We start from the raw sequence: 57,671 nt of genomic DNA on the forward strand, positions 1-57,671 counted from the left end.
GCCGTGCTTTCGGGTGGCGTGTTGCTTTGCTCGGACTCGTCTGCTACCGACATAAACCTGAACTTTACGTGGCCATCAGGTGTGGTCGTTGCTGGTATACGACTCCGGTCGCAGATGGGTGATTCCGGCGGGCGGCAAACCGGCCGCATAGGCCAGCACTTCGCAGAAGCCCTCCACATGCGGGCGCATATCGGTGGTCATCGCGGTCCAGGAGGCGCGTAGCTCCAATTGGTGCGCGCGCGGTGGTCCGGCGATATCGCCGTAGCGCACCGAACTGGTGGAGGTTACGGTGCCGCCGAGCGCCGTGAACGGTTCGCCGCGGGATTCGAGTGCGTCGACGAGCCAGCTCCACGCGACCTCCGGCAGCAGCGGGTCGGTGGCCAGTGCCGCATCGATATCGGCCTGGATGTAGGCGACCAGGCGGAACACGCCGTGCCAGGCCTCGCCGCCATCGGGATCGTGCAGCAGGATCAGCCTGCCGAAGGCGTCGCCCTCGGAATCGACCGGAACCACATTGGTTTCGAGGTGTTTGACTTCCGCGCCGAGTGCGTACGAAAAGGGGGCCAGGCGTTGTGGGGGTCGGATCGGTGCCAGCTCGATTCGAGGATGCACGGTTGCGGTACCCATCGCATCGACCGCGGCGCGAAATTGAGCTGGCTCGCCGTTGGGTCCTTCGGTCGGTGCGGCTCCGTCGCGGAAGTCGAGCGGTGTCACGGTAGCGACGGTAGACCTTGCGTGCCCGGCGCAGTCGGAGGCGCGCCGCTAGCGGGCCTTGTGGGCCGCATACGATAGGCGGTGATGAGCACTCACACCCGTCGCCGGTTGACCGATTCCCCGTTCCTGGCTGCCGCCACCGGCGCCGCACCGAGCCGTCGTCCGGTGTGGTTCATGCGGCAGGCCGGTCGGTCTTTGCCCGAGTATCGCGAACTGCGCAAGGGCGTCGGCATGTTGGAGTCGTGCTTCGATCCGGAGCTGGTGTGTGAGATCACCATGCAACCGATCCGGCGCCACGGTGTCGATGCGGCGATCTTGTTCTCCGACATTGTTGTTCCGCTCAAGGCCGCCGGTATCGATCTCGATATCGTGGCGGGCGTCGGTCCGGTGATCGCCGCGCCGGTGCGCACCATCGCGGATGTGCGCGCGCTGCCGCGGTTGCGGCCCGAAGAAGTGGGCGCGGTGACCGACGGGGTGACGTTGCTCACCGACGCGCTCGGCGACACACCGCTGATCGGATTCGCCGGTGCGCCCTTCACGCTCGCGTCGTATCTGGTCGAGGGCGGGCCGAGTAAGAACCACGAGCGCACCAAGGCGATGATGCACGCCGATCCGACGACCTGGCACGAGCTGCTCGGCGTCCTGACCGATATCACCATCGCTTTCCTGCAGGCGCAGTTGGCCGCCGGTGTGGACGCGGTGCAGTTATTCGATTCCTGGGCCGGTGCGCTCTCGCTGGCCGACTATCGCGAATTCGTGCTGCCGCATTCGGAGCGGGTATTCGTGGAGATCGCCGAGGCCGGGGTGCCACGGATCCACTTCGGAGTCGGGACCGGCGAATTGCTCGGTGCGATGGGGGAGGCGGGCGCCGATGTCGTCGGCGTCGATTGGCGGGTGCCGCTGACCGAGGCAGTGCGGCGGGTCGGACCCGGAAAAGCGTTGCAGGGCAATCTGGATCCCGCCGTGCTGTTCGCTGGACCCGCCGCCGTCGAGGCCGAGGCGCGGCGTATCGCGCACGAGGCCGATGCGGCGATCACCATGGGCGCGGCCGGTCATATCTTCAATCTCGGACACGGTGTGCTGCCCGATACCGATCCGGGGGTGCTGACCGCCCTGGTGCAACTCGTCCACGAACTGTGATCGAGTAGTCGTGGGTGCTGGCTCGGGACCCGACGGCCGACCCATGTCATTCGGCAGCAGTCCGGCGATCGAGGAGATCGCGGGTCGGGTCACTACCAGCGCACCGCGACTCGGTTCGACTCGCCTGGTTGCGGTGGATGGACCCGCAGGGGCCGGAAAGTCCACCTTCGCAGCTTCCTTGGCGGCGCGGTGCAATGCGCGGGTGGTACACACCGACGACTTCGCGGCCGGAAACAACGAACTCCCGTGGTGGGCGCGCCTGGAACAGCAGGTGCTCGCGCCGATCGCGCGGGGTCATCCGGGCCGTTATCAGCGATTCGATTGGGACAAACGGGATTTGGCCGAATGGCACGATGTCGCGCCTGGGGGAGTGCTCGTATTGGAAGGTGTTTCCTCCGCACGGGCCGCCGTCCGCGATCGGCTGTCGCTGGCGATATGGATCGAAACCCCACGTGCGGTGTGCTTGGTGCGAGGTCTCGAACGCGACGGCAGGCACACACTGCCGCTGTGGCAGGAGTGGATGGCAGCCGAGGAAGCCCACTTCGCGGCCGACCGCACCCGCGATCATATGGACCTGATCGTCTTTGGCGATGCGTGACGATCCCGCGGATGAGAGCTGATGCGCCGGAGCGTGATCGGCTAGGGCCTGCCCTGTCCGGTCACCACGTCCAACAGACCGGCGGCCTCGGTGTGGAGATTGTCGGCGGCATCGCGGTGCCCGGCGAGTTTGTGTAGCAGTGCCTGCTGGAACAGACCGTCGAATATGGCGTATGCCGCTGTCGAGGAGACCAAGAGGGGGTGACCGGACAGGTCGGCAAAGCGGTCCACGACATTGCGGATCATCTCCTCGCGGTGACTGTCGATCTCGAGCACGTCATCGCGGAAGGACTCCTCGAACAGACTCTGGTTGCGCAGGTCGTACCACAGCCGGTGCAGTGGTGCGTCGGCGTCCAGGGTGGTCGCCATCGCCGCGCCGAAGTCGTTTCGTAGCTGTTCGGCCGTTGTCGCGGTGGCGACGATGTCGTCGTAACGGGTGACGCACACCTGCTCGTACTGTCGCACCGCCTGCGTGATCAGCTCGACCTTGTCGTTGAAGTAGTAGTGCAGGACCCCGTGGGTGAACTCGGATTTCTGCGCGATCTCCCGCAGGCTGGTACGGGCGTAGCCGAGTTCGGCAAGGGTGTGCAGGGCCGCGTCGGCCAGCTGGGCGCGCCGCTCGCCGAACTTGTCGACCTGTCGTCGGGCAATGCGATCCCGCCTGGTCTCGACGATTTCGGTCATTGTGGCTTCTCTCCGTCACCGCATCCGCATCGTATGAATTGGCTCAGTGTATCGCGGTACCGGCATCAGGTGACCGGCAGATTTGACGAGTGTGTAAGAAAAACTTGACGACTGTCAGAGAAAATCTTGACGGTTGTAAAAGATGCGAGCACACTGTGATCCACGTCGCATCTGGTCCGACTGCCGGATGAGACCGAAAGTCGAATGGACCATCTCGAGGAGGAGATGCCCGATGAGTGGGTACAACCTGACCGGGCGTACCGCCCTGGTGACTGGCGGAGCGCGAGGACTCGGCGCCGGAATGGCCGAGGCGCTGGCCCGTGCCGGGGCTGCGGTGGCGATCGGTGACGTGCGGGAGGATCTCGGCAAGGACACCGTCGAGGCGTTGCGGGCGACCGGTGCGACTGCCGAATTCGTGCCGCTCGATGTCACCGATGACGCGCGCTGGGCGCAGGCGGTCACCGATACCGTCGCCGCCCTAGGCGGCCTGGACATCGTAGTGAACAACGCCGGAGTCGAAATCACCAGCCTCGTCGTCGATCTCGATCCGGAACAGGTGCGCCGGATGCTCGAGGTGAATGTGCTCGGCACGGCGCTGGGTATCAAACACGCGTTGCGCGCGATGCGACCGGGTGGTGCGGCGGGCCGGGGCGGTGCGATCGTGAACATCGCTTCGGTCGCCGCGACGATCGCCTTTCCAGGTATTTCGGTCTACTCGGCGACCAAGTCCGCGGTGGATCGGCTGACCCGGGTCGCCGCGATGGAGTCCGGAAAGCTCGGCTACGGCGTGCGGGTGAACTGTGTCTACCCCGGCCTCGTCCCGACCGAGATGGGTGCCCAACTCGCCGACGATGTCGCTCGGATCGGATTGTTCCCCAGTGCGGAGGCTGCCGTCGGCGCGGTGGTCGAGCAGACCCCGCAGGGGCGCCTCGGTGAGGTTGCCGATATGGCCGACGCGGTGGTGTTCCTCGCCTCCGACGCTGCTCGGTTCATTACCGGTGCGGGTCTGCCGGTCGACGGCGGCATGGGCATGTGACTTCTCTGGACAACGAAAGGTTCGATATCTGATGAGTACCGATAAGCCCGTCGTCGTCTACGGCGCATCCGGATACACCGGCCGACTGGTATGTGAATACCTGCGCGAGTTCAACATTCCGTTCGTCGCGGCGGGCCGGGACAAGTCCCGGCTGCAGGAGGCGGTCGACAAGATTCCCGGCATCGACACCGTCGAGCACGAGGTCGTCGAAGTCGCACACGAGGTCGGACCGTTGACCGAGCTGTTTCGCGGCGCCGCCGTTGTCTGCAATACCGTCGGTCCGTTCGCGCAGTACGGGCATGAGGTGGTGCGGGCCTGTGTGGCCGCGGGGACCCACTACCTCGACACCACCGGCGAACAGGATTGGCTGATCGACTGCGATGAACAGTACGGCGCCGAGATGGCCGCACGGGGTCTGCTGCTCGCGCCCGGCGTCGCGCAGATGTACACCACGGGGGAGATCGCCGCGAATATCTGCCTGGAAACCCCGGGCCTGGACACACTCGATATCCAGGTCTTCTGGAAAGGCTTCCCGACGGTCGCGTCCACGAAGACGATTCTGGTCAATGCCGCGCTGTCCAAGGCCTACTACCTCGAGCAGAACCAGTATGTGGAGTGGCCCGCGGACGCGGGACTCTACGACGTGGTGGTGCCCGGACAGCACGAGATCGGGCTCGCACTGCCCTGGGGCGGCACCTCGCATCCGGTGTGGTTCAAGCGCGATCCGCGGGTGGCGAATGTGAAGGTGCTCGGTGGTGTATTCAACCGGCCGTTGATGCAGGGTGTGCCGCAGATCGTGCAGGCGGTCGTGGAACAGGTGAAAGACCTTCCGGTGCAGGAGAAATACCGCGTCCTCGCCGAACAGGCCGCCCTGGTGCGGGACGAAATGCCGCCGCGGGAGAATCCGCGTGTCAATACCTCGCTCGATTCCGTGCACGCGTCCGGACCGCTGGCGCGTGCCCACTGCGTGATCTACGGGAACTGCAACTACAAGCAGACCGGTCTGATGCAGGCGTTTGCCGCGAACGCGCTGCTGCAGGCACCGCCGAAGCGAGCGGGGTTCGCCTCGGCGTGCCAGGCATTCGGGCATCGCGAACTGCTCGGGGTGCTACGCGGTTTCGGACTGGTCGGCGAACCGGTACTGACCGTGCACCGTTGATCCCGCCGCGGACCACGGGCGGGCAGGAGCCGCCCGCCCGTGGTCCGAATCGACCACTCCCGCAACAGCTTCCGTAGAGGATTACCGTGCGTTTGACCGAATATCTCGACAAGGGCGCCTCGCTCGGTGCCACCGCGCCGTGCCTGACCATGAACGGGCACACGCTGACCTATGCGCACGTACAGCAGTTGTCCTGGCGGATCGCTCATGCGCTGGCGCGATCCGAGGTCAGGCCCGGCGAACGGGTCGCGATCCTATCGGCGAACGACACCCTGGCCTTCGCCTGTGTTTTCGGCATCGCCCGCGCCGGTGCGGTGTGGTGCCCGATCAATCCCCGCAACGAAGCCGCGGAGAATCGGGAGCTACTCGACCTTTTCGACTGCACCTGCCTGATATTCCAAGCCGCCTTCGCGCCATTGGTTTCCGCCATTGCACCGCAGCTGCCCATGCTTCGGGCACTGGTTTGCTTGGATGGAAATGCCGCCGGTGCGCCATGTTTCGACGACTGGGTGCGGGACTGTCCGGCCGATCCGTGGGAGGTCGAGCCGATCGACGACCTCGCCATGCTGGTCGGCACCGGCGGAACGACCGGGAGGCCGAAGGGCGTTCGGCTCACCGGCCACAATATCGAGTCGATGACCGCATTGACCCTGATGAGTTATCCGTTCGAAGATCGGCCCCGATATCTGGCGCTGGCGCCCCTCACCCACGCCGCGGGGGTACTGTGCTTTCCGATCCTGACCCTCGGCGGTGAGATCGTCGTGATGCCCGCCCCGGAACTCGGTGAATTCCTGACCCTGATCGAGCGGCACCAGATCACCCACACCTTCCTGCCGCCGACGCTCATCTATATGTTGCTGGATCATCCTGCGCTGCCGGCGGCGAATCTCAGCTCACTGCAGTGTCTTTGGTACGGAGCCGCCCCGATGTCGACGGCCCGGCTGGCGGCGGCGCTGGAACGGATCGGGCCGGTCATGGGCCAGCTGTTCGGACAGTCGGAGGCGCCCATGATGATCGCGACGTTGGCGCCGAAGGATCACTTCCGCCCGGACGGCTCGATCGCCACCGAACGACTGTCGTCGGCCGGACGACCCACCCCGCTCACCCGTGTGGCCATCATGGATGCCGAGGGTCGCTTGCTCCCCGCTGGTGCGCGCGGCGAAATCGTTGTCCAGGGTCCGCTGGTCATGGCCGGATATCACAAGAATCCGGAGGCGACCGCCGAAGCGTCGCGCTACGGCTGGCATCACACCGGAGATATCGGCTACCTGGATGCCGACAATTACCTCTATGTGGTCGACCGGGCCAAGGACATGATCATCACCGGCGGATTCAATGTGTATTCCGCCGAGGTCGAACAGGCGCTACTGACTCACCCGGCCGTCCAGGACTGCGCGGTCATCGGGCTTTCCGACGATAAATGGGGTGAGCGGGTCACCGCCGTCGTCCAACTGCACGTCGGGCATGCCGCCACCGCCGACGAACTGCGCGAGCACACCAAGGCACGTCTCGGAGGGGTGAAAACTCCCAAGCAGGTGGAGATCTGGCCGGACCTGCCGCGCTCGAAGATCGGCAAGGTGCTCAAACCGGAGATCCGGGCGCAGTTGGGTGGCGAGGGCTGACCACACCGACTGTTGTCGCCCCGGCGTCGATCGTGTGCTCGGTCTCGAAGACGAGGGGGCGTGGTCGGTGCGGATTCGAGGGAGAGTTACGGTCGCGACATGAGAATCGCGGTGGTCGGTGGCGGGATCAGCGGGCTGGTCGCGGCGTACCGGTTACGGGGGCTGCTGGGGACGCAGGCGGAGATCGTGGTCATCGATCGGGGGGCGCGGCTGGGCGGAATTCTGTATACCGGCGAATTGGCCGGGGAGCCTTTGGATCTCGGGGCGGAGGCGTTCGTCGGGCGGCGGCCGGAGGTGCCCGCGCTGCTGCGCGAACTGGGGCTGGAGTCGCAGTTGGTGGTGCCCGCGGGGTTGCGACCGCTGGTGTGGGCGCAGGGCAGCGCGCATCCGCTGCCGGAACGTACCTTGATGGGCATTCCGTCGGATGCCGAAACGATGCGCGGGTTGGTCGATGCCGAGACGCTCGAGCGGATCGATGCGGAGCCGCGGCGACCGCTGGCCTGGTATCCGGACGCCGATATCGATGTCTACAGCCTGATCGCCGACCGGTTCGGCGCGCAGGTCGCCGAACGCAGCGTCGATCCGCTGCTCGGTGGCGTCTACGCGGGCAGTTCGCGCTCCATCGGGGTGCGCGCCGCACTGCCGACGCTGGCCACGGCACTCGACAACGGCGCGTCGAGCCTCACCAGGGCGGTGGCCGCCGCCCTGCCGCCGCCCTCGAACGCTCCGGTTTTCGGCGGCCTTCGCGACGGCTACCGGGTTCTCTTGGACGCGTTGGCCGCACGATCCGAGGCAGAATTCATCACCGCGACCTCGGCCACCCACCTCACCCGCGCGACCCACGGCTGGGTACTCGAACCGGTCGGTGCGGTGGACGCGGTGGTGCTCGCGACCCCCGCCCCGGTGACCGCGAACCTGCTGCGCACCTTCGCCCCCGCCGCCGCATCGGCGGCCGCGGGCATCGAACTGTCCTCGTCTGTCGTTGTGGCCCTCGCCCTCCCGCGTGACACCGCACTGCCACAGAACTCCGGCATCCTGGTCGCCACGGGAGAACCCTTGCGTGCCAAGGCCTTCACCCTGTCGAGCCGCAAGTGGACCCACCTCGCCGAGCGCGAAACAGCAGCCGTCCGAGCCTCATTCGGCAAATTCGGCGACGATTCCACACAAAAGTGGTCCGACGCCGACCTGATCGCGGCCGCCATCGAAGACCTCGCCACCGTCACCGGTGCCACCATCGAACCGATCTCCGCCGCGGTGCAACGCTGGCCGGGCGGTCTCGCCCAGTACGCCCCCGGTCACCTCGACCGTGTCGCCGAAATCGAATCCATCACAGTCGATTTCGACGGCCTCGCTATCGCGGGCGCCTACCTCCATGGTGTTGGCGTCCCCGCCTGCGTAGCCTCCGGCACCGCCGCCGCCCACCGCATAGCCACCACCCTGACCCACACCACCACACCCTGATCCGCGCTGCGACTACCGGGGCTCTCGGTGCGATGCAGTGCTGCACACGCCCGCTGTGCACAACGAGTTCGGGTATCGACCCGAACGGCTGGCCGCTGTGCCCATCGGGGCGGCTCGACCGTCGCCGGTGCCCGCCGCGCTTGATCCTGCGGTCGGCACGCGCACGCAGCGGTTCCGAGGAACACATCCACATCTGGCAGTCGCACAGGTGACCGGACCCCCTGCCCGATGCATCGCGCAGATCCGGTGCCCGCTTCCGGTTCCGGAACGGCCCGCGCGGAGGTACCGATCGGCCGCAGTGGCACGATAGGAATCATGGCGCGACTCGACTATCAAGCACTCAATTCCACCATCCGCTACCTGATGTTCTCGGTATTCCAGGTGCAGCCGGGGGTGCTGGGGGACGACCGTGAGGCCGCCATCAAGGAGGCGCGGGCGTTCTTCGATGGGCTCGCCGAGCGCGATGTCGTGGTGCGCGGCATCTACGATGTCGCGGGGATGCGCGCCGATGCCGACTTCATGATCTGGTCGCATGCCGAGCGGGTCGAGGATCTGCAGTCGGCGTACGCGGACTTCCGGCGCAGCACCGAACTGGGCCGGGCCAGCGCACCGGTCTGGAGCAATGTGGCGCTGCATCGGCCGGCCGAATTCAATAAGAGCCACATTCCGGCGTTCCTGGCCGGTGAGGATCCGGGCAACTACATCTGCGTCTACCCCTTCGTGCGCTCCTACGAGTGGTATCTGCTCCCCGACGACGAGCGCCGCAAGATGCTCGCCGACCACGGCAAGGCCGCGCGCGGCTACCCGGATGTGCGCGCCAATACCGTGAGTTCCTTCGCCCTCGGCGACTATGAATGGATCCTCGCCTTCGAGGCCCCGGAATTGCATCGCATCGTCGATCTCATGCGCGACTTGCGCGCCACCGAGGCCCGCCTGCACGTCCGCGAAGAGGTTCCCTTCTTCACCGGCCCCCGCGTCGAGATCGAAAAACTCATCGCCGCGCTGCCCTGATCATCGGCTGCTCGCGCATGCCCCAGTTTTTCGGGGCATGCGCAACAAGCCGGTCGGTCCGTATCTTTCCTTCGGCGCCGTAGTCGCTCTACTCCGCTGTACTGCCCGAGGGGTGCAGTTGCAGGGCGATAGAGTTGATGCAATAGCGCTTATCGGTGGGCGTGCTGTATCCCTCGCCCTCGAAGACGTGGCCGAGGTGGCTGTGGCAGTTCGCGCACAGCACTTCGACCCGGTGCATGCCGAGTGTGTCGTCGGAGCGCAGCATGACCGCCTCCGACTTCGCCGGGTCGAAGAACGACGGCCAACCGCAATGCGAATCGAATTTCTCGGTGCTGCGGAACAATTCGGCCCCGCACGCCCGGCATGCGTAGACACCCTCGGTCTTGGTATCGGTGTATTCACCTGTGAACGGACGTTCGGTCGCGGCCTGCCGCAGCACCGCGTATTCCTCCGGATTCAACTTGGCCTTCCACTCCTGTGGGGTCAGCTGGATCCGCGGCGCGGGTAGAGACGTGTCGGCGTCAGAACTCATTGCTCCACGCTAATAGGTTTCTGCCGCCGCCGCTGAATGCCCCATCCCTAACTGAGCGCACCGGCCCGCGGTTCGTCCTGCAGTTCGCTGCCATTCGTCGCCTCGTCGTGGGCGCTTTGGTAGGCCGTCTCCGGCTCGACCAGCAGCGGCGCATCCTCGGCGACATTCCGCGGATCCGGCGCCGAGCGCATCCACTCCGGATCGATGCCGAGCTGCAGCCGACCTTCTCGTCGCGCCGCCAGATACCGATCGACGAGCACGCAGGCGATGACGATCAGCAGCAGACCCCAACCGAAGGTGATGCGCAGATACTCCAGATTGCGCCCGAGGCCCTGCCAGCGGTCCGAGAGCCATTTGTCATAGGACATGAATCCGAAGACCGCCAGCCACGCGGGCCAGTTCCGCAATACCGAATTGCGTAGCACCACCGTCATCAGCAGGGGGAACAGCATCATCGAGTAGTACATCTGCCCCAGTGAGGACAGCAGGAACGACGCGGTCATCAGCACACCGGAGGAGGTGGTCACGAAGAATAGTTCGTCCTCGCGGTAGTACCGGTACAGCAGCCACAGCGTGATGGCGACGACGATGCCCATGATGATCCGGATACCCCAGGTCAGCCACAACGGCAGACCGTAATACGCCGCATTGCCGACGATCGCGCTGTTGAAGTAGTCCCGGGATTCGAATATGTAGCGCGCTGTCCTGGTGAAGAACTTGTCGGCGTCTTTCGACAGCGGCCAGGCGATTGCGGTGAGCACCACCGGGACACCGATCGCGGTATAGAACACCTTCCACTGTCCGCGCGCCGCCGCGATCAGCACCAGCGGTGCGAGCGTCGGTTTGACGGCGATACTCAAACCCAATATCGCACCGGCCCACAGATCCCGGCGCGCGAGCAGCAGCATGATGAAGGCCACCTCGGCCAGCAGCACGCATCCGTTCACATTGGTGAAAACCAGTGTGTTTATGACGGTTTCGGAGCTGAACATGGCCAGCAGCAGGGCCGGTGCCGCCACCGACGACAGCGTGAACTTGAACAGCTTGAGCAGCAGATACCAGGCCAGGATGATGGCGGCGGCATTCAGCAGGATGAAGCACCAGCGCGACTTCTCCGGATCGATCAGCGCCAGGGGCGCGATCATCAGGGTGCCGCTCGGGGGATACAGATAGTGCGGATCCACCAGGTTGTAATTCGCCGTGTACACGGGTCGGTGGTTGAGGAATGCCAGCGACGCGTTGTAGACCGGTTTGAAGTCGTCGGTGATGAACCCGTTGACTGCCTTGATGAAGACCCGGTTGAGCACAGTCATGACCGCGAGGGGCCAGAGTGCGAACTTGATCACCTCGGCGGTGGTGCGAGCGGTGCGAGGCTCGAGCTGTCGAAGTAACACTGGGGCACGGTACACCGGATCCGCACGCGACGTTTGCCGGGACCTGCCCCGGCGCGCCGAATTAGGGGGAATGTCTGCGCCTCGCTAGCGCTCGGCTCCGTCATTCCCCCTACCGGCTGTGCCCTCGCTGCGCTCGGTTATGCGGGGCACACGGTGCCGTCAGCAGGCAGCTTGGCGTCCTTCAGATAGTCGGTGAGAGCCCGTTGCGCACAACCGGAATGGGCGAAAACCGGATGTCCCCAACCCTGCCAGGCGATGGCGGCCTTACGCGCGCCCGCGGCGCCGAGCGCACCGGTCACCGAGGCTTGACCGCCATCGCCGACCAACGGATCCGCGACCCCGCCGAGCACGAGAACCGGCAGGTCCAGCTTCTCCGGCAGCGGTGGTGCCGCACTGACCGGCCAGGCGACACATGCCATCATCCCGATCGCGGCCGACCTGCCGAAGACCGGATATTTGGTACCCCAGGTGTCCGCCAGTTCCTTGGCCTTGCTGGGGCTCGGCGGCAGTTGGTTATCGGTGCAGCGGTTGACGAACTGACCGTCGCCCGCGGTGGCGGCGGTTTCTCGCTGGATCAGCGCCCCGAGCGGGCCGCGATCGCCGCGCCCGGCGGCCGAGAGCGCGTCGGCGAGTTCGGCGATATGCGCGGATTGATCGCGCGGACCGGCGAGGAAGCCCGATACTCCGGTCAACAGCGCATTCGCGGAGATGTCACCGAGGCCGCCGCTGCTCGCCTTGCGTACCAGATCGATGATCGCCGCACGTGGGTCCGCGCCGAGGGAGCAGCTGATCCCGGTGCAGCGCTGGGCGAACGCGGTAACCGCGGCCTCCGCGCCCTGGACGCGCTGTTCGGTGCGAGTGACGGCATCGGCGCCGACGGCCTCCGGCGAATCGAGCACCAGTCGCGCCAGGTGGTCGCCGAACTTTCGCGCGTAGCTGAGCGCGACCTTGGCGCCATTGCCCGAACCGAGCAGATCGATCCGGTCGACCTGCCACTGCCTGCGCAGCTGCTCGATGTCATCGGCGGCGTGCGGTGCGTCGAAGGTGCCCTCATACGGCTGCAGAAAGTCACGACAGGCGATGGTGGCGTCCTGGCTGTATCCGGTCACTGCTTCGACAGGATCGCTTGCGCCCGGCCCGAATTGCCCGTTGTCGGCCAGGCCGCGGCGGGCCTCGACGGTCATGCAGTCGATCGGCTGCGAGGTCCCGAGGCCGCGCCGGTCGACGGCGACGATCGGGCGGCCGGCCAGCAGCCCGTTGCCGGCGCCCACGGCGAGCCCGGCCAGTGTCGCGGTGGAGGAGCGGTCCGAGCCGGAGGTGATGACCAGCGGTGCGACGTCGGTCGGGGTCTGCGCCAGCCGCGCCCGCATGGCGCCGGTACGGAAGTTGCCGAGCACACCGCCGGTCGAGTCGATCGGCGTGGTGTATTCGGCGCAGTCCAGGATCAGGCCGGCCGGCGCGGGGCCGAGGCCGAGCAGATCTAGCGTGGGTGCGGTGCAATCGCGCCAGGTCAGATCGGTTTTGGGGACACCGGCATCCGGCGGCGGCGCGATGACCGTGGTCGGGTGCGGAACCGCTCCGCCCTGCGGCGCGCGCTCGACGGCGACGCCGGGGCGATCGGAAGGTCCCGCACCGCATCCGGCGATCATGATCGAGAGTGTCGATGCCAGCACGACGGCCCGAGTCCAGCGCATGCGCTACAGCCTGCCAGGTTCGTGCGGTTCGTTCATGAACGGGTCCAACGGGTCAGCATGGTGCCGTCGTCGTCGAGCAGGATATGCCTGCGCACCATCGGTACCCGGAACTCATGTGCCGACAGCGAGATTCGGCGGGCGGCACCACCGACCAGGATCGGCGCGGTGGTGACGCACAGTTCGTCGACCGCATCCGCCTCCAGCAGCTCACCGAACAGATGCGGACCGCCCTCGCACAGCACGCGCTGCAGTCCGAGGTCGGCAAGCGCGTGGAGCAGGCCTTGCGGGGTGATGGCGACACCGCCCGCCTCGATCACGTGTGCACCCGCATCGGCGAGTTGCTGTTTGCGATTCTCCGGTGCGGTGCTGGTCGTAATGATCAGCGTCGGCACCTCGGTTTCGGTGAACAGCCGAGCACCCGGGTCCAGCGAAGCGCTCGCGGTGACCACGGCGATCGGTGGCGGCGCGCCGTCGCGATGTCCACCCATTGCGCGGTCGTGCAGTGCGCGTCGGAAGATCGGATCGGTCCCGGCGCCACCATAGTTCTCCGCCCGCGCGGTACCCGCGCCGACCACGATCACATCGGCCAATTGGCGCAACAGCATGAAAACAGTCTTATCGGCCGGGGTGCCGAGGCCTTCGGAGACACTGCCGCTGGTGGCGGCGCCGTCGATACTGGAGATGAAATTGGCGCGGATCCAAGGATGCTGGAGTCCGGCGGGGTAGGCATACAGGGCGGCGAGCTCGTCCCGGTTCAGTCCTGTGAGCTGGATCGCATTGTGGATACGCTGCATGAAGAAAGATCACACCACGTCATTAGGCTTCCAGCATGCAAGAGCGCCTTGTCGATCGCCATCCGGAGGTTCCGGCGGACCAGTTGGTCGCCCAGATGGTGCCACCGCCCATGTTCGACGAGGTCAGCTTCGCCTCCTACATTCCCGATCCCGAGGAGCCGACCCAGGCTGCCGCGGTCCGCAAGGCCGAGGATTTCGCCGGTCAGGTCGCCAAGATCCAGCAGGCGGTGAACAAGAAGAGCCTGTTCGGGAAGAAGAAACCGGTCAGTGGCGCCGGGCTCTACCTCGACGGCGGCTTCGGTGTCGGCAAGACCCACCTGCTGGCCTCCATCTTCCACAGCGCGCCCGCGCCGAAATCCTTCGGTACCTTCGGCGAACTCACCAATCTCGTTGGCGCACTTGGCTTCAACAATGCCCTCGAGCGGCTCGCGGCGAACAGCGTGCTGTGCATCGACGAATTCGAACTCGACGATCCCGGCGACACCATGCTGGTATCGCGGCTGCTGACCGAACTGTCGGCGCGCGGCGTCTCCATTACCGCCACCTCCAACACCCTGCCCGGCCAGCTGGGGGAGGGCCGCTTCGCCGCCCAGGACTTCCTGCGCGAGATCAAGAAGCTCGGGTCGATCTTCGAGGCGGTGCGCGTCGACGGTCCGGACTACCGGCACCGCGATCTGCCGCCCGCGCCGGAACCCACCTCGCCGGAGCTGCTCACCGAACGTGCCGCTGCCACAACGGGTTCCACGCTCGACGAATTCGACGCGCTGCTCGAGCATCTGAGCACGCTGCACCCGTCGAAGTACGGCGCGCTGATCTCCGGGGTGTCGTCGGTATTCATTTCGAATGTGCGTCCGGTGACCGATCAGGCGGTCGCGCTACGGATCGTGGTGCTGGCCGACCGGCTCTACGACGCGAGCGTTCCGGTGACGGTTTCGGGTGCGAAGCTGGACGAGATCTTCTCCAAGGAGATGCTCGACGGTGGGTACCGCAAGAAGTACCTGCGCGCGATCTCGCGTCTGCTGGCGCTTTCGCGCTTCGAGGTAGCGGCTTAGCCGTCACCGAGCCCGGCCGCAATCAGTTACGCGGATGATTGGAGTAGTCGTGGTCCGTCGTTACGTTCGAGTGCCGGTGGCGCTGGCCGCCGGACTGACCGTCGCCCTCGGGCCGGCGGCAGGCGTCGCACTGGCCGACCCGGTCAGTATCGCCGATCCGGTCACCTTCGACCGCGCACTGAACCTGCAGGGTGTGCAGAACGGCCGCGACGCCGGCGGCTACCGCACCAGCGACGGCCACTGGGTGCGCACGGGGCTGGTCTACCGCACCGGTCAGCTCAACAATGCGACTCCGGCCGATCTGGCCGTGCTGACCGACCGCCAGGTCCGCGTCGTCGCCGATCTGCGCACCGTATACGAGCGGACCATCGCGGCCGACCGCGTGCCAACGGGTGCGGTCGCGAACTGGCACGACGTCATCGGCCAAGCTCCACCGCAGACCTTGATCACTACCCTCACGGGTGGTGATGACCTGTACCGCGCATTCATCACCGCGCCCGGCGCGAACGAGGCCTTCGCGTCGGTGCTGCGTGAGATCATCGATACCGATGGCGCCGTGCTCTTCCACTGCACCGCGGGCAAGGACCGCACCGGCTGGACCTCCGCAGTGCTGCTGAGCATTCTCGGCGTGGACCGCGATGCCGTCACGCAGGACTATCTGCTGTCCAACCAGTACCGCAATGCCAGCCCGAATGATCCGCTCAACGGCGTCTCGGCCGCGTGGCTGGATGCCGCCTTCGACCAGGCGAGCCAGAGCTACGGCAGTTTCGACAACTATGTCCGTACCGGCTTACAGCTGTCGGCCAGCGATATCGCCGCACTGAAGGCGAAGCTGCTCGCCTGATTCAGCACGGATGCTCCGCATACCACCGATCGATCAACGCCGGCAGCTCCTTACCCATCCACACGAAGAACTCGTGCATATCCCGGACCCGTTCGGCGTGGACACCATTCGGGTCGTCGAACAGTGCGAGGCCGCGCGCGGTCATATTGGTGAGGTCGGTATACATGCCGCTCTGCTGACGGGTCAGCTCTGGCAGGATTCCGGGCCGAATCGCGTAGTAGTCCCTGCGATCGCCCGGCTTGGAGACCTTTTCCACCCAGCGCATGGTGACCAGCGTCTTCAATGCCGACGAAATGGAACCCTTGGACGCCTGCAGCGCATCGGCGATCTGGCCGAAGGTCTGCTCCGGCGGATCGCTGACCAGCAACCATCCCACAGCCCGACCCGTCATCCGGACCAGGCCCATCCGCTCGAGGACAAGCGCGAAATCCTCGACGAATGCCAACTGTTCCGGAGTCGGTGCGGTTGTCTGCTCGTTGTCGGTCGTGCCCACCGGAGAAGTATCCCTTCCAGAATGCGGATAGCGGTAAACGGGGCGGACCGTGTCGGCCCGCCCCGAATCGGTCGATCAGACCGCGAGATCGCGGCGATCGAAGGCGCCGAGCGCCAGCATCACAGCGGCGGCGGCCACAATGACCAGCATCAGCAGGTGGATGCCGTTCCAGCCGTGCACCAGCGCCGCGCCGTCATTGGCCCAGTAGAAGGGTGACAGCTTGCGCACGAAGTCACCGCCGAGGTTATTGGCCAGATAGCCCGCCACCGCGAGCAGCGATGCCGAACCCAGTGTCACCGAACGCTTTCCGGTGGCCGCGCCGACCAGCAGCGTGATCGCGCCGACGACCAGTGCCAGCAATCCGAGCCCGGCGCTGGCGGCCACGATATTGCCGGTGGGTACGTCCAGCCCGCCCGCGTCTGTCCCGGCGACAACGCTCAGGGTGAGCACGGTGGTGGCGATGGTGATCTGCACGGCCGATGCGGCGAATCGCTGCAGCAGCAGGTTGGTCCGGTTGATCGGTTGTGCGAGAAGCAGATCCAGCACCCCGCTCTCCTCCTGCACCACCGAACGGCTAGCGAAGGTGACCGCGAAGATCAACATCAGCAGCAGACCCATCAGCGAGTACACGGTCGCATTCAAATATCCACTGGCGCTGGCGAAATCGCTGACGCCCATGGCGTCGTACATCTTGTTCTGCTTGATATCCAGCGAGCCCTGCTCCTTCAATGACCGATAGGAAGGCAGATACATCATCGGGATGATGGCGAAGCCGATCGACCAGCCGATCAGGCCGCGTCGCTGTTCCTTCAGTGTCTGGGTGAAGACCGATCGAGCCATGGCGAATTCTCCTGTGTGATAAGTGATTCGGGCGATGACGGTCAACGGCCGTACAGGCTGAAGAAGATCTGTTCGAGATCCGGCTCAGTGGACAGCACGCTCACCAGTTGATATTTCGCGGCCACCTTGAACAGACCGTCGACCTCGCCTTCGGTGGTGCAGCGCAAGGTTCTTCCATCGACGGTCAGGTCACGCACGCCGGGCAGTGCGGCGAAGTCGTCACCGAAAAAATCTTCGCCGAAGACCAATTCGACCGAGCGCGGCGAACGCCGGCGCAGATCCTCGACATTCTCGGTGCCGAGTAGCTGGCCGGCGCGCATGATCACCGCTCGATCGGCGGTCTGCTGTACTTCGCTGAGAATGTGGGAGGACATGAACACCGTCTGCCCATTGCGCTTCGCCGTGCCGACCAGATCCAGAAAGCGTTGCTGCAGTAGTGGATCCAGCCCGGAGGTGGGTTCGTCGAGGATCAGCAGATCCGGGTTGTGCATGAATGCGGCGACAATGCCGACCTTCTGCTTATTGCCCTTGGACATGGCGCCGACTTTCTTCGACAGATCCAGATCGAGTAGATCGGCCAGCTCGGTGATCCGTTTCGGTGCGACGTCACCGCGCAGGTCGGCAAGGAAGGTGAGCAGGTCACGGGCGGTATTACGACCCTCGATCGCGAGTTCACCCGGCAGGTAACCGATGCGCCTGCGCAATTGCGCGCCACCGCCGCGTGGTTCGGCGCCGAGCACCTCGACCCGGCCCGCGGTCGGTCGGATCAGGTCCAACAGGATGCGGATGGTGGTCGACTTGCCCGCACCGTTGGGTCCGAGAAACCCGAACACCTCGCCCTGGCCGACCTCGAGGTTCAGCCCGGTGAGTGCGACATGCTTGCCGTAGTGCTTGGTCAGGCCCTCGGTGCGGATGGCGACGGTGGTCATGATGCTCCTTCGGTAAGTTCTCTAGTTCCTGCGTTTTCCGTAAGGACTGATATGTTCAGTAAAGACTGAACATTTAGAACTTGTCAATGCATGAGGCGAGCTACGATCCGGTGATGACGAAGTTCAAGACCTGGGACGGGCTGGAGCTCGACTACCGCGTGTGGGAGGGCGAAGGCATCCCGGTCGTCCTGCAACACGGGGTGGTGGCCGATACGAATGCCAATTGGATGGCCACCGGGGTGGTCGCCGCCCTGCAGGCCGCCGGGCGCACCGTGGTGTCACTGGATGCGCGCGGGCACGGTCGTTCCGAGAAACCCCGTGATCCGGCGCGGTATTCGTGGGCGGGCATGGCGCGCGACGTCAATGCGCTCTACGACGAACTGGGCTTCGATCGCGTTGTGCAGGTGGGCTATTCGATGGGCGCGATCATTTCGCTGCTGGTGGCGGGTGCGGACGAACGGGTGCGCAAACTGGCCGTCGGCGGCATCGGATCCGGTGTGCTGGATTGTGGCGGCGTCGACCGGCGCGTCGTCGATATCGACGAGTTGCGCTCCGCCATGCGCGGTGACGGCGCGGGCGCACCGCCGATCGCGATGATGTTCCGGATTCTCGCCGACGCGGTGCGCGCCGACCGCGATGCCATCGAGGCGGTCGCGACCGGCCTGGATGACGAGCCGATAAAAACCCTGGCCGGTATCACGATGCCGAGCTTGGTACTGGCGGGCGATAAGGACCCGTTCGCCGCCCAGCCCGATCGACTGGCGGCCGCACTACCGAACGCGACGTTGCGGATCGTGCCTGGCGACCATCTGATGGCCGTGGTGGATCCGAGCTTTCATGCGGCGTTGGTCGAGTTCGTGGCCTGATCCGGTTACAGGATCCGGCGCATTACGAAATCGTGATGCAACTGGCTGCCAACGGCGAAGGTCTTGGTACCGACCCGCTCGAACCCGTGCTTGAGGTAGAACCGCTGGGCGCGCACATTGTCCTGGTTGACCCCGAGCCACACCCCGGCAACCGCGTCCTCGCGGGCCCGCTCCAGCGATGCGTTCATCAGCGCCTTCGACACACCGGCGCCATGGTGGCCGGGCAGCACGTACATCTTGCTGATCTCGACGGTCGGCCGCAGGTCGATGGCCTTGGCGACCTCGGGATCGGCGGGATCCCCGTAGTGCAACATCGCGTAGCCGACGATATCGCCGTTCGCCACCGCCTTGAGCACGATGCGGGTGGGGTCGGTCAGATATTCGCCGAAACGTTCACCGGAGAGCACCTCGGCAATGAAGATCTCGATATCGTCCGCAGTGGCGTGCGGCGGACAGGCGAGCGGAAAGGTCGCGGCCGCAACGTCACTGAGGGCCTCGGCGTCCCACAATCCGGCCCGGTCGACGGTGACTGGGATGTTGCTCATGCCTACGCCTCGCTGGCGCTCGGCTCCGGCATGCGCAAGGTGCGCTGGCACATGGTTCGTTCGCTCCGCTCACTCACGTGTCCAGTACAGCATGACCTTGGTTCGAAGCGGAAAGTTCATCCGGTTCGGAACGGGAATGGAATACACGTGCGAGTCCGATAACGATTGCCATGAACAGCACAGGAATGACGAAACCGATTCGATGTCCGAATCCGGCGGCAATCGCGCCGACGAGCCCGCCGCCGACGAGTGTGCCCACGTAGTTGAACAGATTGAGGCGTGCGATGAGTGCGTCGAGTTGCCGTCCGCTGGTCAGCTGTCCGGCCTCGCTGAAGCACAGCGGTGCGACAACGCCGGTGCCGAAACCGCCGATCAGAAAGCCGACGATCGCGACCGCAGACCCGGGCGCGACCACGGCGACGGCCAGCCCGAGCACGCCGACCGCGCCCGCGATGCGCACCACCCGGCGCCCGCCGAGCCGCCGGACCCACAGATCTCCGCTCAGCCGGGCAGCCAGCGACGCGCACTGATAGACCGCCAACGCCAACGCCGCGGTGGACGAACTGGCGAGCAGATCCTCCTTCAGATATAGCGCCGACCAATTGCTGACGGCGAGATCGATGGCGAAAACGAGCGAGGCGGCGATGCCGAAGGCGAGGTACATGCGCAGCGGAACCATCCCGGATGCTCCGGATTCGCTGTCGGCCATCTCCGCCGGCCCGGACTCGGCGGCCGCGGCGTCGAGCAGGCGTGGGCCGAGCACCAACCCGACCACGAGAACAATGCCCGCCGCCGTCAACAGCGATTCGCGCAGCGTGACATCCAATGCCTCGCAGGCGGATACGAACAGCGCGCCGAGGATCGATCCGGCACTCCACACCGCGTAGAACGAGGACAGGATGAATGTCCCGTACCCGTGCTGAATGAAAACGCCCTGCATATTCGTGCTCGCGTCGACGATGCCGACCGCGATTCCGTAGCACCCGAGGGTGATCAGCAGCACGGGCGTATTCGGAGCCAGCGCGATGGCGCATCCGGTGACCGTGATGCCGAGCAGCCCGATCCGTACCGTGACCCGACTCGACCAGCGCGTGGCCAGCTGCTCGGCCGCCACACTGCCGACTCCCGCGAGGATCGAAACCAGCACAACCGAACCCGCGATGAGGCCGTCGGACAGGCCGAAGCGATCCTTCTGCTGCGGCAGTTCGGTGAGCACCACCGCGAAGAAAAAGCCCTGCAACCCGAAGGCGAACGAATTCGCGATCCGGGCTCCGCGCAGGGCCGGAGAAATCGGTCCCATCTGCGGAGAGTATCGGCCCGGCCGTCGCAGTGCCGGGCGAAACGGCCGTGGTCATCCTTTCGTCGGATGCGGCGCGCGAAGGTCGTTCCTCGCTCGAATGTGATCGCTACGGTCGGCGCGCGGTGGTCGAGTTCGATGTCGCGTGCCACTATCGAAGGGGCGCAAGACAACTCCCGAACGGGAAGGGCCGTCGAATGAGAAAGCTGCCGCAGGACTTCTTTCATACACCGTATGCCTTCTACGAAGAGCTGCGCGCCGAGGGGCCCGTACACCCCATCGAGTTGAATACCGGTGTCCGTGCCTGGCTGGTCGTGGACCTGGATGTCGCGCGCGAGGTGTTGCGCCATCCGGTCATCCGCAAGGACCCACGCACCGAGGCCAGCCGCAAGGCCCGTGGCCTGCCGACCGATGGCACCGGTGTCGGCGCGGTGAATACCCGGATCAGCTACCACCTGTTGAATTCCGATCCGCCGACACACGCCCGGCTGCGTCGACTGGTCGCCCCCGCCTTCGCGCCGGCCCGGATCGATGCGCTGGCCCCACGTGTGCTGGCGATCGCCGACGAACTCCTCGGACGCATCGCGGTGGCCGGTGTGGGCCGGGTGGATCTGTTGTCGGAGTACGCATTTCCGCTGCCGATCACCGTCATCTGTGAACTGCTCGGGGTGCCGGTGGCCGATCGCGCGAATTTCCGGGAATGGTCGCGCATCATCGTCGAGCTGTCGACCGCGACGCCCGAGGAGGTCCGGCACGCGACCGATGCCATCGCCGACTATTTCGAGAAGTTGATCACGCGACGGCGGGCCGAGGGGCTGGGTGCGGATCTCGTCTCGGATCTGATCGCCGCCAATGCCGACGGCGATCGCCTCACCGACGACGAGCTGATCTCCATGGTGTTTCTCATCCTGGTCGCCGGACACGAGACTACGGTCAATCTGATCGGCAATACCGTGCTCACCCTGCTCTCGGATCCGGCGCGCTATCGTGCGCTACACGGCAATCCGGAGGCCGTGCCCGCCCTGATCGAGGAGATGCTGCGCTACGACGGCCCGGTGAATGTCGCGACGTTGCGCTACACCGCCGAACCGATCACCCTCGGCGGCATCGAGATTCCCGCGGGCGAACTGGTGCTTGTCGCACTGGGTTCGGCCAATCACGACGAACGGCACTTCGGTGCCGCCGCGGAATTCGACCCGCAGCGCTCCACCGCCGGCCACGTTGCCTTCGGTCACGGCATCCACTATTGCCTCGGCGCGGGACTGGCCCGGCTGGAGGCGCGCATCGCGATCACGAGATTGGTCGAGCAGTATCCGGATCTGCGGTTGGCCGCCGACGGTGGGGAACTGCGTTGGCGGGAGAGCATGCTCATCCGAGGGTTGCACGACCTGCCGGTCGAATTGGCAGGGGCGCCCGCGCTGCGTTGAGTTCGGTGTGCGCAGCGTTGGGCTATGCCCCTGATCAGGGCTTGTGCCCCAGGGGCTTCCGTCATGCCGGGAAACTATGGAACAGTGCATAGAACCCGGCGTAACGATGCGTCCGGCGCCGGATGCGGAGGGAACGATGACTGCGGTGTATCCACCCGGCCCGCCGATCCCCGCATTTCTGCAGGGCGTGCTGTACATGCGCAACCGCGCCCAGCTGCTGCCGCCACTGCGGCACCGATACGGCGATGTCTTCTCGCTGCATGTCCCGCCGTTCGCGCAGCACCTTGTCGTGTTCACCCGCCCGGAACACATCAAGGAGATCTTCGCGGGGGACGCACGCGACCTGCACGCGGGCGAAGGCAACCAGATCCTCGGGCCGGTCATGGGCCCGCATTCGGTGCTCCTGACCGATGAGGCCGAACACGCCAGAGCCCGCCGATTGCTCATGCCCGCATTCAATGGCGCCGCCCTGCGCGGCTACCGTGATCTGGTCGCCGAGATCGCGGCCGCGGAGGTCGACCGCTGGCGGCCCGGTTCGACGGTGATCGCCCTCGACCGGATGAACGCACTCACCCTCGAGGTGATCATGCGGGTGGTCTTCGGCGTCACCGACGAGCGCATCCGGGCCTCGCTGGCACCGCGCCTCGGTCACATCGTGGATATCGGCCCGCTGCAGTACCTCGGCCTGATGAAACCAGCGCTGCAGAGGTATCCACCGTGGCGGTCCTTCCACGCGAATATGGCCGCCATCGATGATCTGCTGTATGCCGAGATCGCGGCCCGGCGCACCGCACCCGATCTCGCCGAACGCACCGACGTGCTGTCTCGGCTGCTGCAGGCGGGCGGCGATTCCGACTCCGATCCGCCGCTCACCGATCCGGAGCTGCGCGATCAACTCATCACGCTGCTGCTGGCCGGTCACGAAACCACCGCGGCCGCGCTGTCCTGGGCGCTGCACGAACTGTCGATCGGTCCGCAGGTACAGCGCGACGCCCACGAAGCGGTCCGCACCGACGACGACAAGGTGCTCGAGGCCGTCATGAAGGAGGCGATGCGGATGCGCACGGTCATTCCCGGCGCGGTCCGCAAACTCACCAGGGATATGACCATCGGCGGCTGGGATCTGCCCGTGGGCACCGTGGTGAGCTGTTCGATTCTGCTGGCGCACCGGAGCCCGGCCAACTATCCCGACACCTGGACCTTTCGTCCGTCACGCTTCCTCGACGGCGAGGTGGAACCGAATACCTGGCTGCCCTTCGGTGGCGGGGTGCGCCGCTGCATCGGTGCCGGATTCGCGCTGATGGAGGGCACCACGGTGCTGCGCGAGATCCTGTCCCGCTACACCCTCGCCCCGCCCGAGGGCGCGAAGCGCGAGCGCGGACGGGTGCGCAATATCACCACCGTGCCGCGCGACAAGGCCAGGATTGTAGTCACCCCCCGTTCAACTCCGTGAAATCGCACCGAGGCTTTGCCGCATTCGCGCGAGCGACGTAATCTCCGTGCCATGACGAGCGGGAACCGCGTCGCGATCGTAGGTGCGGGCATCGCAGGCCTCGCCTGCGCGAAGGTGTTGCGCCATGAGGGATTTCCGGTCGAGGTATTCGATCGGAGTCCAGACGTCGGCGGAGTATGGAGTGCGACGCGCCGGTATCCCGGCCTGCGCGCACAAAACAGTAAGCACACATATCACTTCTCCGACTTCCCGATGCCCGACGACTATCCGCGCGTGCCTGACGGACAGCAGATGCAGGAGTACCTCGACGGGTACGTGCGGCGCTTCGGCTTCGGCGAGAGCCTGCGCCTCGGCACCGAGGTGGTCGCGGCCGATCCGGTGGACAGCGGCTGGTTGCTGGAGATCCGCGACCACGGCGGCGTCCACCGCACCTCCTGTGACCATCTGGTCATCGCCAACGGAATATTCAGCGAGCCCGCGGTGCCCGACTATCGCGGCGTCGAGCAGTTCCGGCAGGCGGGTGGACAGATCGGGCACGCCTCGGAGTTCCTGGATGTCGAGTGGGCGCGCGGCAAATCGGTCGTGGTAGTCGGCTATGGCAAGTCGGCCTGCGATATCGCCGAGGCGGTCAGTCATGTCGCGGCCTCGACGAATGTGGTCGCCCGCCGACTGCTGTGGAAGATGCCCCGCAAGTTGGCGCGTGGGCTGGTCGACTACGAGCGGCTGATGTTGACCAGGCTGGGTGAGGCGCATTTCCGCTATCAGGAGCTCGGGCGGATCGAGCGGTTCCTGCATGGTTCCGGGCACAGCTTCCGCGACAGCAACCTCGATGTGATCCAGGAACTTGCCATCAAGAAGTCGCATCTGCGTGAGCTCGGTCTGGTGCCGGAGGGGCGCTTCGAGGATATCGCGGAGAGTACGGTCAGCCTGGTCACGGAGGATTTCTTCGAGCGGGTGGGGATGGGAATGATCGCGGTGCACCGCGACAGCACCATCACCGAGCTGTCCGCGAACCAGGTGCGACTGTCGAACGGTACGACCCTGCAGGCCGATATCGTCATCTGTGCCACCGGCTTCCATCAGCGGGTGCCGTTCCTGACCCCGTATGTACAGCGTCAGCTCACCGACGACGACGGCAATTTCCGCCTGTACCGGCAGATCCTGCCGATCGGCGTGCCGAATCTGAGCTTCGTCGGGTACAACTCCTCGGTTATCAGCACGCTCGGCGCCGAGGTCGGCGCGCATTGGACCGCCGCGCTGCTGCGCGGCCGCCTCGCCCTGCCGACGCAGGAGGAGATGACCGCGCACGTCGATGAGCGGCTGCGCTGGATGGCCGGACGCACGGGCGGCCATCACGCCCATGGCGGCGCCATCACCCCGTTCTCGATCCACAATATCGATGAGATGCTCGCCGACCTCAAATTCCGGCTGCCGCGCAGAACCCGTGCTGCGCAATGGTTCCGCATGATCAAGCCGTCTTCGTATCGTGGGCTCGCGGAACGCTCGAAGGGGCCGGTGCTCAGGGCGGCGCACCAGGTGGCGCCCCCGGTCTCGGCCGAACAGCGCACGCCGTAGGTCGATTGCCCGTAGTGCGCCCCGGGATGGCTGGGCGCTCCTCGACGCTGGCGTGCTGTATTCGGCTGCGGCGTCGAGGGGTGCGTACGGCGCATGTGCGGTGCGATCGACATCGCAGAGGAGGGTTCTTTCGGCTCCCGCCAGCCAATGGCCCCGGTGATGGCTGTCGCCGGGTGGATGCGGGATCGAAGCAGAGTCTGTGCCGGCTGGCAACATGCCGAATTTCATAGTGAGACCGCGGTTTTCGAGTCGAACGAGGTCAGCGCGCCATCAGCAACGCATGATGGTGAGCGTTCATCCGAAGTGGGACCGGACAGCACCGTCGAGGTCGCCGCGAAAGCCGCTGCGGATTATCGCCGATGCAATGTTGGCGACCAGTCATTCCATTCTGGATAATCCGTGCGTGGATGCACTGGATATGAATCTGCTGGTTGCTCTGGATGCGCTGCTGGAGACCAACAGCGTCACCCAGGCCGCCGACCGGCTGCACACCTCGGTACCCGCGATGAGCCGAACGCTGTCCAGGCTGCGTCGCGTGCTCGGCGATCCGCTGCTGGTGCGTGCGGGCCGCAATCTGGTGCCGACGCCGCGCGCGCTCGAATTGCGTTACGAGGTAAGCGTTCTGGTGGAGCGGGGTCGCACACTGCTCACCCCGCGGGGCGCACTCGACCCGGCCACACTGAGGCGCGACTTCGCGGTGCAGATGGGCGATATGGTTCTCGGCGAGCTGGCGACGCCGCTGCTGGTCGCCGTCCGCGCACAGGCGCCCGGCGTGACACTGCACCTGCTTCCGGACCGCGACGAAGGCACCGCCGCGCTACGCGACGGCCGCGTCGATATCGAGGTCGGTGTCATCGAGCACACCGATCCCGAGACCACCGTGCAACGTGTACTGCGCGACCGCGTGATCGGTGTCGCCGCACCGGATCATCCATTGATCACCGACCGCGTGACTGTGGCGCGGTTCGCCGCGGCCGCCCACCTCGGCATCTCCCGCCGCGGCCGTGCCCGGGGGCCCATCGACGAACGCCTGGCCCTGCACGGGCGCACCCGGCGGGTCGTAGCCACGGTCCCGGACCTCACCAGCGCCCTGCTGACGGTGCGCTCCGGCGATCTGATCTGCCCCGTCCCCGCCGTCCTCACCACGACAACTCGCACCGCACTCGGCTTGTGTGCCTTCGAAATCCCCCTACCCCTCCCGGAAATCGCCATCGCCATGGCCTGGCACCCCCGAAACACCGCCGACAACGGCCACCGATGGTTCCGCGAATTGATCCGCGACACCCTCGCCGGGCTGGAATCGCCGGACCGGTGAGTTGTTCAGCCCTCGGTGCGGATTGCGAAGTTCGGGTCTACGCCGGGTAGTTCGTTGGCCGAGGAGGTCGGTTCCGGGCGGCCGAAGGGGCCGTTGGGGTTGCGCTTGAGTTCGTCGAGCATCGCCTGCAGCTTGTCGACGTGGGAGGTGTCCTCGCCGGTGCCCGCGCGGTGTGCGCCGGGAGTCGGCGCACCATTGTCCTCGGCGCGCGGCGCGGTCATGCCGGTGTCGGGACGCGTTGCGGATTCGTAGCCGTTGCGGGGCGGGGAGGTGAGCGGCTCCAGGCGGCCGTTGCTCGTACCGATCGAGCCGTATTCGAGCCGGTCGCCCGTTGTCGTGGGTTGCGAGTTGGTGTATGTCGGCGTGGCAGGTTCGGTGCCCGCCGGTGTGGCCGAATCGAGCCAATCAGGGCGGGTAGTGGGTGCGGAAAGCGGTTCGCCGCGGTAGGCCGGGGGGACCGCGGGCGGCACCTGCTGCGACGTCCGCGAGGGGAGGGACAGGGAATCGTTGGGAGTTGCGGGGCCGAAGGGTTCCAGGTGTTCGGTACGGGTGATCGGCGCGGTGAATTCGGTCCGTGCCGGGCGAGGCGCGGTGTCTTCGGGCGCTTCGAGGCGGTCGTTGCGCCCGGAAGGGGTGTCCAGCCGTCCCGTCGTGCCCGATAGGCGCCCGTTGGGTCCGGTCGACGGCGTGACGCGCTCGTTGCGACCGGTCGGGGGTTCGAGGCGCTCGTTGGTTCCGGTGGTGTCGAGGCGGTTGTTGCGCCCGATCGGCGTTTCGCTGAGTACGGTCGTGATGTCCGGGAGATCGTTGGGTCCGGTCTCGGTGCGCGAATTCATGGAGTCGGCCCGCCCGTTGACGGCATCGAGGCGGTCCCGACGCGATGGAATCGGTTCGCGCCGTTCCCTGGTCACGGGAATGGGTTCCGAATGGATCCGCGGTGCGGGCTCGGCTGGTTCGTCGCTCGGCTCGACCGTGACGACCTGTTCCAGCCGTGATCCGATCTTGGAAACATCCTCCCCGGTACGGAAAGCCCACGCCTCCAACTTGGCCAAGCGGCCGGCCAGATTACGATCGTCGTCCACGTGGGCGGCGACCGCGTCGAGCTTATCGCTCACCTCGCGCAGGGTCGTCGCCAGACTCGACAAGAGTGCGCCGATCGATTCGCCACTCCGCTCGTCGTGGTCCATCCCATACCTTCTTCCCCGTATTGCCCGAAACTCCGCTCGTGGCCGGCCGATTCTATCTGTCGGTCGGTACCGACGCGGTTTCGAGTACCTGCCGTATCCGCGCTGTGCACCTTTCGTCCGGTTACCCGACGGCTTTCCTCCGCCGGGTCGCCGGCATCGGTCCGGGTCCGGTCGTGTCCCAGGAATGGCGGCAACTATCAATCATCGGAATAACTGTGGCAATGCTCTCGCGTGTCGCAATGAAATCGCTTGTGAGACAGCACACATCGGCTGGTTGACGCGTGTTCGCGGGTTGTGGCGCACCCGAGCGCGGGGTAAAGGGGGCTGGCGGGCGCGCCAAAGCTGACGCACTCTTGATCTATGGCGTAGGTCGTGCCTGACCTGCGGTGGTTTTGGGTAGGGGTGAGGTCGCGTGAGAACGAAGCAGCGCGTCGAGCGGGCGTGCGGGCGTCGGGCGATGCTCGCCGAATTGGGGTTGTCGGACGGTCGCGGCGCGGACACCCGGGTGCCGGATGGCCGCGCACCCGCCGGCGGAGCGGTGCGGGCCGGGGGATACGGCTGCACATGTCCGGAATGTGCCGCCGCGCAATGGGATATCCAGCGGCTGAAGTATTGGCTGTGCGGTCGGCTCACGTCCTATGGTGCGGACGTGGCGGAGGTGGACCGACGGGTGGGGGAGGTCCCGGTGGACGTCCTCTGGCGCAGCGGCGAGCGGCAGTACGCCATCGAGGTCCGGACCGGCCCGCTGGATCGCGAATCGGCGCAGCACTATACGACGCGGCTGCGTACCTCCGGATGTGACGGCGTGCTCTGGCTGTGCCCGCCGGGCTATTGGGTCGGGCAGCTGCCCGCGCTCGGCATCGCCGACTTCGCACCGTCCGCCTGTGATTACCGGGCCGAAGTCGGCATGTTGGACGCGTCGAACAGCGTCCTCGCCGTGCCGCGCCGGGAACCCTACGAACTGCGGGAGTTCCTGTGCGGCTGGGTGCATGGCGAAATCGCGTGGGGTTACCGCGATGTGACGACAGGAGGATGGGCCACCGTGACCGACTGGGAACACCACACGAGGACGCAGGCCAGCGTCATCGCTCGGCAGCGCCAGGAGTTGGTCAACCAACGCACCACTCTGGCGCTGTCCCGAAAAACCTTGCGGGACAAGCAGAAACAGATCATGAAGCTCGGTACCCGGCTGGAACGCGCCGAGGAGTCCGCGCAGGAGCGCGCGGAGTCGCTGGCCGAGGTCAGACGCAAGCTCGACGATCACCACCGCATCGACACCAGCCTGCGCGCCACCATTGTGAGCCTGCAGAAGACAATCGGTCACTGGCAGCTGATCACCTACTGCGCGATGATGCTGATCGTGACATTCATCGCAGGGGCGATGTTCGTGCGCTGAGGCGGGTTCAGGTGGGGTGAGGGCCGGTCAAGCGGAACGGCGCACGGTCCCAACGCCATTCGTTGCGCAGCACCAGCGCGATCAGGTCGAGCAGATCCAGCTCGACCTCCGCGCGCAACTGCCGAAGCGCGGACCAATGCACCGGGCCGCGCTCGAGTAGCTCGCCGAGTCGACTGTCGGTCTGCGTGGCTACGTTGCGTCGCAACAGATCTGGGATCCCGATCGTGCTGCCGGTCCACACCAGCCAGCCCCAGCCGTTGGCATGCGCATGGGCGCGACCTGCCGCCGATTTCATCCGATTGATGTGGAAACCGATATGTCCGAGCGGTTCGACATCGATCAGGACCACACGGCCATCGGCCAACTGTGTGGCGATGGTCGGGTAGTAGATTCGCTCCGCACTGTCTATTTCGAAGCCGACCGCACTCGGTTGCTCCTGGAACGTCTCGACCAGATCGCTTGCGTTCACCGTCTGGAGCAGTCGAGCCTCCAGGCCGGAATCGAATCCGACATCGCGTCCGACCTTGTCGAGGTAGAACCGGCCGCGGCCTTCGTCATCGCCGTCGACCGTGCGCACCGAGGTGAGCGGCAGGGGAGCGGGGCCGGGTGCCGAAGCGGGCCAATCGACCTGTCCCAGCCATGAATCCAGCTCACTCGTCGCCAGCGGCTCGTGCAGCTTCGCCAACCGCCGGTTCGTCTTCTTCTGCCACGCCATGATCCGCTGCATGACATATCCGGCGACCCGCTTCGCATCCGCACCCGCATGCCCCGCCATCCGCAGTTTCAGATACGCCAACTCATTCGCGGCCAGATCGGTATCCGTCGCATAGGTCTCCACCAGCAGCGCCCGCACCAACTGCTGGTCTCGTGCCCCTACCGGATATCGCGCAGCGAACACCGCGGCGGCTCGATGGTCACTCGATTGTGCTTCCCGCAGAATCTGGGCTACCGCCCGGGTGTGCAGCTGTCGAACCCGATCCCGCGACAGATCGAATCGAGCCCCGATCCGCGCCAACGTCTCCGGCGCCTCCCCGCTCACCCCGAGCCGAAACCCCACGATTTCGGCATCGCGCCGCTGCCGATCCCCCCGCATCTCGATCAATTCCCCCAGTAGCTCGTTGATCTCCTCCAGATCGAACGACACGTCCCCGGCGATATCGTCGAGCACGTCGGGACCGGCATCGTCAGCGACCCGATCCCGCCCATCGGCCTCGCTTGCCGTCACCTGCACCCCTGACCACGACTCGGCTCCACTCGACATGTGCGCCAAAGCCTAATGCCGACCACCGACAACCCGGCCCCTGCTACCGATCGGCCGCCGAATCGGGCCCGTCTGCATCCGCCCGACTCGACATCGCTGTCCGTCCGGGGGCGATATTGCCTGATCGCACTGTGGAAAGGTTCTATGCTCACGTCGTGGGTCGTTTCCGCAGTCAGGCCGAGTCGGCGCTGTGGATCAGCATCACGGCGGTCGCCTACTTCGCAGCTGCCGAGGTGGGGTTGCGGATGGCCTTGGTCGGCGACCAGGTCACGCCGCTGTGGCCGTCGACCGGTGTCGCCGTCGCATGTCTGTTCTTGTTCGGCCTGCGTGCCTGGCCGGGGATCACGCTGGGCGCGCTGGCGGTCAATGCCCTGCTCGGGCCGAATGTGCCCGCCGTCGTCATGATCGCCGCCGGTAATACGGCGGCTCCGGTGGTCGCGTACCTGTTGCTGAAAAGGGTCGGGTTCCACCGCGATTTCGACAGTGTCCGCGATGTACTCGAACTCGTCTTCCTCGGTGCCCTCGCCGCCACGCTGATCAGCGCGACGATCGGCACCGTCACCCTGCTCCTGGCCGGTACGGTTTCCGCACACGGTTTCTGGGGCACCTGGTCGGTGTGGTGGACCGGTGATGCCATGGGCGTGCTGCTGATCGCACCGCTGATCCTGGTCGCCAAGGATTTTCGAATGCCCGGGGCACTGAGCCCATTGCGAGTATTCGAGGCCACGACGCTCGCGGTGGGCACCTTGGTCGTCGCGGTATCGGCCACCGCGGTGTCGGCGAACCTGCTCTTCCTGGTCTTCCCCTTCCTGATCTGGGCGGCGATGCGCTTCCACCTGGCCGGAGCCCTGCCCTGTGCCCTGATCGCCTCGACCGTCGCCATCGTCGCGGTGACCCTCGACTTTCCGGCCTTCACCGGCCTCGACCTGACCGCCAAAATGATCACCCTGCAGGCATTCAACGGCTCGGTCGCGCTGACCGCCCTCCTGCACGCCACCATCACCGCCCAACGTGACCGGGCCCGCCAAGCCGTCGACGACACCTGCGCCGAACTCGCCCAAACCGTCATCACGATCAGTGAGGGCCGCCCATTGGGAGGTGTCGTGGACATGATCCGCCGAGTCCAGTCCCAACCCCCGTCAGCGGACACCGACTGAGACATGCCAGTCGGCGACTGGGTCATGGCATGGTGGCGAGGTTGTGCCAGAGGTTCTCGAGGCTGTCGGTGCCACCGAACAGTGTGGTGAAGTTGGTGGAGTCGACGAGCACGATGTCGCCCGCGCGCTCGCCGTCGGGTGGCATCCAGATCAGCGCGTTGAATTCGGCGTTTCCCGCCGCGGTGAAGGGATGTGGTCGCCTGGGGTCCACGCGCTGGCGGCCCAGGACACGTAGTGAATTGCTTTCCGGCGCGGTGAGCTCGTAGTGCGGTAGATGGGGGTGGAAGTTGAATGTGGTGACATTGTCCAGCAGCCGGATCGAGTCCAGATCGCGGAAGCCGGTGAGCGCGGCGATCTCGGCGGTGCCGTCGACAACCGCGGGTCGCAGGCCCCATTTGTTGGCCACCGGCACATCGAGGGCTCGCATCAGCGAGCGGGTGTACTGGCCGAATCGTTGCTGTCGGGGCACCAGCGGATCGCCGTGATGTTCGTATTCGACTTGTCGCTGCGTGTAGTCGTCGGTGTAGCCGACGTCGTGGTGCGGCGCCAAGAGCAGGCAGGTGCCTTCGCGTTGCAGCCATCGGCGTATCGCGGCGATTTCGTCGGGTGTGGCTTCCTGCTCGGACAGGACATGATCGAGTCCGAACACCATCAGCGTGTCCGTGTCGGCCAGGATCCGCTCGTCGATCGGACAGGTGTAGCCGGCCTGATCGATGCGCTGGAATACGGCGACAGGATGACCGGTCGCCTCGCCGGCCAGTTGCTGGAAGGCCAGCGTCGAGCGATGGAACAGCTCCAGTGTGCCTGCGATGCCCTGTAGAAAATGGGCTGCGTCGTATTCGGGGGTCTCGTAGCTCGGCCACGTGACGTTGCGTACTTCGGTCATCGTGGAGAAGCGGTTGTAGATTTCGGCGGGATCGCGTTGGGCTTCCCACGGGTAGCTCCACGTCCAGTAGATGCTCATCCGCCGCCGTCCATCGTGTTTGCGCGGGATGTGGTTCTGGTTGTAGGTGCGTGCCGACGGCAGGGCGCTCATGATGTCACCTTTCGGCTGTCGAGCGTGGCCAGGTATCGCAGGGCGCGGATACCCGGCAGGAAGAAGTACGCGCCGCCCCTGAGTGTGGTGAAAGCCGGCAGGCCCGCGAGCACCTTGCGGATGGGCCGCTTGGGGATGGTGAAGTCCAGGGTGCCGTCCTGGCTGCCGCAGATGGGGTCGTGTTCATTGCCGAGTTCGTGGAAGGTCTTGTCGTTGATCCAGACGTTCTGCGCGAACTCGAACTGGCGGACCAGGCTCGCGCAGATGATGAACGCGGCGATGCCCCGATCCGCTCCGTCGTCGGGGACACCCTCCGGTAGCGCAGGCCCATAGGTGGCGCCACGGCGAATCATCCTGCGGCGGTTCATATTCACCGCCGTGTCGCGCGGGTTGAGTCGCCGCGCATGCGAGCCGAGCGGTACCGCATAGCCGTGCGGGTCCATCTCTTTGTAGTTGAAGTCATTGTTGCGCATGGGATCTGCGCCGAGCGCAGGGTCATCATGGTCCGGGGCGAGCACCAGGGGGGCGCCGCTGCGCCAGCGACCCATCAGCTTGGCGGCGAGCAACTCCTGCCCGTCCGGGGTGTCCGCGTGCTCGCGCAGATAGTTCCGAAACACACCGACGTGTTCCTGCAGCCGCCGGTAGGCCATGTAGCTGCCGTTGCGCGACAACACCTCCGGCTGCGGTAGCGCGCGCGGCGACCCTTCCTCGTCAGGGTAGCCGAGGATGAATTCGCCGGGTTGCAGCGGTGCGCCCGAGCCGGGCGTCGGTTCTTCGCCGGATCCGTCGATCACCGGCTGCGACAACCGGTCTCGGAACCCGAAATGGTCATGGGCGTAATTGAATGGGGGCGTCGCGTTCAGATCCAGGAACGACAGCACCCGCACACCCGGACAGCGCGCCACCAGCTTGCGGTGCTGCTCGGTGCAGCGCCGGTGTTCGGCATCGGTGCGCGCGAACAAGATCGCGATGGCGTGCAGGTCGTCACCGGCCAGCCCGCCCACCCAGTGATCGGGGTGATCGGCACCGGTGTCACCCAAGATGTCGGCGCGGGCGGCCATGCCTTCGCGGAACTCGTCGGGGAAGGTGGCCAGCGCCTCCTCCGGCACACCGAGCGCGCGCAGCCCACGCCAGGTGAAGGCCAGCGTGATCCACCGCTCGGAACTGTCCATCGTCGCGCGCACGTCCGCGGCCGACTGAACCCGATCGACCAGCTCGGCCAACCAAGCCCGGCCGCCGGCGGGATCACCGAAGGACATGAACTCGTAGCGGCCGGTCATCGCCGGGGTGCGTGTGAGCAAGATGTGCTGGATATCGTCGAATTCAAGCATCGGTGTCGGTCACTGCATCTGATCGAGCATGTCGGAGAACGCCGCCTTCAGCCGCAGCGCTTTCTTGATCTCGTCGGCGGTGACATAGGGGTACTCGCCGTACTCGAGAAAGCTCGGAAATTGGTGTGCTCGGACGAATTCGACGAACGCATCCGGATTTTCCTGCCAGTCCTCCGGGAACCCCTCGAGGTTGGTGAAAACGGTGTTGATACCGGTCTGGGTGAACAGCATCACGGCGTCCTCGGTGTACTTGTCGAAATCTGTGTCGAAGATGCCCTGATATTGGAAATGCAGTCCGGAGCCGACGTCGAACAACACCCACCGCAGATAATGCAGCCGCAACGGCGCCAACACATCCGGGCTGGCTGCCACCGCGTCCTCGATCTGCTTGCCGTATGCGCGAATGGCTTCTTCTCGACCGGGTTTCACCTTTGCGATGATGGAGAATCCGTAACAGGCCGGCGTTCGTGGAAAAATCGGGCCGTACCTACCTCGCTGCAGCTCGAAATAGCCCTCCTTGGGGATGGCCATCGCCGCCGGTTTGCTCCAGTCACGGTCAGTTGCTGCCATGTCTTCACCTACCTTCGCCCTCGCAGTGAGCCCGACACCGAAACCATCGTGTGCACGCGGCCTGTATCGTCGAAGAACCTCGTCAACGGGCAGAACCTGAAGTCACCATGTCGCGGAGGCCAGGTCGACATCCATCGGTCGCACGTTTGTGAGCATTGGTGTGGCTGAACGCTTTTCGGTTGCTATCGCGAGTCGAGCTCGCCTTCGGTACCTCCCGGCGGAGTATTCGACGATTCCAGTTCATCGACGCGCAATTCAGCGTCGGACCCCGTCGGCCATATACGGCGAAATCCCGGCCACCGGGCATCCGATTCTGACAGGATGACGTCATGTCGATACCGCCGCAGCACACCAAGCCTGCGCCGGCGCTGCGCCAGTTGTCAACGCCGCGTGCCGCCGCACTGGCGGGAGTGGTCTTCGCGGTGCTGTTCGCTACCGTGATCATCTTGATTCGCACCAGAATGCCGGAAGGTGGTCAGGATTCGACTGATTGGGTGGCGAGCCAACGGAGTGCGATTACTACCGCGACAGTGCTGATGCCCTTTGTCGGTATAAGCTTCCTTTGGTTTATCGGCGTCGTACGCGATGGATTCGGCCGTTACGAAGACCGGTTCTTCTTATCGGTATTCCTGGGCAGCGGGCTGCTGTTCCTGGCGATGATGTTCGTCGCGACCGCCGTCACCGCCGGCATGGTGACAAGCAACTCCGTTGCCGCCGACCCGGCCGCTCATGCCGAGCTGATCAACTTCGGCAAGCGGGTCGTGCTTTCGGCGACCAAGACGTATGCGCTGCGCATGGCCGCGGTATTCATGATCTCCCTCGCGACGATCTGGCTGAAGACCAGGCTGATGCCCCGCTGGCTGGCCGGCCTGAGTTATCTGCTGGCGCTGGCGCTCCTGATCGCGGGCGATACGAGCATGTGGGTGGCCCTGGTGTTCCCGGCCTGGGTGCTCGTGGTCAGCGGCCTCATCCTGGCCCGCTCCGGACCGGACGAACAACCGAGTAGTCGGCACGATTGATCGGGCGGATGACCGACGGACACATCCGGGAAGTGAAAACCTGTGCTGGGTTCGCACGGCTGTGCCACAGTACCCTTTGTGAACGAGCCATCTTCGCGGCGGTCGCCCGATTTCGGGTTGCTGTACCAGATTGTGGCTGACCGACATCTGCAATACGAAAATCTGCTCTGGCAGGTGCCCGCCATCAGTCTGACCGCCCAGGCCTTCTTGTTCAGCATCTCGATGGCCGCCGGGACCGACTCCGTCGCGCGGATCGCCTCGTCGCTGCTCGCCCTGATCGTCTCGATCATCTCGATCATGCTGATGGCGAGCCATCGCCTCTCCGGCCGCAAGGACGCGCTCTGGCTGGAACGTTTCGAGCAGCAGGAACTCCATGCGGGAGACTGGGGTGCACATGGCATGGCATTCGAGTCGCAACAGGACATCGCGGACCTGGACGCCGGTTGGATCGGCAACCTGATACCGATGCGGCAGATGTTCACGGTATGGGTCGCCGGCCTGGCCTGCTTCGGCCTGGCCGCCATCTTCATGATCGTGCGGACACTGGTCGATATCGCGCGCTGACTCCATGCGGCGGTCGCCGGTGTCTGCAGCCTGGTCCGATATCCGTCGGCTACGGCGGTGTGCGTTGTACTCGGCTTGGTGGGGCCGGTGCTTACTGCACCACACACCCCGGGGCTTGTGGGGTGCCGGCGAAGCGGTCGGCGAGGAAGTTCATGCCGCCGAAGGCTTCGCCCGCGGCGGCTCCCATGTGCGTCGGGAACAGCGAGTGGATCGCGGTGAGGGTGGCGCCCTGAGCGCAGTAGGTATCGACCAGGGCGCTGTAGCCGGCGACGGGGATCTTCTCGTCGGCGACGCTGTGGTACAGATACAGCGGGGTGTCGGGGGTGGTGCGGCCGAGTTCATTGGGCGTGGCGGCGTTGCGGAATGCGGGCTGCGCTAGCAGGTTCGGGACCGTGGCGAGGTCATCGACGTGGATGTCGGAGTATTCCTGCGCCAGATCCGCACCGCAGCCGGAGGTGTCTGCGGTGAGCAGCGCGCGGCGGCCCCGGTCGTTCAGCAAGTCGGCCAACCGGGAGTCGGGTTCATTGCGGGCCAGCCCGAGCAGGATCAGTATCGCCCCCGCGGCGCTGTCGGCGCGTTGTGCCACGGCCGGGATGTCGGTAGGGATTCCGCCGGCGCTGGTGCCGACGAATCGCACGTCTGGTGCGTATTCCTGACGCAACTGTGTGGCCCACAGCGTGGCGAAGGCTCCGCTGGAGTATCCCCAGGCGCCGATCGGGCTCGCGGCATCGATGCCGGCTGGCGAGAAGGACCGTGCGGCCCGGATTCCGTCCAGGACGCCACGCCCGGATGTCACACCGTCGAAGAGTCGGGACTGCGGCCCTTCGTAATCGCTGACCACGACGGCCCATCCCCGCCGCAGTGCGTCCGCGATGAACGGCGCATCCTGCATGGTGCTCGCCAGGTCGGTGCCGCGCAGCGTGGACGACGGCGCGCATCGAGTGTCGAGGGCGTTTTCGGGTACCTGGTACGACAACACCGGCCGCGGCCCGCTCCACGGCATCGGTGGCACCAGCACCGTGGTCACGTCCAACTGCGGATGCTCTTCGGAATCGGTTGTGCGATAACGCAATTGCCACGCCGCCACCGGTATCGGCAGACCGAGCAGTGGGATCGTCCGCGACCCGAGCACCGCGCCGTTCGGATGTGACGCGAGATCGGCGGGTGCGGCATAGAAGGGATCGTCACCAGGGGGCAGCACTGCGGCTCCCGCGACCGGCATCGACAATGCTGCCGGCAGCATGATCATGGCGAGCGTGAGGATCGCAAGCCATTGCCGGCCGATCCGCCACCACATCGCTGGTTGCCACGGCGCGCCGTCGATCGGCGGACCAGACACATCGGCAGCCGAACGCACTGTGCGGCAAGCATTTTTCCGATATGTCGACAACATATGCCTGGATTCCATCACGCCTCCCGCGTCCATCTATCCGACGCGCACGCGCTCTGGCCCGCATCGCCCCCACATCACATTGAATTGCGGTCACGGTAGCATAACGATTCCGCATCCACAGCGGGAAAATTTCAAACAACCGTTGAGGCCGCCCAAAAGGAGCGGAAGGCTCACCGAACCGAGCCGATGCCAGCGCGGGTGCCTGGCCTCGACATGACGGGCAATTGCTCGGCATACGTTGCTTTCGCGCAAGTCGGTGATTCGTGCGCGTCGGTCCGTACCGCAAAACCTGATGTCGGAGGCGTAACACCGATGTGACCGGGGCAAATATCGGTGACGCTCCGGAAAACCTCTGCATCGCCGAGCCGGTTTCAGCAAACGCCAGTATGGTGCAGGTTCGAGACCCCGGAAATGGCTGTGCGGCGGAATCAGGGATGCGTACACGGAGGTCACGGGCAAGGAGATGCGATGCCGATACTGTGGATTCGATGGCTCGTACTGGGGGTTATTTCGGCAGCCGCATTAGCCACATTGCCCGTGGGATCGGCAAGCGCCGATCCGGTCGATGACATCCCGGGTGGGCTGGAGTCCTTCTATCACCAGGAGTTGGACTGGAAGCCGTGTGACGATGCGGTGCTCGACGGTGCGGGCGCTCAGTGCGCGGGCGTTGTCGTTCCGCTCGACTACAACCGACCGGACGCACGAACGCTGACCGTAGCGATCTCGCGTATCCCGGCCACCGACCCGGCCCGCAGACGCGGGATCATGTTGTCCAACCCCGGTGGCCCCGGCGGTCCGGGCCTGAGCATGATGGCCGACCTGCAGGATCAACTCACACCGGATGTCCGTGCCCGCTACGACCTGATCGGCATGGACCCGCGTGGTATCGGCCGATCGGACCAGATGAACTGTGCGCTGCCGCTGCCTACCATGTTGTTCTCGGCCGGCTTCGACGCCTTCGGCTTCGCGCGCGACACCACCCTGGCCGCAGCGCTCGCGGCGTCCTGCGTCGCACCCGATCCAGAGAAGGCCCGCTACATCACCACCCGCAATACCGCCCGGGACATGGATATCATCCGCAGCGCATTCGGGGAACCCAAGATCAGCTATTACGGCGACTCCTACGGCACCTACCTGGGCGCGGTGTACACGCAGATGTTCCCTCAACACAGTGACCGGATCGTGCTGGACAGCGCCATGGACCCGGACCGCTATTGGATCGGCACGTACCAGGACATGGGCGCCGTCAACGAGGCCGGGCTCGACGACTGGGCGATCTGGGCGGCCCGCCACGACGACGACTATCACTTCGGTACCAGCGGACCGCAGGTCCGAGCCTTTGTCGAGGACATGATCCGACGTGCCGCTTCGCATCCGATCATCGGCAACGGCTATCTCTTCGATGAACACACCATCCCGGTGATGATGATGGCGCTGTTGTCGAATCCGCTGAAGAACGCCACCCTCGCCGATACCGTGCGGGTCGTATCCGACGCAGTGTCCGGCCTGCCCGTCGACATCGAGCCGTTGAAAGCGAAGATCAGCGGTCCTGTTCCGCTGGCCGCCTCGGGTATGGCCGCGGTCCTGTGTGGCGACAAGGCCGCACCCCGAGATCCGGCCTGGTATCGCCGCAATATCGAAAGTGTCCGGGCTAGTCAACCGGTGTTCGGCGCGTTCGCCAACAACATCACCGCCTGCGCGTTCTGGCCGGACCCGATCGAGCCGCCCACCTCCGTGCACAACCCGACACCGGCCCTGATCCTGCAGGCAACCCGCGACACCCGCACCGCCTACCAGAATGGCGTGGCACTGCACCGGGACCTGACAGAGTCACGAATGATCACACTGGCAGACACCCGCGTTCACGGCGTCCTCCACTCCGACCTGAGCCGCTGCGTGAACGACATCGTCAATACCTACCTCCGTGACGGCACCCTCCCCGGTACCGACCTCACCTGCCAACGCGACTCCGACCATCTCCCCGACCAATAGCCCGCGGCGCCCAGCGGCCCGATCCGCTAGACGGGCCGACCGGTGACACCGCGGACGAGCAGATCGTGGACGCGATCCAATCCCGTTGGACCGTGTTCACCGATCGGCCGGAGGCACTGGCATGAGCGGGCAGGCTCGGTCGGCGGGGATGCGGTGGGTTCGACGGTTCGCGGTGGTGAGCATCGTGACCATCGGATTTGCCACATTCACGCTGAGTTTCGCAGCCTTGCGTGAGTTGGCGGTAATGGCACACACACCGGAGAATCTGGCGTGGCTGTGGCCGGTGATCGTGGACGGCACGATCATTCAAGCCACGGTATCGGCGCTGGTGCTGGCATCGAACCCGCAACGGCGCTGGTTCGTGTGGGTGCTGGCCGCAACGGCGCTGGTGTCGATCACGGGCAACTCGGTGCACGCCGCGCTGGTGGGCAGCGAACTGCCGTGGTGGGCTGCGGCTCTGGTCGCGGCGGTGGCTCCGGTGTCACTGCTGGTGGACACGCACGGCATAGCTGTGCTGTTCCGTGCAGCGCAACAGGATTCGGAACCGGCACGGGCAGTAACTGTCCTTGCGCCGGAACGAATCGACGCTGCCGAGCCGGAAGCGTCAGAACCGGCTGCCATCGTCGTGAGTCCAACACGAAAGAGTTCGGCTCGGCGTGATCCGGCCGAGGTCGCTCGCGCAGTTGCGATGCGTGCCGAAGGCCGGTCATACGCCGAGATCGCTGAAGTGTTGGGTGTCTCGCCTCGAACAGCAGCGAAGTACGCATCTACGGCTCGGCACGACACACATGAAGTGGCGGTAGCGCCCATTCGTGGTGTACGGCCGTCAGTCGCAGGAGTAAACCATGGCCCGCAACAAGAAACCGGTGAGCCGCAAAGAGCTGATGATCGGTCGGGAAATCCAAGAGCAGTACGACCGGGGTGCGAAGTGGGACGTGATCGCCATCGACTACGACATATCGAAGTCGAAGGTGCAGCGGCTCGCGAAAGCCTATCGGGATGACTGCGACCGGAGAGCCTGACCTGACCCCTGTGGTCCGGTCCGAGACCGATCGACGGGGTCCCGTCAAGCCCACCAGCATCAGCTGACCCTGTTCGGCTGATCTTTCCGGACAGAACGAATACCAACTGAATAGAAACAAGCGGAGTCCGTGCCAGCTAGTACCTGGCACGGACTCCGTGTTTTTTCTACCAGACCGACCCTGTCCGCTGTCTGGAATGACTGCCACTCGGACAGATACCTCGCCTACGTCAGCCGTTGGGTCCGAGTGAACAACCTTGAGCTAGTTCGATTCGGATTCTCCCGAAGGCTCGATCTGGTTCGACAAGAAATGGCTTGTGACGTTGATGGGTTCTTCGTTCATACCGAGTACTCGAACGATGGTGATGCACTTGAGACGGTCACGGAGGTCCTTGTCTTCAACTTGGTCTATCAACTGAAGAGCCTGCTTGAGGGTATGGTCGGACTGCATGTTCTGATAGATCAAGTCGGCTTGCTTCGTCAGGTGGTTCCGCGCCCGGTTGGCGTGAATGGTGAAGGCACCGCCGCAGGTGGCGATAAGGACCCCGCCCAAACTGGTCACAATTGGCGTGTGGTTCCCGTCCTGCTTTCCTGCGTTCGTCAGTGCAAGTGCTGCGCCGATTAGCAGGATCACTGCGCCCGCGGACATGAAGATCATGCTGATTCGGAAGGTGTTTTCGGCTTGAGAGAGTGCCTGCCGGAGGAACTCGTAGAAGAATGTCTGGCGTCGTACTTCCAGTTCAGGCTGTGCTGATCCTCTGGACGGGTTGACGACGTTGATGTTGGCGTTGTCACCGGTGATGAGGACCTGTTGTTGCTGAACACGGATGGTGTTGTACCTAACACGCCGCCACGCCCGTTCCCACGACCGCACGTCGTCGACCCCGATTGCGCGCAGCACCGCAAGGTAGGACCTCTTGCTACGCGGGATGTAGGCGCCGATCAGGATGCTTTCCACCATGAAAGCTGACAGCTGTGCCCGCAGTGCGACCTCCGACACACTCAGCCCTCTCCTGCGGCACTCGAGTCGTAGCGCGATGGCGAGATCACCAGCAGTGGCCACATTCGCAAGCCGTGGGCTGACCTGCCTTTCATCCAGCACGGAAGACCTCCGAACCATCACAGGTGCAGAGGAGTGAAGCGCAGTGTGCACGCACACTTGCACTTGCAGAAGAACTTTCGAATAGACATGTTCGATTGATTGAACTAGCAGCAACCGATATCGTCGACAATGACAGCTCCGGATAGTAGCGGTAATCGGACGCGTCACGGCAGCTGTCGAGAACCCGTGATCCGCCCCTGCTGGCACGGGGGCGGATCACGCATCGGTTACCACTCTTGTTGAAGTTGGGTCGTCGACTCCCACCTGCAACGCTGCCTGAAACTGTAGCGGGCCTCTCGTCTAGAACAATCGGACAAATTTGCTGACCGCGTAGTGCTACGTGCTAGCTAACCCGCAGGTTGAAGCCTTAAGCTGGTGTTAATTCGGGCTCACCAAGAGCAAAAACCCAAAGTTTGCTGTAAGGAAGATCACAGCAAACTTATGATGTAAATCACAAATTGATACGGAAGGGCATGTTCGTCAAATCGACACGCTGGGTAAATCGGAACTTTCTGGCGGTAAAGGATTCCTTGACAAGGTTAGCTGCGTCAAGGAATCCTTTATATATGACGAACAGGCAGCCCAAGGGGCCGGACCCGCTCCTGCAGACCCCTGATGCTCAAGCGATTGCTAAAGCAGCAACCGTTCTCGGTTTAGCAATGATTGATAAATGCGACGAGCTTGCCAAGAAACTGCTTGGTCAGTTTACAAATGATCCCGATTTGTCTACTGATGGCGCGGGAAGTGTCGAACGGTTCGATGGTCTGCATCTCGAGCTGACCAAGCTGCGAATCAGGTGCGCGGCCAACATGGATCTAGGCGGCGCGGTTGCGGCGGCGCGATTCGCGGGCGCGACATGGGAGCAGGTGGGAGCGGCATGTGGTACGTCGAAGCAAGCCGCATATGAGCGCTGGCGCAAGGTGGTCAAAGAGTTCGAAGATGCGCGACGTCGAGCTGAGCATCGACCGGTCGATGCACTCGATCTCTACGATCCAGCGGGTGAGCGCTCAGTCAGCGCACTTCTGGATGTACTCGAGATACTGCGTCCCGGCTACGCGGTGCGCCCGCCACGCTGCCCTAATGCCGGACACGACGGTGAAATACCTGGCCGTCCCTGAACTCGTCCGAACATGTTTACGCGACACCAACCGTTCGATCATAGAAGCGGGGTGGGGGCGCGCGGCGCTGCGGGCAGGCCCCGCCTGCCCGGCATCAACTGCCCTCGGTCGCGAGGGGCGGGCGCCGGTACCATCGCGCGCCCCCACCTTGCCGTGGACGCGACGGGCACCCTAGCAACGGCGTAGCACTGGCGTCTGCCTCGTCCCAATTGGATCGAATCCGCCAGCGGCGCAGATCAATTCGGACGCAGATAGTCGGCATTCGATCGGCATCAGATGACACAGTTGTGGCAATCGCTCGGCAGAGATCTGGACGCAGCTGCAACAGTTGCGCGAAACGCGTGTAGATCGGTGTCCGAGTTGTGCAGCCGATTTTTCCACCGTCCCGCCCCTGGCCAGCGGCTCGAGAGTTGAAGCTCCGCCACCCACCGAGATCACCAAATACACGCTTCGCTGCATATTTGGTGATCTCGGTGGGTGGCGGAGTTGGGAGAAGTCAGGGGCGGGGCGGTGGAAAGGGTTGGTAGGTAAAGGTTCTGTTGGGTAGGGGGAGTGGTTGGGTTGGGTGCGGATCGTTGCGGTTGAGTGCTGGGCACGAGGCTGCCCACGGCGTCGCTGTCGCCCGCGACATCAAGGACACCAGCCGTCAGGGCCGCTGGCACAACGAACGGTTCCGTATGATCGGCGAAGAGTTGGGGCTCACGCTCACGAAGCACCCGAAAATCGGATGGTCCCTAACCACCGTGCCGGGTCCCACGGAGGAGATGTACCGGGACGAACTGGCGTTGGCGCTGGTCGCCTACCGTCGCCGTGAGCCTGATCGACGGGGCGGACGCAAGTCCAACAACAACGGGTTGTCGGCCGAATGCGAATGCGGCCGGAAGATTCGGGTATCGCTGAGCGTATACGCGGTCGGCGCAATCCGATGTGAGGTCTGTGACGGCCTGTTTGAGGCCATAGAGTCCTAGGTCCCGGTAGATATCGCGCGCGAACAACGAAATGCTGGACATAGATTTTCACGCCGACTGGTTGCGGCGATTAGGTTATGGTGCCGGGACAGGGGGCCACGGTGTAGGCGCGACGTTGGTGGGTTTGGTGCTGGGATCGTTATCCCAGTCGAATTCAGGTGGCGGCGGCCCCCACTGGCGAGGGTGGTCGAAAGACACGGCGCGAGAACCGAAGTCCGCCTTGCGGAACGAGGAAACCGCGCCGGAGAACGTCGCCTCGTCGAACCAGGCGACGCGGGAGAACGTCGCCCCCTCAAACCTGGCTTCGCCAGAGAACGTCGCCTTGTTGAACTTGGCCTTGCTGGAGAACGTCGTCTCGTCGAACTTGGCCTTGCCGGAGAACGTCGCCTCGTCGAACCTGGCGCTGCTGGGGAACGTTACCCCGTTGAACCTGGCGTCACCGGAGAACTTTGCCTCGTCGAACCTGGCGACGCCGGAGAACTTCGCCTCGAACCAGGCGTCATCGGAGAACTTCGCCTTGTCGAACCTGGCGTCACCGGAGAACGTCGCCCCGATGAACCCGACGACGCCGGAGAACTTCGTCCCGACGAACTTGGCGTCACCGGAGAACTTCGCGTTGTTGAACATGGTCTTGTCAGAGAAGGTCGCCCCGACGAAGTCGATGTCACCAGAGAACGTCGCGTCGCTGAAGTCTGCGTCCTCGAGGTGGGCTGTGGTGAAGTTGAAGTTGCAGTTCGACCAGCTGTGTGTGTGGTCGCGAAGGTGGTCGGCAATGACGCGGACGATGGTTTGGCGGACGACTTTGTCGTTCTGCAGGTATTGGAAGTGGTCCTCGATCGCGATGTCGGTGGTCGAGGTGTCCTTGCGGTCTCGGCCGGTTTGGTGGTTGGCGCCGGTGTCAGGGGAGTAGGGCAGACGCAGGTAGCCGCACAGCACGTCGATGCACTGCTGGCGGCGGGGTCCGGTGGATTCGTCGGTGACGATGGCCATGGCGTAGACGCCGGCTATACGGACCGCGGTGTAGGGGGAGCCCAGCTGGGCGGCCGCGGCACCAAACCGTTCGATAAATCGGTTTTGTTCGAGATCGCGTTGGCGGCGATAGGCGACGACCAAGGCGACTGCGCCGCCGACACCACCGGCGACGACGAGCGCGAGCTTGGTTATGTCGAGTGGGGCGGCGGGTTCGTCCTTGATGCCCAGCGTCAGTGCCGCGATCCATCCGGTGATTCCGGCGATGGCCATGCCTCCGGCTACGGCCAATGTCACGGCTGCCAGCAATGGTGTCCGGCCCACGAACACCCGGACACGATGCGGCAACGTCTGTACAAATCGCCAGATGTGACGTGGCAGCGCCCGAACTCGACGAACGATCTCCACAAGCGGTCATTCTGCGGTACGGCCACTGCGACCGCACCGAAAGCGGAAAATATGCACGTGACCTGCGAAAAGCAGCTTTCCACGCAGGTCGACTCGAACCCGAACGCGGACGTGACCGCGTTTCGATGCTGGGCTGTTCATGACACCAACGATCCGCCGCAACGGCTATCCGCTGACACCAATCTCACGAGATCGAACACATAGCCCGTCAGTTCACAGATAGTTCACGACACAAGAAAGCCCCGGTGAAAACCGGGGCTGACCTGAGGTTACGGTGGTGCGCGATACTGGGATTGAACCAGTGACCTCTTCCGTGTCAGGGAAGCGCTCTCCCGCTGAGCTAATCGCGCGAGGTGGAGACGGGAATCGAACCCGTGTGCACGGCTTTGCAGGCCGTTGCCTCACCACTCGGCCACTCCACCGTGCGAAGGGGGAAGGCTTAGTATTGCCTGGCCCTACTCCTCGAGCGGATGACGGGATTCGAACCCGCGACCCTCACCTTGGCAAGGTGATGCGCTACCAGCTGCGCTACATCCGCATTTGCATCTCCGGGGGGCTTGTGGCCCTCCGTGGTGCGAGACAGAACATTAGCCGACGTTCGGCGCAACCTACAAATCCGCTGGTAGAACGGCCTGAAGTTGAATTACGCGGGTGTTGTTCGCGAGGTGGGGTCGGCGCATCTGGGGGCAAAGTTGCCCGGATCGACTGGAGCCCACCTTCGCTTGCGTCGCATCCGAATTCGCCATCGGGCGGGGAACGTCGGTACCTGGTTTCCCGGGCGGTGGTAACCAACGGCGCCGCCGCGCGGGATCGAAGTCGAAACCGCGAGCAGATGGCATGACCCGGCGAGTCCATGCCGCTTCGGAAGGGCGATCCACGGCTATGCCTCCGATGTGCACGGCCGCTCCGGGACCTGCTGCACCGCTTCGCGATTCACGAGCCCGCGCGAACGACGGTTACGAAGCCGGGCGGCCGAGCACCACTGCCGGGGTGGCGATTTGGTGGGACGCCGGTGGTGCGTGCTAAGGTTCCATCTCGTTCGAACGGCTGCTCCGCCGCCGCTCGAATGCCGAGTTCGGTCCCATAGCTCAGTGGGAGAGCGTCCGCCTCACACGCGGAAGGTCGCTGGTTCGAAACCAGCTGGGACCACCCATTCGAACCAGGTCGGTGCACTGCAAGCGCCCGGCCTTCTTTTTCCGGCGCGGAGTTCGCCGAATCTACGATCACCCCTCCTCGGGCCCGGCTTTGTCATGCTGTGACTTAGATCACATTTTGATAGCGGTTGGCCACATTCGCAACATTAACCTTTCCATGCGCTTTGCTAACTCTTTACTATTGCGGCTGGCCTCCGCATCATGGGGTCAGGCTCCACGAAGCCGCTTCACGCAGAGCACATGTAGCACCGCGTTCTCGACAAAGCTTCGCCCGCCGCTCGCTTTCGATGCCAGTACTTGTTCGACCGATGAACCGATCGGCTCCACGCCGTTTCGGCGAAGGAGAATAATGTCCAACGACACCGATCCCGCACCACGGACGTCGCCGATTCGCGCAAGTCTTCCAGCAAGTCTCGCCGCCGTCGGCCGCCACGACCTACCCGCCTCCGTCGTGGTTTTCCTTGTCGCACTACCACTTTCGCTCGGCATCGCCGTCGCCTCCGGTGCCCCGGTCGCCGCTGGTCTCATCGCCGCCGTCGTCGGTGGTGTCGTTGCCGGCCTACTAGGTGGCTCGGCCGTGCAGGTCAGCGGGCCGACGGCCAGTCTCACCGTGGTCGTCGCCGAGAGCGTGCACCAATTCGGTTGGGCCGCTACCTGTTTCATCACCATCGGGGCGGGCCTATTGCAGATTCTGTTCGGGCTCAGTCGCGTTGCGCGCGGCGCGCTCGCCATCGCCCCCGTGGTTGTCCATGCGATGCTCGCCGGTATCGGCGTCATCATCGCGCTGCAACAGGTCCATATTCTGCTCGGCGGCAACTCGCTGAGTTCGTCGTTCGCCAGCCTCACGCAGTTGCCGCATCAGTTGATGTCGGTGCATCGTGGCGATCTGTTCGTCGGTCTGGTGGTGATCGTCATCCTGATCGGCTGGAAGTTTGTGCCGCACTCGATCCGCGTCGTGCCAGGGCCGCTGGTCGCGGTGGTGGTCGCCACGATCCTGTCGCTCGTACTGCCGACCCACGTCGAGCGGGTCGTGCTGAACGGGTCGCTGCTCGATTCCATCGGTTTGCCCGCGATCCCGTCCGGCAGTTGGTTCGCCGTCGCGACGGTCATGGTGACGATCGCCTTGATCGCCAGCATCGAGAGCCTGTTGTCGGCCGTCGCGGTGGACAAGTCGCGGCCCGACCATCGAACCAATTTCGATCGTGAGCTGATCGGACAGGGCTCGGCGAATGTGGTGTCGGGTCTGCTCGGTGGTTTGCCGATCGCGGCCGTCATTGTCCGCAGCATCACCAACGCGCACGCGGGGGCGCGCACCAGGGCCGCGACGGTGCTGCACGGCGTGTGGATCCTGCTTTTCGCGGTCGCGCTGGCCGGGCTGGTGCAGCAGATTCCCAAGGCGGCGCTCGCGGGACTGCTCATCCTCATCGGCGTACAACTGGTGAAGCTGGCCCATATCCGGTTGGCCCGGCGCACCGGCGACCTGTTCGTCTATGTGGTCACGGTGCTGGGTGTGGTGTTCCTGAACCTGTTGCAAGGCATGGTGATCGGGCTCGGACTCGCCTTCGGCCTGCTGCTGTGGCGGGTGGTTCGGGTGGCGATCCACGCCGAACCGGTACCCGGGGCGCACCGCTGGCTGGTCACCATCGACGGCACCTGCACCTTCCTCGCGCTGCCCAAGCTGACCGCAGAACTGGCGAAGGTCCCCGCCGACGTGGATGTGACCATCGAGATGACCGTCGACTTCCTCGACCACGCCTCCTGTGAGCTGATCACCGACTGGGCCGGTCTGCGTGAGGCCGCCGGTGGCACAGTCGATTTCGTCGAGATCGGCAGCGCGCGGATGGCGACCGCGGTGGCGGGACCACCGGAGCGTGGGCGCTCGCGTCAGGTCATCGATGAGGTCATCGGACCGTGGCGGCGGACGGGTAATCGGGCGGATCCGATCGCGGCGGGTATCGCCGCCTACCACCGCGGCCACGCCCATCTGATGCGTCCGCATCTGCATGGATTGCGCGACCGGCCCGACGCCGACACGTTCTTCCTGACCTGCGCCGATGCTCGCATCGTGCCGAATGTCATCACCAATAGCGGGCCGGGGGATCTGTTCACCGTGCGCAACGTGGGCAATCTGGTTCCGGTCGGCGGTAGCGATGTCTCGGTGGAGGCCGCGCTGATCTACGCGCTGGAGAAGCTGGATGTGCGGGCGGTGGTGGTCTGCGGGCACTCCGGCTGCGGGGCGATGGAGGCACTGCATCGGCAGGTGCGCACGGGGCCGGGGCTCGGCGACTGGCTCGCCTACGCGCGGCCCAGCCTGGACCGATTCCGGCTCGGACATCCGGTCGCCGATGCCGCGGCATTCGCCGGATTCGGCCCGGTCGACCAGCTCGGCATGGTGAATGTGGCATTGCAACTGGAACGGCTGCATGCCCATCCTGTGGTCCGGCGCGGAATAGCGGAGCGAGGTGTGGCGGTGTCCGGATTGTTCTTCGATCTCGCCACCGCCAGGGTCATCGAGGTGACCATGGACGGCATCGCCGAGTTCGACGACGAGCTGACGGTCGAAGTATTCGACGAGTTGGCCGATGTGCGAGGGGTGGCCGCCGAACCCGTCTAGTCGTGGGCTGTCGGGCCGAATCATTCGGCCCGACAGGCGAACTCGGCACGGATGTGTCACATTTCACACCGATTCGGAGGTCCGGATTCGATCACTTTGCGGCAACTTCTCAGGCTTTGCTAAGCCTTTACTAATAGCCTTAACACGATTTACCTCTCGACCCGTCGTCGTGTCGGGAACTGCTTCACCGCGAGATGCCGGTTCGCGGTCTATGCCCTGCTGGACATTTTGATCGTCAACCGACCTCGGCGTTCGCGCCGAGTCGGCGAAGGAGAAGTCAATGGCTATTGACAGCGCTGTAGCCGCACCCCCGTTATCGCCCACTGAACAGGGCAAGGGCCATCGCAGTTCCGAACCTCTGTCCGAGCGTCTGACATCGATCCTGCGCCACGACCTGCCGTCCTCTGTCGTGGTCTTCCTCGTCGCGTTGCCGCTGTCCCTCGGCATCGCGGTCGCCTCCGGCGCGCCCGTCGCCGCCGGACTCATCGCCGCCGTCATCGGCGGCATCGTCGCGGGCACGCTCGGCGGTTCGGTGCTACAGGTCAGCGGGCCAGCGGCGGGCCTGACCGTTGTTGTCGCCGAATCCATCAATCAATTCGGTTGGCGAACGACCACGTTCATTGTCGTCGCGGCCGGTGTGCTGCAAATTCTGTTCGGGCTCAGTCGGATCGCGCGGGCCGCGTTGGCCGTCGCGCCGGTGGTGGTGCACGCAATGCTCGCCGGTATCGGCATAACCATTGCGCTGCAACAGATTCACGTCCTACTAGGCGGGTCATCGCACAGTTCCGCATGGAACAACATCACCCAGTTGCCATCGCAACTGTTGTCGCTGCACGGCGATGACGCGATCATCGGCGTGATTGTCATCGCGATCATGCTCGGCTGGCGCCGGGTGCCCGCCAAGGTGCAGGTCGTGCCGGGACCGCTGGTCGCCGTCTTGGTTGGCACCGTGTTGTCGCTGGTGCTGCCGTTCGAGGCCGAGCGAATCGTGCTGAACGGCTCGCTGTTCGACGCGATCGGACTGCCACAGATCCCGAGTGGCAACTGGTCCGCCGTGGCGCTGATGATTCTGACCATCGCGCTCATCGCCAGCGTCGAGAGCCTGCTGTCGGCGGTGGCCGTGGACAAGATGCACACCGGTAAGCGCACCAATTTCGACCGCGAGTTGATCGGTCAGGGTTCGGCCAATGTGCTCTCCGGACTACTGGGCGGTCTGCCGGTCACCGGTGTGATCGTGCGCAGTGCCACCAATGTGCAGGCGGGTGCGCGCAGCCGCGCGTCGGCGATTCTGCACGGCGGCTGGATTCTGGTGTTCTCGGTCGCGCTGGCCGGGGTGGTGCAACAGATTCCGAAGTCCGCGCTGGCGGGTCTGCTGATCGTCATCGGTATCCAGCTGGTCAAGCTGGCGCACATCAAGCTGGCCAGGCGCACCGGTGATCTGATCATCTACGCCGTTACCATGGTCGGCGTGGTCTTCCTGAACTTGCTGGAAGGCGTAATCATCGGTCTGGCACTGGCTTTCGGGCTGCTGTTGTGGCGTGTCGTGCGAGTTGCCGTGGCGGCCAAGCCGATTCTCGGTTCGCCGCGTTGGTTGCTGACCATCGACGGTTCCTGCACCTTCCTGGCGCTGCCGAAGCTGTCCGCGGAATTCGCGAAAGTGCCTGCGGGCGTGGACGTTACAGTCGAGATGACCGTCGACTTCCTCGATCACGCCGCCTTCGAGGCTATCGAGGACTGGGTGCGGCAGCAGGAAAGTGGCGGCGGCACCGTAGATTTCGTGGAAATCGGCAGTGCGCGGATGGCACACGCTACCTCCGGTCCGCCCGCCCGCGGATTCGGGCGCGCGGTGCTCGACGAAATTCTGGGTCCATGGCGCGGCGACGACGAGACTGCCGACCGGGTGACCTCGGGTGTGGCCGCCTACCACCGCAGCCACGCCCATGTCGTGCGGCCGCATCTGGACGAACTGCGGGACCGTCAGGATCCCGACACCTTCTTCCTGACCTGCGCGGACTCCCGAGTGGTTCCGAACGTCATCACCAACAGCGGTCCCGGCGACATGTTCACGGTGCGCAATGTGGGCAATCTGGTGCCCGACAGTGGTGACGCGTCGGTGGAGGCCGCGCTGGTCTTCGCGCTCAACGAGTTGAATGTGCGGTCCATCGTGGTGTGCGGGCATTCGTCCTGCGGTGCGATGAAGGCGCTGCATTCCGGCACCGATGGTGGGCCCGGAATCGGGCCGTGGCTCGCGCATGCGCATCCGAGCCTGGAACGGTTCCGGCTCGGTCACCCGGTGGCGCAGGCGGCCGCGGCCGCCGGATTCGGTGAGGTCGACCAGCTGAGCATGGTCAATGTGGCCGTGCAGTTGGAAACGCTGCACCGGCATCCCGCGGTGCGGGCGGCGATGGTCGAGCGCGGGGTCACGGTATCGGGGCTGTTCTTCGATATCGCCAGCGCGCGCGTGATCGAGGTGACCGTGGACGGGCTCGCCCATATCGACGACACCGGTGCGCGCATTACGCCGGAACTCGTCTGAGCCGAATGATTGCCGGACCCGCCCGACTCGCTCGGGCGGGTCCGGGCCAGTCGTTCGCGCTCGTACGCTGGTGGAGATGAGTGTCGAGTTGGAGTCCGAACCGAGGCGCGCGGGTTGGCGCGCCTTCCGTACCCGACTGGCCACGCGACCTACGCTCAACCTCGCATACCGGATCGGGGTCGCGGTGGTCGGCATCGCGGTGCTGGTCATGGGAATCCTGGCGATTCCCTATCCCGGACCCGGCTGGGCGATCGTATTCGCCGGACTTGGCATTCTCGCCACCGAATTCGCCTGGGCGCGCCGGGCACTGGGCTGGCTGCGTGACAGGTACCGGCAGGGTATGGCGTGGTACACCGCACGGGGTCCGGCCATGCGGGTGTTCGCGGCGGCGGCTACCTTCGCGCTGGTCGTCGCGACACTGTGGGTTTTGGGAACATTCGGGTTGGTCGGCGGCTGGATCGGAGTCGAATGGCAGTGGTTACACAGTCCCCTCAATTGGTGAACACCGTCCCCGGCCGCACCCTGACCGAGCCGGACTGGCTGTCGGCGCGCATCGCGGAAATGGGCCGTTCCTGGGGCACCACCGAACCGCGCGTCTCCGGCACGCTCTGGTGGTGCATGGTGGCATCCGCACTGGTCGAACAGCTGGCGTGCGCCTATGCCAACGAGGATCCCGCGCCGGAACCGTACCTGGACCGCCTCGATTGCGAGGTTCGTCCGGACGGCGGCATAGAACGAGTCCACATCCATCCCGCCGCAGTTGCGGTACAGCGGGGTCCCGAGGTCGCACCGGGCGACAACGACACCTCTGAGTCCGACGCCGCGCTCGGTCGTGCCTGCGCGCGCGCCTTGCGGGAGACCTTGGCCGCGGTGATCGGCCCGGTCGCGGCGGTCTCCGGCGCGGGAGTGCCGTCGCTGTGGGCGATTGCCGCCGATGCCATCGGGAACCGGGCCCTCGATGCGGGGAATCCCGAGGCCGGGGTCCGGCTTGCCAGCGAGGTCGGGGGGAAGCTGCCGGTACCGCGGTTCGTGGCCGTCGAGGGGCGATCCTTTGTCCGCCGGATTTCGTGCTGCCTGGTCTTCGAGGTGCCGGGCTGCGAAATGTGCACCAGTTGCCCGAAGCGGCCCGCCGCCGAACGCGCCACCCTGCTGGCCCAGCTCGCCACCGAAAGCTGATCGGCCGCAAGGCTATTCGGCGGCCACACCGGGTATTCCGCAGTTCGCGCCGGGGTTGAGCGTGCACTTTCGCGTACGTGTGCCGAAATGCGGTCGCGTGACCGAACCGATTGCCGGATGTCACGTTCGGGTCTCGCCCATTCGACACCGGCCGACCCGCGACGCGGCGATCCGAGTCCATCGACGCGGGGCCGCCAGGGTGCCGATAGCATGGTCGCGCCGGAGCAAATACGCCTCCGACGATGACCTGTGGGCAACCGCCCGCATCAGCGCGGGAACACGCCCGCCAGCGAACGCCAAGGAGTCTCTCGCCGTGACCACCTCAGCACCTATCAGCCCTGTCGCCCTCGTCCGGGTGCCGGCCGGGACGACGGCGGGTGCCGCGGTGCGCGAGGCCGGGCTGGCGACGAAGGGGCCGGACACCGTCGTCGTGGTGCGCGATGCGGAAGGGCTCAAGGATCTGTCCTGGACTCCGGACACCGATGTCGAGGTCGAGCCGGTCGCCGCCAATACCGAGGACGGTCGCAGTGTGATCCGTCATTCGGCCGCGCATGTGCTGGCCCAGGCGGTGCAGCAGGAGTTCCCGGAGGCCAAGCTCGGCATCGGCCCGCCCATCAAGGACGGCTTCTACTACGACTTCCAGGTCGACCGGCCGTTCACCCCCGAGGATCTGGCCAGGCTGGAATCCCGGATGAAGAAGATCGTCAAAGGCGCGCAGCGGTTTTCGCGCCGGGTGGTCGAGGTCGAGGACGCGCGCGTCGAGCTGGCCAAGGAGCCGTTCAAACTCGAGCTGATCAGCGATAAGTCCGGTATCGACGATCCCGAGGTCATGGAGGTCGGCGGTAAAGAGCTGACCATCTACGACAACCTGGACCCGCGTACCGGTGCAAAGGTCTGGGGCGATCTGTGCCGTGGCCCGCACATCCCGACCACCAAGTTCATCCCCGCCTTCAAGCTGACCCGCAGCTCGGCCGCCTACTGGCGCGGCGACCAGAACCGCGAGGATCTGCAGCGCATCTACGGCACCGCCTGGGAGTCGCAGGAGGCGCTCGATGAGCATCTGCACCTGCTCGAGGAGGCCGAGCGTCGCGACCACCGCAAACTCGGCCTGGAACTGGATCTGTTCAGCTTCCCGGACGAACTCGGTTCCGGTCTGCCGGTGTTCCATCCCAAGGGCGGCATCATCCGCAAGGAACTCGAAGAGTACTCGCGTCGTCGGCACGTCGCCGCGGGCTATGAGTTCGTCAATACGCCGCACATCACCAAGGGGCATCTGTTCGAGGTCTCCGGTCACCTGGACTGGTACCGGGACGGCATGTTCCCGGCCATGCACCTGGACGCCGAACTGAATGAGGACGGCACCGTCCGCAAGCCCGGCCAGGACTACTACGTCAAGCCGATGAACTGCCCGATGCACAATCTGATCTTCCGCTCGCGCGGTCGGTCTTATCGGGAGCTGCCGCTGCGGATGTTCGAATTCGGCTCGGTCTACCGGTACGAGAAGTCCGGTGTCGTGCACGGTCTGACCCGGGTGCGCGGTATGACCCAGGACGATGCGCACATCTACTGCACCAAGGAGCAGATGCACGCCGAGCTGACCAGCACGCTGCAATTCGTGCTCGGCCTGCTCGCCGACTACGGCCTCGACGACTTCTACCTCGAGCTGTCCACCAAGGATCCGAAGAAGTTCGTCGGCTCCGAGGAGATGTGGGAGGAGGCCACCGAGACCCTGCGCAAGGTGGCCACCGACTCCGGACTGGAACTGGTCCCGGATCCGGGTGGCGCCGCCTTCTACGGCCCGAAGATCTCCGTGCAGGCCAAGGATGCGCTCGGTCGCACCTGGCAGATGTCGACCATCCAGCTCGATTTCAACCTGCCCGAGCGCTTCGACCTGGAATACACCGCCTCCGACGGCACCAAGCAGCGGCCGGTAATGATCCACCGCGCCCTGTTCGGTTCCATCGAACGCTTTTTCGGCGTGCTCACCGAGCATTACGCGGGCGCCTTCCCGGCCTGGCTCTCCCCGGTCCAGGTCGTCGGCATCCCGGTCGCGGAAACTTTTGCGCCGCATCTGGATTCGGTTATCGAACAGCTTCAGGACGCGGGCATTCGCGCGCAGGTCGATCGTAGCGACGACCGGATGCAGAAGAAGATCTTCAACAACACCGCGCAGAAGATCCCGTTCATGCTGCTGGCCGGCGAGCGCGATGTGAACGCGGGTGCGGTCAGCTTCCGCTTCCGCGACGGCACCCAGGTCAACGGCGTGCCGGTGGCCGCCGCGGTGGCCACGATCGTCGCATGGATCGCGGACCGGAAGAACGCCTCGCCGACCGCCGAGGGTTTTGTGGTGAAGGGCACGGAATGAGTGGTCAGGGCCCGGAGGAGGAAGTTTGCGTAACCACGGAGGGTCCCAGCTCATACCGGATCGGACAGAGCATGACTGAGCGCACGGTGCCGGACGGGCTCGCGGAATCGAACGGGGGCTCGAACGAGCAGGGGAGCATCGTGGATACCGGAGCCGGTGAGCCGGATCGATTGCAGCGGTTGTGGACTCCGTACCGGATGTCCTATATCGCCGAGGCCGCGACCGTCAATCCGAAAGACACGACCGGCCATCCATTTACCGATATTCCGAAGATGTCGGATGAGGACGGTCTGGTCATCGCCCGAGGCGAGCACGTGTACGCGGTACTGAATCTGTATCCGTACAACCCAGGGCACATGATGGTGGTGCCCTACCGCAAGGTGGCCAACCTCGAGGATCTGACGCTGGAGGAAAGCGCCGAGCTGATGGCCTTCACCCAGCAGGCGATCCGGGTGATGAAGCGGGTCTCGCGCCCGCACGGATTCAATGTCGGTTTGAATCTCGGTGGCGTGGCCGGTGGTTCACTCGCCGACCATCTGCATCAGCACATCGTGCCGCGCTGGGGCGGGGACGCCAACTTCATCACCATTGTGGGCGGAGTGAAGGTCATGCCGCAGTTGCTGCGGGAAACTCGGGCGCTGCTTTCGGCCGCGTGGAAGGAAGTCGAGTAGCGTGCTCAGCTTCTTCGGCCGCGAGACGTTCTCCAAAGCGACTGCGCCGCTGGGCAGAGCGCTTGTCAGTACCGGACTCACCCCCGACGCGATGACCCTGATCGGCACCGTCGCCTCGATCACAGCCGCGGTCACGCTGTTCCCGACCGGACATCTGTTCTGGGGAACCATGGTGATCTGGCTGTTCGTCATGTTCGACATGCTCGACGGCGCCATGGCCAGAGCGCGCGGTGGCGGCACAAGATATGGTGCGGTACTGGATGCCACCTGTGACCGCGTCGCCGACGGCGCCATTTTCGCCGGGTTGGCCTGGTGGGCGGTTTATCACGAGAACAGTAAGCCGCTGTTCTTCGCGACGCTGGTGGTGTTGGTTACCTCCCAGGTGATTTCGTATGCGAAGGCGCGTGCCGAGGCGAGTGGCCTATCCGCCGACGGTGGACTCATCGAGCGGCCGGATCGGCTGATCATTGTGTTGGTCGGCGCCGGATTCACCGGTATCGGCGGGTATTGGGGGATCGAATGGCTGACCTGGGCCGTGCACGTGGCGATGTGGATTCTGGCGGTGTTGAGCATTATCACGGTGTTCCAGCGAGTATTGGCGGTCCGGAATTCGCCGAGCGCGCGGGACATCATTCCGCCCGCGCCGCCGCAGAATCCGGCAGACGCGACGGAGTCGCCCTCGTGAGTTCCGAGTCCGAAGGCGTCGGCGCGCGGATCAAGTCCGGACTGACGGATTGGGCCTATGCGGTGGGTTGGCGGGTGGTGCGCGCGCTGCCCGAATCGACGGCACGGCGCGCGTTCGATTGGGGCGGTAACCGGGTCGCGGACAAGGCGAATCGCGCTTTTCGTGCCGGTGGTGAGCCGAATCAGTTGCGGCGCAATCTCGCTCGCGTACTCGCTGTGACACCCGCCGAGGTGCCCGACGAGCTGATCCGCGCGAGTATGCGGTCCTATGCTCGCTACTGGCGCGAAGCGTTCCGGCTGCCGACGATGGATCACTCGGCACTGACCGCTTCGGCCGTCGATGGCGTGGAGAATCTGGATGCCGCACTGGCGCGCGGGCGCGGTGTGGTGCTGGCGCTGCCGCACTCCGGGAATTGGGATGCGGCCGGGGTCTGGTTGGTCAACCACAGCGGCACCCTCGCGACCGTTGCCGAACGGCTGAAGCCGGAGTCGCTGTTCGAGCGCTTCGTCGCCTACCGAGAGAGCCTGAATTTCGAGGTGTTCCCGCTGACCGGCGGTGAGCAGCCGCCGTTCACCGCGCTGGCCGCCCGCCTGCGCGCGAACAATGTCGTATGCCTGATGGGTGAGCGGGACCTGACCGGCAAGGGTGTCCCGGTGACCATGTACGGCGAGCGCACCTGGTTGCCCGCGGGTGCGGCGAAGCTGGCCATCGAGACCGGCGCCGCGCTGATCCCGGTGCACGTCTGGTTCACCGTCGATGCCGAAGGTCGCGAAGGCTGGGGGATGAAGACCGAAGCGCCGCTGGATGTTTCGGGCGGTGTCGCGGCAACCACCCAGGCACTGGCCGACCGGTTCGCGGCCAATATCGCCGAGCATCCGGCCGATTGGCATATGTTGCAGCCACAATGGGAGCAGGACCTTTCGGCGCCGCGGCGAGCCAGGATCGCCGCGGCGCAGGCCGGGATGAAAAGCGCCAACGGGGAGAAGACACCATGAAAATCGGCATGGTCTGCCCCTATTCGTTCGATGTCCCCGGTGGTGTGCAGGCCCACGTCGTGGAATTGGCGCGGGTATTCATCGAGCGCGGCCACAAGGTGAGCGTGCTCGCGCCCGCATCGGAGGACACGCCGCTACCCGACTTCGTGGTGTCGGCCGGTCGCGCGGTGGCGATTCCGTACAACGGTTCGGTGGCCCGGTTGTCCTTCGGCCCCATGGCCTACACCAGGATTCGGCGCTGGATCGACGGCAACGACTTCGATGTGCTGCACATCCACGAACCCAACGCGCCGAGCCTGTCCATGCTCGCGCTGAAGATCGCCGAGGGGCCGATCGTGGCCACCTTCCACACCTCGACCACGAAATCATTGGTGCTGAGCACCTTTCAGGGGGTGCTGCGGCCATATCACGAGAAGATCAGCGGCCGGATCGCGGTCTCCGAGCTGGCACGGCGCTGGCAGGTGGAGGCGCTCGGCTCGGATGCGGTGGAGATCCCCAACGGTGTCGAT

At 65.0% G+C, this 57,671-nt stretch carries 51 protein-coding genes, 4 tRNA genes and 1 pseudogene (2 of these 56 running past the window's edge); 32 read left to right on the plus strand and 24 right to left on the minus strand.

The genetic code is table 11. The features are described 5' to 3' along the window. Positions 1–53, minus strand: the 5' end (the start) of a protein-coding gene (locus AB0L58_RS01130; protein WP_364378972.1) for an HRDC domain-containing protein. It extends 1,225 nt beyond the left edge of the window; only the first 53 of its 1,278 coding nucleotides appear in the window; its start codon is at positions 51–53; the stop codon falls past the left edge of the window. Positions 54–75: 22 nt separating this feature from the next. Next, positions 76–627, minus strand: coding sequence for a DUF3000 domain-containing protein (locus AB0L58_RS01135; RefSeq protein ID WP_364380149.1), 552 nt, complete (start codon positions 625–627; stop codon positions 76–78). A gap of 171 nt (positions 628–798) precedes the next feature. Here AB0L58_RS01135 and hemE point away from each other — a divergent pair, with 171 nt between their 5' ends. Continuing rightward, the gene (gene hemE, locus AB0L58_RS01140) at positions 799–1,854 is read left to right on the plus strand and encodes a uroporphyrinogen decarboxylase (protein WP_364378975.1); all 1,056 of its coding nucleotides are present in this window, start codon (positions 799–801) and stop codon (positions 1,852–1,854) included. Between the two features lie 43 nt (positions 1,855–1,897). Next, positions 1,898–2,452, plus strand: a complete 555-nt coding sequence (locus tag AB0L58_RS01145; RefSeq protein ID WP_364378978.1) for an aminodeoxychorismate synthase — start codon at positions 1,898–1,900, stop codon at positions 2,450–2,452. 41 nt (positions 2,453–2,493) lie between these two features. Here AB0L58_RS01145 and AB0L58_RS01150 read toward each other — a convergent pair whose 3' ends face one another. Continuing rightward, complete coding sequence (locus tag AB0L58_RS01150; RefSeq protein ID WP_364378980.1) at positions 2,494–3,135, minus strand: TetR/AcrR family transcriptional regulator; 642 nt, start codon at positions 3,133–3,135, stop codon at positions 2,494–2,496. A gap of 232 nt (positions 3,136–3,367) precedes the next feature. Here AB0L58_RS01150 and AB0L58_RS01155 point away from each other — a divergent pair, with 232 nt between their 5' ends. The 5 genes from AB0L58_RS01155 to hemQ all read left to right on the plus strand — a co-directional run bounded on the left by AB0L58_RS01155 (position 3,368) and on the right by hemQ (position 9,424). Further along, on the plus strand, positions 3,368–4,171 hold the full coding sequence (locus AB0L58_RS01155) for an SDR family NAD(P)-dependent oxidoreductase (protein ID WP_364378983.1): 804 nt from the start codon (positions 3,368–3,370) through the stop codon (positions 4,169–4,171). A 31-nt stretch (positions 4,172–4,202) separates the two neighbouring features. Further along, the gene (locus tag AB0L58_RS01160; RefSeq protein WP_364378987.1) at positions 4,203–5,330 is read left to right on the plus strand and encodes a DUF5938 domain-containing protein; all 1,128 of its coding nucleotides are present in this window, start codon (positions 4,203–4,205) and stop codon (positions 5,328–5,330) included. Between the two features lie 86 nt (positions 5,331–5,416). Next, positions 5,417–6,952: an AMP-binding protein gene (locus tag AB0L58_RS01165; protein WP_364378990.1), complete on the plus strand. Its 1,536-nt coding sequence runs from the start codon at positions 5,417–5,419 to the stop codon at positions 6,950–6,952. 99 nt (positions 6,953–7,051) lie between these two features. Continuing rightward, positions 7,052–8,413 carry a protoporphyrinogen oxidase gene (locus AB0L58_RS01170; RefSeq protein ID WP_364378993.1) on the plus strand — a complete coding sequence of 454 codons (1,362 nt, stop codon included), beginning with the start codon at positions 7,052–7,054 and terminating at the stop codon, positions 8,411–8,413. 315 nt (positions 8,414–8,728) lie between these two features. Continuing rightward, positions 8,729–9,424, plus strand: coding sequence for a hydrogen peroxide-dependent heme synthase (hemQ, locus tag AB0L58_RS01175; RefSeq protein WP_364378996.1), 696 nt, complete (start codon positions 8,729–8,731; stop codon positions 9,422–9,424). An 88-nt stretch (positions 9,425–9,512) separates the two neighbouring features. Here hemQ and msrB read toward each other — a convergent pair whose 3' ends face one another. The 4 genes from msrB to AB0L58_RS01195 all read right to left on the minus strand — a co-directional run bounded on the left by msrB (position 9,513) and on the right by AB0L58_RS01195 (position 13,838). After that, positions 9,513–9,956: a peptide-methionine (R)-S-oxide reductase MsrB gene (gene msrB, locus AB0L58_RS01180; protein ID WP_364378999.1), complete on the minus strand. Its 444-nt coding sequence runs from the start codon at positions 9,954–9,956 to the stop codon at positions 9,513–9,515. Positions 9,957–10,003: 47 nt separating this feature from the next. After that, positions 10,004–11,350, minus strand: coding sequence for a glycosyltransferase family 87 protein (locus tag AB0L58_RS01185; RefSeq protein WP_364379002.1), 1,347 nt, complete (start codon positions 11,348–11,350; stop codon positions 10,004–10,006). A 137-nt stretch (positions 11,351–11,487) separates the two neighbouring features. Next, positions 11,488–13,044: an alpha/beta hydrolase gene (locus AB0L58_RS01190; protein ID WP_364379005.1), complete on the minus strand. Its 1,557-nt coding sequence runs from the start codon at positions 13,042–13,044 to the stop codon at positions 11,488–11,490. Between the two features lie 32 nt (positions 13,045–13,076). Next, positions 13,077–13,838: a pyrimidine reductase family protein gene (locus AB0L58_RS01195; protein WP_364379008.1), complete on the minus strand. Its 762-nt coding sequence runs from the start codon at positions 13,836–13,838 to the stop codon at positions 13,077–13,079. Between the two features lie 35 nt (positions 13,839–13,873). Between AB0L58_RS01195 and zapE the strand changes: the two genes are divergently transcribed. Continuing rightward, the gene (gene zapE / locus AB0L58_RS01200; RefSeq protein WP_364379010.1) at positions 13,874–14,890 is read left to right on the plus strand and encodes a cell division protein ZapE; all 1,017 of its coding nucleotides are present in this window, start codon (positions 13,874–13,876) and stop codon (positions 14,888–14,890) included. 34 nt (positions 14,891–14,924) lie between these two features. Next, positions 14,925–15,734: a tyrosine-protein phosphatase gene (locus AB0L58_RS01205; RefSeq protein WP_364379013.1), complete on the plus strand. Its 810-nt coding sequence runs from the start codon at positions 14,925–14,927 to the stop codon at positions 15,732–15,734. Between the two features lies 1 nt (position 15,735). On the opposite strand, the gene AB0L58_RS01210 is transcribed toward AB0L58_RS01205, so the two are convergent. The 3 genes from AB0L58_RS01210 to AB0L58_RS01220 all read right to left on the minus strand — a co-directional run bounded on the left by AB0L58_RS01210 (position 15,736) and on the right by AB0L58_RS01220 (position 17,996). After that, positions 15,736–16,227 carry a MarR family transcriptional regulator gene (locus tag AB0L58_RS01210; protein WP_364379016.1) on the minus strand — a complete coding sequence of 164 codons (492 nt, stop codon included), beginning with the start codon at positions 16,225–16,227 and terminating at the stop codon, positions 15,736–15,738. 75 nt (positions 16,228–16,302) lie between these two features. Next, positions 16,303–17,067 carry an ABC transporter permease subunit gene (locus tag AB0L58_RS01215; protein WP_364379020.1) on the minus strand — a complete coding sequence of 255 codons (765 nt, stop codon included), beginning with the start codon at positions 17,065–17,067 and terminating at the stop codon, positions 16,303–16,305. 41 nt (positions 17,068–17,108) lie between these two features. Next, positions 17,109–17,996, minus strand: coding sequence for an ABC transporter ATP-binding protein (locus AB0L58_RS01220; RefSeq protein ID WP_364379023.1), 888 nt, complete (start codon positions 17,994–17,996; stop codon positions 17,109–17,111). A 113-nt stretch (positions 17,997–18,109) separates the two neighbouring features. Between AB0L58_RS01220 and AB0L58_RS01225 the strand changes: the two genes are divergently transcribed. Then, positions 18,110–18,862, plus strand: coding sequence for an alpha/beta fold hydrolase (locus tag AB0L58_RS01225; RefSeq protein WP_364379026.1), 753 nt, complete (start codon positions 18,110–18,112; stop codon positions 18,860–18,862). A 5-nt stretch (positions 18,863–18,867) separates the two neighbouring features. Here the strand turns inward: AB0L58_RS01225 and AB0L58_RS01230 are convergent, their stop codons facing one another. Next, positions 18,868–19,398: a GNAT family N-acetyltransferase gene (locus AB0L58_RS01230; protein WP_364380152.1), complete on the minus strand. Its 531-nt coding sequence runs from the start codon at positions 19,396–19,398 to the stop codon at positions 18,868–18,870. Positions 19,399–19,480: 82 nt separating this feature from the next. Then, entirely contained in the window at positions 19,481–20,707 is a 1,227-nt protein-coding gene (locus AB0L58_RS01235) for an MFS transporter (protein ID WP_364379028.1), read from the minus strand. Between the two features lie 194 nt (positions 20,708–20,901). On the opposite strand from AB0L58_RS01235, the gene AB0L58_RS01240 reads away from it, so the two are divergent. From AB0L58_RS01240 to AB0L58_RS01255, 4 genes are all read left to right on the plus strand, one after another. Further along, positions 20,902–22,131, plus strand: a complete 1,230-nt coding sequence (locus AB0L58_RS01240) for a cytochrome P450 (protein WP_364379031.1) — start codon at positions 20,902–20,904, stop codon at positions 22,129–22,131. A 136-nt stretch (positions 22,132–22,267) separates the two neighbouring features. Continuing rightward, positions 22,268–23,584, plus strand: a complete 1,317-nt coding sequence (locus AB0L58_RS01245) for a cytochrome P450 (protein WP_364379034.1) — start codon at positions 22,268–22,270, stop codon at positions 23,582–23,584. 51 nt (positions 23,585–23,635) lie between these two features. Further along, positions 23,636–25,159, plus strand: coding sequence for an NAD(P)/FAD-dependent oxidoreductase (locus AB0L58_RS01250; protein ID WP_364379037.1), 1,524 nt, complete (start codon positions 23,636–23,638; stop codon positions 25,157–25,159). Between the two features lie 403 nt (positions 25,160–25,562). After that, the gene (locus tag AB0L58_RS01255; protein WP_364379040.1) at positions 25,563–26,474 is read left to right on the plus strand and encodes a LysR family transcriptional regulator; all 912 of its coding nucleotides are present in this window, start codon (positions 25,563–25,565) and stop codon (positions 26,472–26,474) included. Between the two features lie 5 nt (positions 26,475–26,479). Here AB0L58_RS01255 and AB0L58_RS01260 read toward each other — a convergent pair whose 3' ends face one another. Then, positions 26,480–27,661 carry a hypothetical protein gene (locus AB0L58_RS01260; RefSeq protein WP_364379043.1) on the minus strand — a complete coding sequence of 394 codons (1,182 nt, stop codon included), beginning with the start codon at positions 27,659–27,661 and terminating at the stop codon, positions 26,480–26,482. A 412-nt stretch (positions 27,662–28,073) separates the two neighbouring features. On the opposite strand from AB0L58_RS01260, the gene AB0L58_RS01265 reads away from it, so the two are divergent. After that, positions 28,074–29,057: a hypothetical protein gene (locus AB0L58_RS01265; RefSeq protein WP_364379046.1), complete on the plus strand. Its 984-nt coding sequence runs from the start codon at positions 28,074–28,076 to the stop codon at positions 29,055–29,057. Between the two features lie 7 nt (positions 29,058–29,064). Here the strand turns inward: AB0L58_RS01265 and AB0L58_RS01270 are convergent, their stop codons facing one another. Continuing rightward, the gene (locus AB0L58_RS01270; protein ID WP_364379049.1) at positions 29,065–30,282 is read right to left on the minus strand and encodes a sigma factor-like helix-turn-helix DNA-binding protein; all 1,218 of its coding nucleotides are present in this window, start codon (positions 30,280–30,282) and stop codon (positions 29,065–29,067) included. Between the two features lie 191 nt (positions 30,283–30,473). Here AB0L58_RS01270 and AB0L58_RS01275 point away from each other — a divergent pair, with 191 nt between their 5' ends. Further along, positions 30,474–31,475 carry an MASE1 domain-containing protein gene (locus tag AB0L58_RS01275; RefSeq protein ID WP_364379052.1) on the plus strand — a complete coding sequence of 334 codons (1,002 nt, stop codon included), beginning with the start codon at positions 30,474–30,476 and terminating at the stop codon, positions 31,473–31,475. Positions 31,476–31,497: 22 nt separating this feature from the next. Here AB0L58_RS01275 and AB0L58_RS01280 read toward each other — a convergent pair whose 3' ends face one another. The 3 genes from AB0L58_RS01280 to AB0L58_RS01290 are packed head-to-tail and all read right to left on the minus strand — an operon-like array spanning position 31,498 to position 34,412. Further along, positions 31,498–32,511, minus strand: coding sequence for a hypothetical protein (locus tag AB0L58_RS01280; RefSeq protein ID WP_364379055.1), 1,014 nt, complete (start codon positions 32,509–32,511; stop codon positions 31,498–31,500). After that, positions 32,508–33,842: a peroxidase gene (locus tag AB0L58_RS01285; RefSeq protein WP_364379058.1), complete on the minus strand. Its 1,335-nt coding sequence runs from the start codon at positions 33,840–33,842 to the stop codon at positions 32,508–32,510. Before AB0L58_RS01285 ends, AB0L58_RS01280 begins: the two co-directional genes overlap by 4 nt. Positions 33,843–33,851: 9 nt before the next feature. Beyond that, positions 33,852–34,412 (minus strand): hypothetical protein, encoded by a 561-nt coding sequence (locus tag AB0L58_RS01290; protein ID WP_364379061.1) that lies wholly within the window; start codon positions 34,410–34,412, stop codon positions 33,852–33,854. A 329-nt stretch (positions 34,413–34,741) separates the two neighbouring features. Between AB0L58_RS01290 and AB0L58_RS01295 the strand changes: the two genes are divergently transcribed. Together AB0L58_RS01295 and AB0L58_RS01300 are read left to right on the plus strand one after the other, a co-directional pair. Continuing rightward, a complete protein-coding gene (locus AB0L58_RS01295) occupies positions 34,742–35,431 on the plus strand; it encodes a hypothetical protein (protein WP_364379064.1) in 690 nt (229 codons plus the stop codon). Positions 35,432–35,509: 78 nt separating this feature from the next. Further along, positions 35,510–35,995: a hypothetical protein gene (locus AB0L58_RS01300; RefSeq protein ID WP_364379067.1), complete on the plus strand. Its 486-nt coding sequence runs from the start codon at positions 35,510–35,512 to the stop codon at positions 35,993–35,995. Between the two features lie 91 nt (positions 35,996–36,086). On the opposite strand, the gene AB0L58_RS01305 is transcribed toward AB0L58_RS01300, so the two are convergent. Continuing rightward, the gene (locus AB0L58_RS01305) at positions 36,087–37,334 is read right to left on the minus strand and encodes a lipase family protein (RefSeq protein ID WP_364379070.1); all 1,248 of its coding nucleotides are present in this window, start codon (positions 37,332–37,334) and stop codon (positions 36,087–36,089) included. A gap of 522 nt (positions 37,335–37,856) precedes the next feature. On the opposite strand from AB0L58_RS01305, the gene AB0L58_RS01310 reads away from it, so the two are divergent. Beyond that, positions 37,857–39,380: an alpha/beta hydrolase gene (locus AB0L58_RS01310; protein ID WP_364379073.1), complete on the plus strand. Its 1,524-nt coding sequence runs from the start codon at positions 37,857–37,859 to the stop codon at positions 39,378–39,380. 96 nt (positions 39,381–39,476) lie between these two features. Here the strand turns inward: AB0L58_RS01310 and AB0L58_RS01315 are convergent, their stop codons facing one another. Beyond that, positions 39,477–39,686 carry a hypothetical protein gene (locus tag AB0L58_RS01315; protein WP_364380231.1) on the minus strand — a complete coding sequence of 70 codons (210 nt, stop codon included), beginning with the start codon at positions 39,684–39,686 and terminating at the stop codon, positions 39,477–39,479. Here AB0L58_RS01315 and AB0L58_RS01320 point away from each other — a divergent pair. Both AB0L58_RS01320 and AB0L58_RS01325 read left to right on the plus strand, forming a co-directional pair. Next, positions 39,607–40,146: pseudogene (locus AB0L58_RS01320) on the plus strand (DUF2637 domain-containing protein); the annotation flags it as partial. The gene AB0L58_RS01315 and the pseudogene AB0L58_RS01320 overlap by 80 nt on opposite strands. A gap of 79 nt (positions 40,147–40,225) precedes the next feature. Continuing rightward, positions 40,226–40,402, plus strand: a complete 177-nt coding sequence (locus tag AB0L58_RS01325; RefSeq protein WP_364380234.1) for a hypothetical protein — start codon at positions 40,226–40,228, stop codon at positions 40,400–40,402. Positions 40,403–40,663: 261 nt separating this feature from the next. Here the strand turns inward: AB0L58_RS01325 and AB0L58_RS01330 are convergent, their stop codons facing one another. Next, positions 40,664–41,503 (minus strand): hypothetical protein, encoded by an 840-nt coding sequence (locus AB0L58_RS01330; RefSeq protein ID WP_364379076.1) that lies wholly within the window; start codon positions 41,501–41,503, stop codon positions 40,664–40,666. Positions 41,504–41,976: 473 nt separating this feature from the next. On the opposite strand from AB0L58_RS01330, the gene AB0L58_RS01335 reads away from it, so the two are divergent. Beyond that, on the plus strand, positions 41,977–42,621 hold the full coding sequence (locus AB0L58_RS01335; protein WP_364379079.1) for a hypothetical protein: 645 nt from the start codon (positions 41,977–41,979) through the stop codon (positions 42,619–42,621). 1,043 nt (positions 42,622–43,664) lie between these two features. Here AB0L58_RS01335 and AB0L58_RS01340 read toward each other — a convergent pair. From AB0L58_RS01340 to AB0L58_RS01355, 4 genes are all read right to left on the minus strand, one after another. Continuing rightward, positions 43,665–44,888, minus strand: a complete 1,224-nt coding sequence (locus AB0L58_RS01340; protein WP_364379082.1) for a pentapeptide repeat-containing protein — start codon at positions 44,886–44,888, stop codon at positions 43,665–43,667. A gap of 353 nt (positions 44,889–45,241) precedes the next feature. Further along, positions 45,242–45,316: transfer RNA gene (locus AB0L58_RS01345), tRNA-Val, on the minus strand. A 1-nt stretch (position 45,317) separates the two neighbouring features. Further along, positions 45,318–45,388 (minus strand) — tRNA-Cys (locus AB0L58_RS01350). Positions 45,389–45,431: 43 nt separating this feature from the next. Beyond that, positions 45,432–45,504 (minus strand) — tRNA-Gly (locus AB0L58_RS01355). A 539-nt stretch (positions 45,505–46,043) separates the two neighbouring features. On the opposite strand from AB0L58_RS01355, the gene AB0L58_RS01360 reads away from it, so the two are divergent. The 10 genes from AB0L58_RS01360 to AB0L58_RS01405 form a co-directional block, all read left to right on the plus strand. Beyond that, positions 46,044–46,115 (plus strand) — tRNA-Val (locus tag AB0L58_RS01360). 354 nt (positions 46,116–46,469) lie between these two features. Continuing rightward, positions 46,470–48,734: a SulP family inorganic anion transporter gene (locus tag AB0L58_RS01365; RefSeq protein WP_364379085.1), complete on the plus strand. Its 2,265-nt coding sequence runs from the start codon at positions 46,470–46,472 to the stop codon at positions 48,732–48,734. Between the two features lie 280 nt (positions 48,735–49,014). After that, on the plus strand, positions 49,015–51,270 hold the full coding sequence (locus AB0L58_RS01370; RefSeq protein WP_364379088.1) for a bifunctional SulP family inorganic anion transporter/carbonic anhydrase: 2,256 nt from the start codon (positions 49,015–49,017) through the stop codon (positions 51,268–51,270). 76 nt (positions 51,271–51,346) lie between these two features. Further along, positions 51,347–51,772 (plus strand): TIGR02611 family protein, encoded by a 426-nt coding sequence (locus tag AB0L58_RS01375; RefSeq protein WP_364379091.1) that lies wholly within the window; start codon positions 51,347–51,349, stop codon positions 51,770–51,772. Then, positions 51,769–52,446: a (2Fe-2S)-binding protein gene (locus tag AB0L58_RS01380; RefSeq protein WP_364379094.1), complete on the plus strand. Its 678-nt coding sequence runs from the start codon at positions 51,769–51,771 to the stop codon at positions 52,444–52,446. The genes AB0L58_RS01375 and AB0L58_RS01380 overlap by 4 nt, the downstream gene beginning before the upstream one ends. Before the next feature lie 313 nt (positions 52,447–52,759). After that, positions 52,760–54,811: a threonine--tRNA ligase gene (gene thrS, locus AB0L58_RS01385; RefSeq protein WP_364379097.1), complete on the plus strand. Its 2,052-nt coding sequence runs from the start codon at positions 52,760–52,762 to the stop codon at positions 54,809–54,811. A gap of 71 nt (positions 54,812–54,882) precedes the next feature. Further along, positions 54,883–55,482: an HIT domain-containing protein gene (locus AB0L58_RS01390; RefSeq protein ID WP_364379100.1), complete on the plus strand. Its 600-nt coding sequence runs from the start codon at positions 54,883–54,885 to the stop codon at positions 55,480–55,482. 1 nt (position 55,483) lies between these two features. Further along, positions 55,484–56,167 carry a phosphatidylinositol phosphate synthase gene (gene pgsA / locus AB0L58_RS01395; RefSeq protein ID WP_364379104.1) on the plus strand — a complete coding sequence of 228 codons (684 nt, stop codon included), beginning with the start codon at positions 55,484–55,486 and terminating at the stop codon, positions 56,165–56,167. Further along, on the plus strand, positions 56,164–57,162 hold the full coding sequence (locus tag AB0L58_RS01400) for a phosphatidylinositol mannoside acyltransferase (protein WP_364379107.1): 999 nt from the start codon (positions 56,164–56,166) through the stop codon (positions 57,160–57,162). Before pgsA ends, AB0L58_RS01400 begins: the two co-directional genes overlap by 4 nt. Then, a protein-coding gene (locus AB0L58_RS01405) for a glycosyltransferase family 4 protein (protein WP_364379110.1) crosses the window boundary here: on the plus strand, positions 57,159–57,671 show its 5' portion. 612 nt of this gene lie beyond the right edge of the window; 513 of the gene's 1,125 nt are visible here — the first part of the coding sequence; it begins with the start codon at positions 57,159–57,161; its stop codon lies beyond the right edge, outside the window. The genes AB0L58_RS01400 and AB0L58_RS01405 overlap by 4 nt, the downstream gene beginning before the upstream one ends.

The sequence above is a fragment of the Nocardia sp. NPDC052112 genome (assembly GCF_040680135.1).
Classification (GTDB): Bacteria; Actinomycetota; Actinomycetes; order Mycobacteriales; family Mycobacteriaceae; genus Nocardia.

Coding starts and splice junctions, on each gene's coding strand:
- AB0L58_RS01160 (WP_364378987.1), top strand. CDS start 4,203: ATGAGTACCGATAAGCCCGTCGTCGTCTACGGCGCATCCGGATACACC.
- AB0L58_RS01195 (WP_364379008.1), bottom strand. CDS start 13,838: ATGCAGCGTATCCACAATGCGATCCAGCTCACAGGACTGAACCGGGAC.
- AB0L58_RS01335 (WP_364379079.1), top strand. CDS start 41,977: ATGTTCGTCAAATCGACACGCTGGGTAAATCGGAACTTTCTGGCGGTA.
- AB0L58_RS01150 (WP_364378980.1), bottom strand. CDS start 3,135: ATGACCGAAATCGTCGAGACCAGGCGGGATCGCATTGCCCGACGACAG.
- AB0L58_RS01370 (WP_364379088.1), top strand. CDS start 49,015: ATGGCTATTGACAGCGCTGTAGCCGCACCCCCGTTATCGCCCACTGAA.
- AB0L58_RS01245 (WP_364379034.1), top strand. CDS start 22,268: ATGACTGCGGTGTATCCACCCGGCCCGCCGATCCCCGCATTTCTGCAG.
- hemE (WP_364378975.1), top strand. CDS start 799: ATGAGCACTCACACCCGTCGCCGGTTGACCGATTCCCCGTTCCTGGCT.
- AB0L58_RS01325 (WP_364380234.1), top strand. CDS start 40,226: ATGGCCCGCAACAAGAAACCGGTGAGCCGCAAAGAGCTGATGATCGGT.
- AB0L58_RS01155 (WP_364378983.1), top strand. CDS start 3,368: ATGAGTGGGTACAACCTGACCGGGCGTACCGCCCTGGTGACTGGCGGA.
- msrB (WP_364378999.1), bottom strand. CDS start 9,956: ATGAGTTCTGACGCCGACACGTCTCTACCCGCGCCGCGGATCCAGCTG.
- zapE (WP_364379010.1), top strand. CDS start 13,874: ATGCAAGAGCGCCTTGTCGATCGCCATCCGGAGGTTCCGGCGGACCAG.
- AB0L58_RS01295 (WP_364379064.1), top strand. CDS start 34,742: ATGTCGATACCGCCGCAGCACACCAAGCCTGCGCCGGCGCTGCGCCAG.
- AB0L58_RS01280 (WP_364379055.1), bottom strand. CDS start 32,511: ATGAGCGCCCTGCCGTCGGCACGCACCTACAACCAGAACCACATCCCG.
- AB0L58_RS01315 (WP_364380231.1), bottom strand. CDS start 39,686: ATGATCGTGCCGTCCACGATCACCGGCCACAGCCACGCCAGATTCTCC.
- AB0L58_RS01220 (WP_364379023.1), bottom strand. CDS start 17,996: ATGACCACCGTCGCCATCCGCACCGAGGGCCTGACCAAGCACTACGGC.
- AB0L58_RS01240 (WP_364379031.1), top strand. CDS start 20,902: ATGAGAAAGCTGCCGCAGGACTTCTTTCATACACCGTATGCCTTCTAC.
- AB0L58_RS01145 (WP_364378978.1), top strand. CDS start 1,898: ATGTCATTCGGCAGCAGTCCGGCGATCGAGGAGATCGCGGGTCGGGTC.
- AB0L58_RS01190 (WP_364379005.1), bottom strand. CDS start 13,044: ATGCGCTGGACTCGGGCCGTCGTGCTGGCATCGACACTCTCGATCATG.
- AB0L58_RS01390 (WP_364379100.1), top strand. CDS start 54,883: ATGACTGAGCGCACGGTGCCGGACGGGCTCGCGGAATCGAACGGGGGC.
- AB0L58_RS01250 (WP_364379037.1), top strand. CDS start 23,636: ATGACGAGCGGGAACCGCGTCGCGATCGTAGGTGCGGGCATCGCAGGC.
- AB0L58_RS01365 (WP_364379085.1), top strand. CDS start 46,470: ATGTCCAACGACACCGATCCCGCACCACGGACGTCGCCGATTCGCGCA.
- AB0L58_RS01135 (WP_364380149.1), bottom strand. CDS start 627: ATGGGTACCGCAACCGTGCATCCTCGAATCGAGCTGGCACCGATCCGA.
- AB0L58_RS01170 (WP_364378993.1), top strand. CDS start 7,052: ATGAGAATCGCGGTGGTCGGTGGCGGGATCAGCGGGCTGGTCGCGGCG.
- hemQ (WP_364378996.1), top strand. CDS start 8,729: ATGGCGCGACTCGACTATCAAGCACTCAATTCCACCATCCGCTACCTG.
- AB0L58_RS01290 (WP_364379061.1), bottom strand. CDS start 34,412: ATGGCAGCAACTGACCGTGACTGGAGCAAACCGGCGGCGATGGCCATC.
- AB0L58_RS01215 (WP_364379020.1), bottom strand. CDS start 17,067: ATGGCTCGATCGGTCTTCACCCAGACACTGAAGGAACAGCGACGCGGC.
- AB0L58_RS01375 (WP_364379091.1), top strand. CDS start 51,347: ATGAGTGTCGAGTTGGAGTCCGAACCGAGGCGCGCGGGTTGGCGCGCC.
- AB0L58_RS01310 (WP_364379073.1), top strand. CDS start 37,857: ATGCCGATACTGTGGATTCGATGGCTCGTACTGGGGGTTATTTCGGCA.
- AB0L58_RS01260 (WP_364379043.1), bottom strand. CDS start 27,661: ATGGACCACGACGAGCGGAGTGGCGAATCGATCGGCGCACTCTTGTCG.
- AB0L58_RS01285 (WP_364379058.1), bottom strand. CDS start 33,842: ATGCTTGAATTCGACGATATCCAGCACATCTTGCTCACACGCACCCCG.
- AB0L58_RS01235 (WP_364379028.1), bottom strand. CDS start 20,707: ATGGGACCGATTTCTCCGGCCCTGCGCGGAGCCCGGATCGCGAATTCG.
- AB0L58_RS01205 (WP_364379013.1), top strand. CDS start 14,925: ATGATTGGAGTAGTCGTGGTCCGTCGTTACGTTCGAGTGCCGGTGGCG.
- AB0L58_RS01225 (WP_364379026.1), top strand. CDS start 18,110: ATGACGAAGTTCAAGACCTGGGACGGGCTGGAGCTCGACTACCGCGTG.